The organism is Congzhengia sp., assembly GCF_037235575.1.
GTDB classification, from domain to species: domain Bacteria; phylum Bacillota; class Clostridia; order UBA1381; family UBA9506; genus Congzhengia; species Congzhengia minquanensis.
The window spans coordinates 172,320-229,990 of sequence record NZ_JAXUNN010000039.1; the positions used below are offsets into that span (position 1 = coordinate 172,320).

Genomic DNA, 57,671 nt, shown 5'->3' on the forward strand with positions numbered 1-57,671 from the left:
CGATTTGGCCCATTCAACATTTCCGCTGCTGAGCTATGCGCAATGGGTTTCACTAAGGTATGCCGCCCCGGAGATTTTAGATGAAGTAGAAGCCTTTTGCACAGCAAAAAATTCGCCTTCACCCTACAGGCGCGTGCAGCAGTTTTTATTAATTTACAATTCCCTGGGAAACGATTTGCTTATCAGGCTCATCTGGCAAATGCTTTTGTTTTTGCAGGCGCCTTTTTTAAGCTATTCGCAAAACAGGAACTATTTTAACGGCGCAGGGCCGCTCCGCGATATGGTGCAGCTGTGCCGGAAAAAAGACTGGAAAGCGCTTTGGAACGCAATTGAACTCTTTCAGCGCCAGTTTATATCGGCACTGCGTTTGTTTTATAATGAACGCATTCCGAAAGGCGGTGGGGAACAGGTAGAATTTGATTGGAGTATCTACAAAGAATCTTCGCAGATATGCTATTCTTTAGGACTGAAGCTGCTGCACGAAATTCGCGAGGACAGCATTTTAGAAGGAACTTACTTGTCTGCTCCCACAAAAATTGCCGAGGACAACGGCGTTTCCCTTAACACAGTGCGGAGGACCATTTCTATTTTAAACAAACTGGGTGCTACACAGACGGTAAACGGCGTAGGCACAAAGGTGCTGTCGCCTCTGGAAAGTGTGAAAAATAGAAACGTTACTCACCCAGTTATTCAAAACCGCCTTTTGACTTTTGCTCAGTGTGTTCAGATTTTGACTTTATCTTGCCGCGCTTGCGCGCAAATGACAGCGGTTTCCCTAACAAAATTCGGAATAAATGCTTGGGTAAATCAGCTAAAAAAAGTGAAACGAAGCGGACAGTATGAATTTATGGTTTATACCTGTATGGAATTTATTTCTAAATTTTCTCCTTACCAGGCGCTGCAGAAAAGCTATGCCCAGTTGTTGGAACAGTTGTTTTGGGGATATCCCCTGCGGGATATGCACGGAACAAGGGAGTCTATTAATGCCTTTTATCTTCCGTATCTCAATGGTCTGATAAACTGTCTTGAACAGAATGAACTTTTGGACTTTTCACTCATCCTGGAGCAGCTGATGCGAAAAGAGTTAGAATTTACCGTAAATTATCTGAAAGACCTGGGAATCCCAAACGTTTCCGCTATCCTTGTTTTTGATGATGAAGATATTACCAAATAAAATAAACAAAAAACGCTTGACAAATATAATTGCATGTGCTATAATAAACTTGTATTCAGGATAATTGCTTTATCTCACATGTAGTGCTGATCGAGTCGTTTGATTTGTACTGTATGTGTTTTTTTTGTTTTTATATGGGTACAAAATTATTATTTAGGAGGTACCCTTATAATGAATAAAGGTATTGTAAAATGGTTTAATGCAGAAAAAGGTTTTGGTTTTATCACAGACGATAACGGCGGCGAAGATGTATTCGTACATTTTTCAGCAATCGTTTCCGACGGTTTTAAAACATTAACAGAAGGCCAGAGCGTCACATTTGACACCGAGGCTGACCCGAAAAACAGCAGCAAATTAAGAGCTGTTAACGTTTGCGCAGCATAACCTAAAAAGCATAGCCGCAGGAAAATTCCTGCGGCTTATTTTTATGCTTGCAGTAAATTTGTTTTTAACTGGGGATTTTTATAGGAGAAGGGAGTAATTGACGATATGTTCAAACACGAAAAGCTTCTGTTTCATCCTGTAGGCGTGGAACAGCCCAACCGCAATATGCAGCACTGCTTTAAGAACAGCTTGGCGGTGCAAACGGCGAGTTAAAGGCGGCAATGCAGCATCCGTCCCAGAGCTTCCGGATTAAGGACCCGGAGAGTAAAGACCTGTTTTTAGACATTGTGGCAGAGGAACTGGGCCACATGGAAATGGCGGCACAAACCATTAGTTTGTTAAACGGCCACGACGTAGATGCATCGAAGGAGCCGGCGGGGAAAGTGCAAAACCATGTATTTTTAAGGCTTAACCCCGGGCTGCTCAATACCTCCGGCTATTTCTGGACCAGTGACTATGTTACGGTACTGGTGATTTGTGCGCCGATTTACCGCCTGACATTGCGTCGGAACAGCGTGCAAAAGTGGTTTATGAATTTCTGTACCGCCAAATTGACGATAAAAAAGTAAAAGAAACCATAGATTTTTTTGCTGAACCGGGAAGAAGCGCACAACGACATGTTCAGAGAGGCGTTTAACCGCGTGCAGGACACTGGTTCTAATCGGGATTTCGGCACAACTCAGGCGGCTAAATGTATTTCAGATTTCGAGCCACTCACCCGACTCCAGTTTTCAGGATACACAGGTTACATCGCCCTCGTTTCGTTAATGAATTTTTCGCAAAAGCCGGCTGCAAAATAGCAGCCGGCTTTTATTATTGTAAAAAGAAAAAAGATGTGCTATAATGGACCCAACAAGCATCACAAGGGAGGATATATAAAGTGAGAGCATGCATCATTCAACCACCATATTCTAAAGATTCGTCAAAGTCTGATGAATATTTTGATTATAAAATACAACAGCTTGATAAATGTGATGAAACAGTAGACATAATTGTTTTGCCGGAATATAGTGATGTTCCGTGTGCTACTGCCACGAGGGAGGAAACGATTTTTTACCACAATAAATACATTAATATTCTCCTAAATAAGTGTATTGAAACCGCAAAGAGATGTAATGCACTTGTTTTTGTCAATGCACTTTACGAAGAAAACAATAATTTTAGAAATACAACGTATGTCTATAATCGAAAGGGTGCGCTTATAGGAAAATATTTTAAAAAGCATTTGCCACCGCTTGAACTTAATACATTAGAGTTAGATTCTGATTACACCTTTGAATTTTCAGAACCTTATGTTATTGAAGTTGACGGGTTAAGATATGGATTTTTAACTTGTTACGATTTTTATTTTTATGAATCTTTTGCAAATATTGCAAGAAAAAATGTGGACATTATTATAGGTTGTTCACTTCAAAGAAGTGATAGCCATGCTGCCATTGAAATAATATGCAGATTTTTAGCATACAACACAAATGCGTATGTAATTCGTTCATCAGTGAGCTTTAATGAAAATTCCGATATATGTGGTGCAAGTATGGTAGTATCACCTTATGGGGAAGTACTTAAAAATATGGAAGGTAAATTTGGCATGGAAATTGTTGAGTTTGACCCTGAAGATAAACACTATAAACCCGCAGGCTTTGGTAATCCTGATGCTCCTCATTATGAATACATAGAGTTTGGACGCAAACCGTGGCAATACAGACCGGCAGGAAGTGCAATAATAAAAAACGAGTATATGCTTAAATATCCCAGAGTGTGTGCACATAGAGGCTTTAGTACAATTGCTCCTGAAAACAGTATGCCTGCATTTGGTGCAGCAATAGCAATGGGTGCTGAAGAAATTGAATTTGATTTGTGGCCGACGCTTGATGGTGAAATTGTATCCTGTCATGATAGAAATCTTGAAAGAGTAAGCACAGGTACTGGGCTTATAACGGAGCATACATTAAGCGAACTGGAAAAATTGGATTTCGGAATTAAGTTCGGCGAAAAATTTAAAGGCTTGCATATTATAAAATTTGAAGAAATTTTGAAAAAGTTTTCTTGCCATGTCATTATGAATATTCATATTAAGCCTTTGTCATATTCAGAACCATATCCTGAAAATACGATGAAAAAAATTATTGAGCTTATTAAAAGATATGACTGTGAAAAGTATGTATATCTTATGCTTGAAACTGATATGCAAATTGAACAATTCAAAGAATATGCACCTGAAATTTCGGTATGTGTAGGTCATTTAGAAGACAGACCATGGGAAATTGTAGATAGGGCAATTAAATTTGGTTGCGAAAAGGTACAGCTTTATAAACCATATTTCAATCAGGATATGATAGATAAGGCACATGCAAATGGAATTAGATGTAATGTGTTCTGGTCAGATGAACCAAAAGAAACCAAAGAATTTTTGGATATGGGTATAGATACCATACTTACAAACGACTATAATAGAATATCACAAGTGGTTAAAGGCTAATTAAAGTGGCATCTATATTGTGAACTAATTATATAATAAAAAGAAAATACCGGGAGCGGTTCTATGAAAAACTACGACAATTTAAACGCATATTCTAAAGACGATTTAATCCGTCTCATTGAAATATATTCGAAAAACTGGCTGGCAATGGACGGTGTGTGGTTTCAGTCTGTGGAACAAAAGCTTGGCATGGACGAGGCCATGTTTCACGACGGGGAGGCCTGGCGGCGGTTCACTGTGATTGAAGCCAAACGGATTAAAGAATTTTTAAAGCTTATGGAGAACCCCGGGCTTGAGGGATTAAAGAAGGCGCTGGGGCTTCGGTTTTATGCAAACATCAATGAAGACAAAATTGAAATTTGCGGCAACACCTTAACCTATTCCACGGTTCACTGCCGGGTGCAAACAGCCCGAGAGCGGAAAAAAATGCCCTTTCATCCCTGCAAGGAAGTGGGAATTATTGAATATTCAGAATTTGCTAAGGTGATTGACAGCAGAATTTCCTGCGAATGCGTCAGCTGTTACCCGGAGGTAACGGACGAAACCTGCTGCTGTAAATGGAAATTTATTTTAAACGAACAATAAAAAGGAGGAAAACACATGTTTAGCGAACTTAGTACGTTAAAAGACATAAAATCCAGATCGATTTGCCCTGAAAACTTTACCGGTGAAAAAGGCGGCGGCGGTAGGGCAGAAACCGGCACAGGAGCCGGCTGTGCCCGGGAGCTTGGCATAGGCTGGAAGGTGTCGCCATCGATTCAAATTGCGCCCGGTGAAACCTTTGTTCTGGCCGAGATTTTTGGTGAGGGAAAGATTAAACACATTTGGATTGTGGACGACTGCAATTTAAACCGCCAGCTGATTTTAAGAATGTATTGGGACGGCAGCACCACGCCGTCGGTGGAAACGCCCCTGTGTGACTTTTTTGCCAGCGCGGACTATCAAACCTTTGCCCAGCTCACCTCTGCGGCGGTTTGCGTCAATCCCAAACGGGCCTTTAACTGCTACTGGGAAATGCCCTTTCACAATGCATGTAAAATTACCCTGGAAAATATCCACACAGAACCTATTACGGTTTATTATCAGATTGACTACACCGAGGAGGCCGTAGCGGAAAACAGCGCCTATTTCCACGCCCAGTTCAGACGGGCGAACCCCCTGCCATACAAGGAGGTTTACACTATTTTAGATAATGTAAGAGGCCGTGGACACTACGTGGGAACCTATTTGTTTTGGGGCGTGAACAACAGCGGCTGGTGGGGAGAGGGCGAAATTAAGTTCTATTTAGACGGCGACAAAGAATTTCCTACCATTTGCGGCACCGGAACGGAGGACTATTTCTGCGGCTCCTATAACTTCGATATTGGCGGGAAATATCAGGAATTCTGCACGCCTTATGCGGGCCTTGCCAAAGTTATTAGGCCAGATGGACTGTATCAGTCTCAAACGCGGTTTTCTATGTACCGCTGGCACCTTTTAGACCCGATTTATTTTGAGCAGGACATTAAAGTTACTATTCAGGCCTTGGGGTGGAGAAGCGGCGGGCGATATCTGCCTCTGCAGGACGATATTTCGTCGGTTGCGTTCTGGTATCAAAAGGATATCTGCAATACGTTTCCCGAATTTCCTGACAGAAATGCGCTGGAAATAGTTTGAGTGTTCTAAGGTGCGCGGAAAATATTTTTCTGCGCACCTGTCTTTCTATATATTTATTCATCAAAGCGCAAAATTTGTGCTTTACAAACCTGACGCAATGTGCTATAATAATAGTCAATAAGCGGGTGTAGTTTAGTGGTAAAACATCAGCTTCCCAAGCTGAGGTTATGGGTTCGATTCCCACCATCCGCTCCAGTTCATTGTTTGCCCGACAGCAGGTCGGGCATTTTTCATGTTTTTAAAGGAGAAAGCTTTATGGATTCTTTTTTACTTGTCGGCCAGTCTAACATGGCCGGACGTGGTTTTACAAACGAAGTTCCGGAATTTGAAAATAACCATTTGTTTGTGCTGCGAAATGGAAGATGGCAGCAGATGTACCGTCCGGTGGTATGCGACCGTTACTTTTCCGGCGTGTGCCTGGCAGAAAGCTTTGCAGACAGCTACAGCCGCGAACATAATGTTGACGTGGGTTTGATTCCCTGTGCAGACGGCGGAACGTCTTTGAACGAGTGGGAGCGAGGCGGTCTGCTTTATGACCATGCTGTTATGCAAGCGCGTCTGGCTCAGAGAACATCCATAATTAGAGGTATTTTATGGCACCAGGGAGAAGCGGAATGTTCCTTAGAAAATGCTGCTCTCTATGAAGAAAAGTTTCTAAAAATTTTGAACGGTTTTCGTGAAGATTTAAACCTTCCCGATGTACCGGTGTTAATTGGCGGATTGGGAGATTTTCTTCCCTTGTGCGCCGAAAATTTTATTCCTTGGGCACCTGTAGTAAATTGTGCACTTGAACATATTTGCCAAACGCAGCATCAAACGGCGTTTGTTTCCGCTAAAGGGCTGGGCGCAAATCCTGATAATCTGCACTTTAACGCAAAAGCTTTGATTGAATTTGGCAAAAGATATTATGCGGCTTATCAAACATTGGCGCCACAAGCAAAAACAGCAGAAAGCCAGCATTTAGAAGATGGAAAAATTAAAAGCGAAATGGAGCTTTTGTAATAAGGGGGGGAACTGCGATGGATGATACGTTGTGCGAAAACTGCATGAACTTTACATATGACGAAGATGCGGAAGATTATGCCTGCTGCAGGGATTTAGACGAGGACGAGATGCTGGTGCTTCTAAGCAGCAGGTATCAAAAATGTCCATATTTCCGTTTTGGCGACGACTATACCATTGTGAAAAAACAGAATTGAGGGATAACATGGTTAAAGATAAAACATTTTATAAACTTTTTTTAACGCTTACGCTGACCATTGCATTAAGAAACGTTATCACGTTTACCGTGAACCTAGCGGACAGCGTGATGCTGGGGGCATATTCTGAAAACGCTCTGTCGGGCGTGGCGCTGGTAAACCAGGTGCAGTTTATGCTGCAGCTCATGGTAACCGGCGTGTGCGAGGGCGTGCAGATTTTCATCTCCCGGGCATGGGGTGCAAAGGACAACACTACCATTAAAAAAATGATGAACATATCCATAAAATGCACTGCCGTAATTGCACTGCTGGTGGCGGTGCTTGCCGCGGTCTTTCCCCACGGCCTTTTGAGCCTTCTGTCCAACGAGGGCGACATTGTGGCAGAGGGAGCGGGCTATTTAAAAATCATTTTGTTTTCTTATCTGTTTTTTGCCGTTTCCACCTCGCTGATAACAGCGTTAAACGGCGTAGAAACCGTTCGCATTGGGTTTGTCACTTCGATTATGACGTTGTGCATTAACGTGGCATTAAACTATTGCCTCATCTTTGGTCACTTTGGCTTTCCCGAACTGGGGGCCCGCGGCGCAGCTGTGGCAACTCTTTGCTCCAGAATTGTGGAATGCGCTGTTATATTGATTTATGTGCGGTTTGTTGACAAAAAAATCTGTATCCGGGCCAGGGACTTTGGAAAAATTGACAAATCACTGTTTGCCGACTATTTTAAAAAGGGCCTGCCCGTGTTTCTGTCCAGCTTTACCTGGGGGCTTGCAATGTCCATTCAGTTGGGCATTTTGGGTCACATGGGAAAATCGGTGGTAACGGCAAACAGCATTGCAAACACGCTGTTTCAAATTATCTCCGTCATCACTTACGCTTCTGCCAGCGCGTGCACGGTTATCATCTCCAAAACCATTGGTGAAGGCAGGCACGAGCTTGTTAAGCCCTATGCCAAAACGTTTCAGGTGTTGTTTTTAATCATTGGTGCGGCAACCGGGGCGGCCATTTTTGCTTTGAGAGGCACAATCATTAACTTCTATAACGTGTCGGAGGAAGCAAAAAACTTGGCGGTTACATTTTTAACCATCTTATCTGTCACGGTGGTGGGAACGTCTTATCAAATGCCCTGCCTTACTGGGCTGGTGCGGGCCGGGGGCGACACGTCGTTCGTGTTTAAAAACGATATGATTTTCATGTGGTGCATTGTGCTTCCCATGTCGTTAATCGCTGCGTTTTATTTAAAACTTTCGCCGGCGGTGGTGTTCATCTGCTTAAAAAGCGACCAAATTACAAAATGCTTTGTGGCGGTGGTGAAGGTGAACCGGTTTAAATGGATTAAGACGCTGAACCACGAAGCACAGCAAAAGCAGCTATCGAAAGCTTTCTAAAGAAAAGCTCCAAGTTTTTCTCTTCCGGAAGGGTGATTGAAACGTTTTTGTCAAAAGGTTTTTTTCTTCTAAGTGAATATAGCAGCTAACATCGCATGCCCTGCCGCAGATAGAGCATTGGTAGGCGTGTTGTGCCGGCGGATAAAAGTAAATTTTATCGAGAATTTTTTTGGCTGTATCCGGTGTCACCTTTGCTTCGCCTGCAATAATTTCAAGCCTGTTTTCAAAGTCTGCAAATGCGTCCGGCGGCATAAACGGATTTTTTGTGCCGTTTGCACCATTGTAATACACAGCACATTGCCATTTGTTCACATTTCCGTTTTTATCTATCGCCTTACCGGGGCATGCGTGAATGCATGCGCCACAATTGTCGCACAAATGCGGCTTTTTTATTTCGCTTGCAGGAATTTCTGCATCTGTTAAAACAAAACAATAACGTACAAACGGGCCGAATTCTTCGGTCAGCAAAGCGTTGTGCAGCCCTTTTTCTCCTAATCCGCACCTTACTGCTGCGTCTAAAAAGTTCATCTGAATTTCCTGCGGTCTGCTGCGGTATATTGCGTCATAAGCCACCTCGGGATTGGTACTGTTTTCTTCTGCCATAATTTGCTGGTGCCGCCGTTGGGGGAGAGCGGTGAAGCCTTTTTCTTCTATGTATGCGGCAATTTTAAGCTGCGCCATGGGCATAATTGTTTCCTCTATGTTTTCAACACCCATTGTTGTGTATTGATAGTAGGTTGTACCTTCCTCAATTCCGCGGAATGTCCCTCGCAGGACACGGAAGCCCAGCCCAATGACGGTTTTTGTTTCCGGCATTATTTTAAAAATAGCGTTTTCGCTATCAAACCTTTCAGCCGGTGCAAACCCAACTAAATCTGCTCCATTTTGTTTTGCTAAAGCAATAATTTCATTTTTCATTTTACAGTTCTCCAATCAAGTGCCTGTAGCAGGCAATATCACATTTTCTACCGCACAGGCAAGGGGAATATCCCCAATTTGTTTTGGGCAGAAAGTCCATTTTTTTATAAATTTCTCTGGCGGAAATTGCATCAAACCGCTTTTCGCCGTTTATAATTTGCTCACGTTCCGGGTCGCCTTTTAAAAATTCCTCTGTCATAAACGGATTGGATTTGTGAGCGCCTTTGTAATATACACTGCATTGCCAGGTATCAAGCCACTGCCAGCTCACGGCGCCTCCCGGACATGCTTTGATACACGCACCGCACTTGTCGCAGATTGGCTGCTTGAGCGGAGCGTCACAGGCTAAAGGCGCATCGGTAATAATAAAACAATACCGCATGAATGGTCCATGTGTTTTGTTAATAATTTTTCCGTTTAGTCCCACATCACCCAAGCCGCAGGCTTTTGCTGCCTTTCCAAAATCAATGATGACATCTGGAACGGGCTTTCCGCTTTCGACCGCCTCTGCGTGAATCAGTTCATAGGTATCAAATACCTCGGGATTGGTTGTTTTATCTCCTTTAATTCTTAAATTTGGCACAGATTTTTGCAGGCAGGCATCATAGCCTTCATCTTCAATCATTCCGCCGATTTTTAACAGAAAAATTTCCGCCATTTCCTCATCGATATATTTTACGCCAATAGAAGTGTAGGTGTAAACCTGCGTGCCTGCCTCCATTGCCTTGTAAAGCCCTTTCGGCACAGAAAAACCGAACCCGATGATACATTTTGCATTAGGCAAAATTTTTCTTGGGTCATGCTGCGGGTTTGTTTCCTCATAAATCCGGCCGATTCCGCATACCGCTGCTCCCAGTTCTTTTGCTTTTGCCTTTATGCTTTCACTTGTCAACATTCTGCTATCCTCCTGTTTTTATCGGTCAAGCTTCCATGCTTTTTTTGTTCTTAAAGGCTCATGAAAGCGATTTTCCATGCAGCCGCCTTTTTTCTCCAGCATGGAAACGCAGGCGCGGATACAGCCGCCGCATTTTGCCATGTTATAGCCCACCCAGCTTGGAAAGTATTTTTGCAGAGCAGTATAAATTTTCATAATTTCGTGCTCATTTGCCACGTTAGTTAAGCCTTCCATTAAGTCAAGATCGTGATTTTCGTTTTTATCCCATACCTCTTTCGGCACAAAGGGATTATAATATCTGCCTGCATGAGTATAAAAGGCGTAGCATCTCCACATGTCGATGTCGCCCCACTCACAGATTTTCCCGTCTAAATTTACCGTTATTGTTTTTCCTGAATTGATTGCCGGAATGCAGCCCCCGGGACATTCGCGCACACAGGCGCCGCATTTTCGGCAAAGCGGCTTTCCGTGATACATTTCGTCGTATTCCAGTTCGGCGTCGGTAAAGATAAATGCCACGCGCTGCAGCGGACCAAACTGCGGCGTAAGCAGCATTTTACTCCAGCCGATTTCGCCCAGGCCACAGGCTACGGCAGCCAGCCGGAACTGGAACTGTAAGTCCGGCGCCACGCCGCCCTTTCTTGCCGGACGCGTAAATTGAACGCTTCTGTGGTGGGCGGTTGACGTTTTTGCATTTTCGTTTACCTCAATTTGCTCCTCCGGTGACAGGGTGTTGCCGGGGGAACCGTCCATATCGGACACCACGCCCCGTGCGCCGGTATTACGGTAAACAAACGCTTCGTAACCTTCATCTTCAATGACCTTGCCTACCTGATATAAAACTGCCGGGGCAAAGATTTCGTTGATTCCGCCATATGCCATGGATGGATATTGATAAAACTGTGTTCCTTCTTCTATGCCCCGCTGCACGCCTCGGGGGATGCGTAAAACAAATCCGATTACGCTTTTGGCCTCAGGGAACAAAAACTGCGGATTCATTTCATCGGGTGCGCCGTTAAACCTGGTCATTGGTCCGATGCCGCAGGCGTCTGCTCCTGCCGCTTTTGCCGCGGCCTTAATCATTTCACTTGTCAGCATAATTTTGTTCCTTCCTTAACTAGCTCATAATTGCCTTTGTTATAATCAATTTTTATAACTGCGCCGTTTGAATAGGTTATAACAAACACATTTTCTTCCGTTTCTTCATGCTGTTCCATAAACTCGGTTTGCAGATATCGGAGCTTTTTATATTCCTCATAACTTTGTTTGATTTTGGAAACAGACGCCGCCAGCTCTGTTTCGTTATCACATTTTGCGTCAACAGCCCCCATCCAGTTGTTGCCGTTGTCCATAAAGGCAGAATAAAAATAAAACGTTGGCCTGCCGCCGTATTCGATTAGCTTTAGCTGTATATTTTTGTCTTTGAAGGAACTGTTTACCGTGTCGGTGTATGGATTGCTCAGAACAGTGCCATGATAAACAAGCTGCCAGAAGGGAATTGGTTTGTGACAAAGTCCGCCGGTTTCACGGGAGTAGCTGATGTATAGACCGTAATCTAAATACGGAGCCAAAAAGTCGTATGCCCCCTCGGAAGATATGCCGCCGAACAGTTCTTTTGCTCGGATACACATTTTTTTTGCACACTCTACCGCCTTTTTTGAATTTACAAAATGAGCCGGATGGTAGCATTTCCGGGGATAAACCGTACCTAAAACATCAATGTAATGAATTCCGCGAAAGCCCAAATCTGCCACTTTGGGCAAGACCTGTTCTGCCTGTTTCAGTCCGATTTCCGGGCAAAGGTCAAACATTTCTCCGCCGCTCCAGCCATTGGCGTTTATCACAGGCTTTCCCACGCGGTTCCGACGGGTATTTTCGGGATTGTAACAGTCTGCTATTTCGTATTGGTCGGTGTGATTCGTGTGGCATGTAATTTGATAGCCAAGCTTCTGCGCTTTTAAAATTAGTTGTTTTAATGTTTCTTCTCCGCCTAATTCCTGACAAACAGGAAAGGCCTGGGGCCATCTTCCGTCGTGACCTTTTACATTCCAACCCACAAGACAGATTTCCGCTTTGTCAACGCCCTGGGTTTTTAGTTCGTCAAGCAAGTTTCCCACTCTGTTAAAATCGCAGGCTACATGCATGGGTGGCTCGTTTTCCGGGGTTTGATGCAGCACCTGCGGGGGAGCCGGCTTCCAGCCGCAGCGAATCCGAATCATTACGGAATCTGCTGCATAGCGTAAAGCTTCGCTTGTTTGCATTCGCACTGACAGCGGCACAATTTCGCCTTTGTCCAGCTTATAGCGCCGATATCGCCTGGCTATACCGGAATAGTTTGCGTCATCACCAGTCAAATAAAAGTATTCTATTTTCAAATCCTCATAGGGTGATTCTCCGTCAAGTTTAAATACAGGATAAATGCGGTATTTACCATTTTTCAGACTTATGTTCAGCGTGTAATCGTAAGGCATGCCGGTAACGATTGCCAATACCGTCTGTTGTTCTGTTTTTATTCCGAAGAATGGCATATTGCTCTCTGCAATGCGGCTTTCAAAATTTTCTTTTTGACGGTTAAAATAGAACAGGGAATAGTCCTGATTTCCCACCCCTCTGGGCAGCACCAGATATCCGCTGTCGCTTGTATCTGCCACAATGCCAAAAAAATCTGCCTCCACCTGACGGATATAACTGTAATCAAGGTCTTTTGATACAATCACGCAGGCATAATCATTTGTTTTTTCAATTTGAACGGGCAGTTCTATTCTTTTATTGTCAGATGTAATTCCGAACACAAAATCCCTCTTTTCTTAAAGTTCTTCGTTTAGTTTCACAAGTTTCAATGGATTTCCGTTTTCCAGCACATAGGGGTATATGCTGTGAGCAGGTTCTAAAAGCGCCAAAATATCTCCGGAATATTTCCTGCGGATGTAGCTTTCCAGCACCAAACAAGGATTTTTATGAATTCTCGTAGCCAGTTTCACAGCAGGAACAAAAGGCGCATATAAATCGGTATCTTCCGGACGAATAAAGCTGGTGTCGGTAATTAAAGTGTCTAAATGAGCCGGATTTTTTAAATATTCTCTGCAAATTCCATGAAACGCATAAGCATTGTCCATTTTTGCAAGTTCAGATTCGTGAGAAACCAAATTGTCGTGAAACGTATGGGCAGAACAGTGGTTTAAACAGCCGCTGTTGGCCAGTAAATACAGCCTCTTGCCGCGGGTGTCGCACCATTTTTTCACAGCAGCGATTTTGTCAAAATTTCTGTTTAGTTCTCTTTGCAAATAGAAGCTGTCAAATAAATTGGATACATAGTCCATACCTTGGGTGGTTCCGATTCCCATGTTGACCGAGGCACGCACCTCTATATCGCTGAAATTCTGTTTGATGAACTTTGCAATCAAAGGCGAAGTAGTGGTAACAGACTGCAGTCCGAAGCAGGTTACAATATAATCAACGGTGTCGCCTATTTTTTGAAAAAAGGAACGGGATAAACTGTCACGCCCGTAACAGTTTGCATTAAACAAGAGATTAAGTGCGATATTGTTTTGAGACAATCTGTGAAGTGCCTCTATTTGCTTCTGCTGCAAGTCCCAAGGCAAAAATGCACTGTTTTCTATCTGGCTGTTTCTTCCGTTTGCAAAATCTCCCCATGAGAAGTAAACCTCGTAAATATGCTCTTTTCTTTTTATAATATGGTCTAAAAACGCATTGTTTGCCGTCTGCAATCCCACCATGAACTTCATATTTTTTTATTTCCCTTTCCCTTTTTCTTGATTTTATCATATAAATATGATAATCTAAAGTAACAAAACAAACTTTAATTTTAATAAAACAAAGATTTTGTCAGGTGATAAAATGTATCTTTGCGATTTAAATCCCTTTATCAGGTTTGCAGGCCAAATTTTTTATAAATCAAGCAATAATCCGGTTTTTGTGCGGGACGCACGTTTGTTTTACATTTTGTCTGGCAATGCTGATATATTTATTGAAAATAAACATTATTCCCTTATCCCAAATTCTGTGTTTTATTGTGTTGCCGGGAGCAGATATAATATTATTTCTGATAGCGGCATTTCCTTACTTTCGCTTAATTTTGATTTAACACAGTCGGAAAACCAGCATTTTTTGGTGAATGTTCCTATTTCTGCTGCCGAATTAGACACGGTAAAACAAAACCCACCATCTGTTTTAAACAGCGGGTTTTTAAACACGCATTTGCTGCAAATGAACGGGGCAGAGTTTTTACCTCCACTGAAAAAAATATGTGATGAATTTTCCCTGCAAAAAAAATATTTTCGCGAAAAATGCAGTGCGCTTTTAAAAGAAGTGCTCATCGACCTTCACCGCGGGCAGTTATATAACAGCGGAAATGCCTCTGAATCAGTTAAAGCTGTTATTGATTTTATACACAATCATTTTTATGAGGATATTGACAATAAGGATTTAGCAGCACTCTCTGGATATCATGAATTCCATTTAAACCGGATTTTTTTTAAATATACCGGTATGAGTATGCACAAATATATTTTAAATTTGCGAATAAACGAGGCAAAACGGCTGGTGTTAAACACTAATTTGCCGGTAGGACAAATTTCAGAAAAGGTTGGATTTTGCAACGGCACATACTTTTCAAGCTATTTTAAAAAGGTAACAGGATTTTCACCGTCACAGTTTCGGGCGGCTTTTAAAAACAATATATAAAAAGAGATTTATTCAAAACAGAATGAGTCCATAAAAAATGGATTACGATAAAAAAGACACTATTCAAAAAAACGAACAGCTGGCAAAGAGATCTTGCCCTGTCCGTTTCTTGAAAGAGTTTATTCAAATATTTTCCCGATATTTTTTATTCGCCGTACAGCATATAGCCCGAAAGCTTTGCAAACATGCCCACAGGGCCTAAGCCTTTCACCGCAGACTTTGCCACAATGTCGGACTTTCCGATAGACTCCCCGTCAATAAAAAATTCTACCTCGCCCACCTTGTCGTTTTCTTTCACCGGTGCGCTGACTGATTCGGGCAGCGTGATTTTCTTTTCTATATTACTGATTTTTGCCTTTTCCAACAGCATATTAAAGTCCTGCGACATACCGATATCCACCGCGCTTTGTGCGCCCTTTTCCACTTTGACGTCCGGCAGCTCGTCTTCCGAGACAAGCGATTTTGAGATGGCATAGTTTGCGAATCCATAATCTAACAGCTTTGTTGCATCGGCAAACCGCTCTTTGGAGGATGGCGCGCCCATAATAACCGCAATCAGGTTCATATCGTCCCGCTTGGCTGAAGCGCTGACACAAAAGCCTGCAACGCTGGTTGAGCCGGTTTTAAGGCCCGTTGCGCCGGAGTAGAATCGAATCATTTTGTTGGTGTTCACTAAGCCAAACTGGCCGCCCCGTAAACTGTCCATCCAAATGGTGGTATAGTCAAAAATTTTCGGGTGTTTTATTAGCTCGCAGGACATCAGTGCAATATCGTTGGCAGAGGTTAAGTGATTGGGATCGTCTAACCCATTGCAGTTTATAAATGTAGTGTCGTTCATGCCAAGCTGCTTTGCACGCTCGTTCATTTTAGCCACAAAGTTTTCGTGCGAGCCGCCGATAAACTCTGCAAGCGCCACAGCCGCGTCGTTGCCCGAGGCCACAGCCACAGCTTTTAGCATGTCGTTCACACTCATTTCCTCATTTTCTTCTAAAAATACCTGGGACCCTCCCATGGAAGCGGCTAACGCCGAGGTGCGAACCATGTCGTCCAATTTACACTGGCCGTTGTCTAATGCCTCCATCACCAAAAGCATGGTCATAATTTTGGTAACGCTGGCAGGGGGCAGCCTGTCGTGCGAAGCCTGCTCAAACAAAATTTTCCCCGTTGTAGGTTCAATCAGCACGGCGGATTTGGCCGAAAGCTCCATTTGAGGGGCTTCGGCAAAGGCCGTGACAGAGAGTAACGACAGAGTAAACAACGCGGACAAAAAAACAGATAACAGCTTTTTCATATTGACAAACCTTTCTGCCTGCGAAATTTTATTACGCAAAGTCCGCAGGCAGACAGCGCGCCAAATAAAAAACACGTTTTACGCTTCTGTTACCTATTTTATGTTCAATTGTTTCCCATATGACAAAAAAGAGCGAATTTTATCGGGACATGCTCAATATTGCATCGATTTAATCACCCGGCGTGCCTGAATGTTTTTGCCCAGCGCCGAGGCAATTTCCCGCGCAAAGGCATGGGTTGTGCCCGCGCCTTTTGAGGTAATAAAATTTTTGTCACATACCACGTCGCTGCGTTTGGTAATTGCGCCGACCAGCTTTGCCTCATATCCGGGAAAGCAGGTGGCTTTCACACCGGACAAAAGTCCAATAAGCCCCAGAACCTTTGGTGCGGCGCAGATTGCGGCAATAATTTTGCCCTCTGCGGCCTTGCGTTTTAAAAGGTCGGTCACAAATCCGCACTGCTCTAAATTGTCTGCTCCGGGTATCCCGCCGGGCAGCACCAGAGCGTCAATATCATCCTCTTTCATGTCCTCTTTTACAAGGTCAGCAATAACAGAAATGTTGTGAGAGCCGGTTACCTGCAAGTTTTCGGTGATGGAAACGGTTTTCACCTCCAGCTCGCACCGCCTTAAAATGTCAACAGTGCCCAAAGCTTCAATCTCTTCAAACCCGTCAGCCAAAAAAACGTATACCATGGTTGTTTCATCTCCTGTATTGAAATTCGTTTTAAAAACTGATACAATCATAGTATACCAAATGAAGAACAAAAAAACAATAGAGGGAAATGAAATGCGCAAAAAATTGTTAATTGACTGCCGGTTTGCAGGCGTTGCTGAAAAAAAGTGGGGGAGTAAATTTGAAATTATTTCGTCGCCCAAGTTAAATCATTTATCCGAACCGGTTTCCTGCCATCCGGATTTGTCGCTGTGCAAAATTGGAAACACGTATATTGCAGAGAAAACGGTATATGAATATTATAAGCAGAAGCTTTCGGGAAGCAACGTGATTTGCGGCGAAACGGTTCTTGGCAGTCACTACCCGTTTGATGTTGCATATAATGTATTGATATCCGGAAAAACTGCTTTTGCAAACTTTCAATATACCGACCGTGTTGTAAAACAGGAACTAAAAAAGCAAAATTTGAAATTGATAAATATAAATCAGGGCTACGCAAACTGCGCGGCGGCGGAGCTTGCCGGCGGAATTATCACTGCCGACCCGTCGTTGCTGGACGCGTGTGCGAAAGAACACATCGACACGCTGGAGATTGAGCCGGGAGATGTTGTGCTGTCTGGCTACGACTATGGCTTTATCGGCGGCGCGTCAGGTTTTGCTTACGGCTGTCTTCTGTTTTTTGGCGATATCTGCAAACACAAAAGCTTTCAAAACATAAAACGTTTTGCAGAAATAAAAGGCGTGGAGCTGGAGTATATGAAAGATTTCCCTTTAACGGATGTTGGCACAATTATCGGTATAGATGGTAAATAAAATGCAGATAATAATTTCGGATAAGGAAAAGGAGTTGAGAGGTGAAGTTTTTGAATGACCGTATACAATTGGGCTTCAGAAATGAAAAAGCTCTTGTAAATGAACGGCTTCTATCCGAAAAGGAATTTCCGGTAGAAGTTCTGCAAAAACCTGACGAGCGCGTTGACGTGCTTTTCAAATACGGCAGCAACCAAAGGATTTTTGACGAATTTATTACAGCACTTGCCGATTATATTATAAATAAATACGAAAAGAAAATTTTAAAGCGTATTATTTTAAATAATTACGGCGACTTAAAGCCGTTTCAGCTGCAGGATATTGTTAGCCATCTTCCCGAACTGGAGCAAGACAGAGAAACGGGCCGCGCCAAACGTCGCAGCGTGGTGAAAGACGGACTGTATAGCTATTTTGAAGAAAACGACTCCGCCAGCGTGGAGGGGTTGGTTACCTTCAGAATGAAAGAATATGAGGCTTTGTTAACTCAGGCGGCGGAACAGCTTTTTGACATTTACCTAACGCACAAAGAGTATGAGGAATTTATAGAGCTTTTGCGCTATTTTGTAAACGTGCAGAGCGCCCGGCCCCATTTAACCCATTTGATTGTACACAGCCGCGGCATGTATACAATTTTGAACGAGGATAAAGAGGATATTACCGCAGAATGTATTTCTGATTTTGCCCGGCCGGAGGAAATCAGCACTGACAATTTTGACGATTTGCTCATCAGCATGCTGATTACGTTGGCGCCGGAAAAAATTATTGTACACAACAGCGTGGATATTAAAAACGCCGAACTATTCGACACAATTAATAAGGTGTTCGGCAAGGTGGAATATTGCACAGGCTGTGAAATGTGCGGCGTTAAGGCGGCGCAGTGCAAACTGTAATTGCAAAAAATGATGCGGAAATTTTTTCCGCATCATTTTACATATATGGGGGAGGTTTTAAAATCCTGCCCGGCATGTTTGTTATCCGTCATCAGCGCATAAATGTCTGTGGCAAGCAGGTCTTTTTTGAACATGCGCCAAAAATCATCCTTTGCAGAAACGGCGTCGGCCGTTTTCGTAATAATGGGAATGGCAGATGTTCGCCCCATTTCCTTCAAAATTTGAGTTCCGCATTTGTTAAACGCCAAAACTCTGGCGTATGGGGGGGGGAGCTCTGTGTCAGCGCCGGTAATGCCCAATAGGGTGTTTACAATTATCCTATCAATCCGTGTTCTGGTGTAGCGCTTGGTTTTTACCTGCGTTGCAAGGTCCTCCGCACCGAACGATGTTTTGGCAACCTTTATAAAACGGTGTTCCAGTCCCTCAGAAACGTCGGCAATGGTTTTTAAGCTCTCCGGTGTTTCCCTCCGGAATTGGTAAGACACAAGCTGGTCAAAAACTGATTTGTCATAAGGCGTTGTGTGAAATGCAGCTTTATTTGGCACAAATTCTGAAATATCCCGGCCCTGTTCCATCATTTCTCTAATTTGCGAAGCAGAGGCAAAGCTGTCATTTCGCCTGAGCGTTATAGGTTGGATGGCGCTTTTTAAGCGGGCAAGGGCATGAACATATTCTAAAGCCAGAATGTTGTTGGGTGATGCAAGCAGGTCACAGGAAAGAGCGGGGAAGTAATTTTTTGCCGCAGATAACCGGGCGGCGGGGTAGCTTGTGCCCTTTTTCATCTCGGCGCAAACTAGCCGGGCAAATTCATCTGAAAAAACCACAGGTTCGGCGTTTTGCAAAAGCTGAATATTGCCGCACTCGCTCCCAAAGGACAAATAATTCACACAGCCCAATTCGTTTAAAAGCGACACAGCCCCTGTGGCAAACCGCATGGCAGACTGGGCAGAATATACCACGGGCAGTTCTAACACCAAATCTGCACCGCACATTATGGCGGCCTTTGCCCGGGTCCACTTGTCAAACACGGCCGGCGCTCCGCGCTGCACAAAGCTTCCGCTCATCAAGCATACCACGCCGTCTGCGCACAAAAGCGCCCTGTGGGTTTTAAGCTGATATGCGTGCCCTTTGTGGAACGGATTATATTCACAGATAACGGCCATTATGTTCAATTCCAAAACCTCCGGTGAAAAATAAATCTCCGGAAAAAGCTTTTTCCGGAGATTTTAAAGTTTCAGTTAAAATAATTATTTTACCATGCTTGCAATTTCTTCGGCAAAGTTGTCCTGCTTCTTTTCAATGCCTTCGCCCTTTTCAAATCGTGCAAACTTGTCAATTTTAATCTCTGTACCAATTTTGTCGGAAACGCTCTTTGTATAAGCGGAGACCGTCATATCGCCGTCTTTAATAAACGGCTGGTCAACCAGGCAGATTTCTTTAAAATATTTATTAATTCTGCCGGCAACCATTTTTTCAGCAATGTTCTGGGGCTTACCCTCGTTCATTGCCTGTGCGGTTAAAATTTCGGTTTCTTTTTCCACAACGTCAGCCGGAACGCTGTCGCGGTCTAAATATGCCGGGTTTGAAGCGGCAACCTGCATTGCAATGTCGTGTGCGAACTCTTTAAATTCCGCTGTGTCGGCTTTCGAAGCGTCAGCCAGCGTAAACGCAGCCATAACACCGATTTTTCCGCCGCCGTGAATGTAAGTTTCCACAACGCCGTCATAGCGCTCGAACCGTCTTACCGTAATGTTTTCGCCAATGGTGGCAATTTTGTTCACCAGCATGGCAGAAATTGTTTCGTCGCCGTTTACAAACTTTTCGTTTAACAGTGTGTCAACGTCAGAAGGGGAAGTGGTTCTGATTTGCGTTGCAACGTCAGACACGAACTGCTGAAAGTCCGCGTTCTTTGCAACAAAGTCTGTTTCAGAGTTTACCTCGAGCAGAACGCCTATGCCGTCTGTAACGTCTGCGTAAACAATGCCGTCAGCAGCAACCCTGCCGGACTTTTTCTCAGCCGTTGCCAGGCCTTTTTCCCTTAAAAATTCAATTGCTTTATCCTTGTCGCCGTTTGTTTCCGTCAGCGCTTTTTTACAATCCATCATACCGCATCCGGTAATTTCCCTCAGCGCTTTTACGTCAGCAGCTGTAAATGCCATTTATAAAATCCTCCAATCAATTATGCATTCAGTTCTTCTGTTGCAGGCTCCTGCGTTTCTTCAGCAGCCGCAGCCTCGCCGTCAGCACCCTGGTTGCCCTCAACAACAGCGTTTGCAATTGTAGATGCAATCAGTTTTACCGCACGGATAGCGTCGTCGTTGCCCGGAATTACATAGTCAATGTCTTCGGGGTCGCAGTTGGTGTCAACAATGGCAACAACGGGAATTCCCAGCTTCTTTGCCTCTTCAATGGCAATTTTTTCTTTTCTCGGGTCAACAACAAACAAAGCGCCGGGGAGCTTTCTCATATCCTTAATGCCGCCGAGATATTTTGTGAGCTTGTCACGTTCTGCTTTCAGGTTTAATACTTCTTTTTTCGGAAGGAGGTCAAACGTGCCGTCTTCTTCCATTTTGTTCAGCTGTTCCAACCTGTCAATTCTCTTTTTAATGGTTTTAAAGTTTGTCAGCATGCCGCCGAGCCATCTTGCATTGACCCAATACATGCCAACCCGTTCCGCTTCCTCTTTAATAGAGTCCTGCGCCTGCTTTTTTGTTCCTACGAACAAAATTTCCTGGCCGGATTCAGCGAGGTCTTTTACGAACGCATAAGCTTCCTCAATTTTCTTCACGGTTTTCTGCAAGTCGATGATGTAGATACCGTTTCTTTCTGTAAAGATGTACTCCGCCATTTTGGGGTTCCATCTTCTTGTCTGATGTCCGAAATGGACGCCTGCTTCCAGCAGTTGTTTCATTGAAATTACTGACATTTAAGTCACCTCCGGTTTTATTTGCAATCCTCCGCACAAGTCACATTCTGCGGGAACCTAATTTTAGGCACCGCCCGCAAAATCGTTGCGCGTGCGTATTTTTGCTCTAATACTATACCACATTAAAGCCACAATTTCAAGCTTTTTTTTCATATTTTTAAAATTTTGTGAAAAATAAGGAAAGTTTTGCGCATTTGCTCAAATACTATTTTTATCGTTTCATACAATAAGCAATTGACTTTTTTCACATAATCATATATAATGTATGAATGATAAAATATGTTAGATAAGGGAAAAAAACGTATGAATGGCGCAAAAAAGACCATAAAAACCGCCGGCTTCATGGTTTTCGCCACGCTTTTGGCCAAATTCATGGGGATGTACCGCGACATTTTGTTCGCGGCGCTCTACGGCACGGGTGCGGAAGCTGTTGCATATTCCACTGCCAGCAGAATTCCGCTTTTGTTTTTTGACATTGCTCTGGGAAGCGCAATCTCTTCTTCTTTCATTCCCGTTTTCAACGAGTTTCTGCAAAGGGGAAAAAAGGAAGAGGCAGCCGAGTTTTCAAACAGCTTCTTAAATATAATATTTCTCATTACAGGATTTTTATGCGCAGTTGGCATTCTGTTCCGCGGCCCCATTGTAAACCTCTTGGGAAGCGGACTTCAGCCGCAGGTTAAAGCATTGGCGGAAAGCTTAGTAGTCATTATGTTCCCGTCCATGATTTTTACGGCTCTTGCCTATTCCTTAACGGGCGTGCTTCAGTCATACGGCGAGTTCAACGCGCCGGCGGCTATCAGCTTGGTCTCTAACGGAATTATGGTTGGCTATCTGCTCGTAGCCAAGCATCAGTTTGGAATTCACGGAGTGTCGGTGGCAATGCTGGTGGCGTGGGGATTTCAGCTCATTGTACTTTTACCCTCACTGATAAAAAAGAAATATCGTTACCGGCCATTTATCAATTTTCATAACCCCGGCTTGAAAAAAGCGTTGTTTTTGGCGCTGCCCATTTTGGTCAGCTCCTGGGTGCAGCCTATAAACGCCATGGTCAACATGTTCTTGGCGTCTTTTATCAACGAAGGACAGGCTGTGTCGGCGCTGGATTATGCAAATAAACTGTACATTATTTTTGTGGGGGTTTTAACCTACGCGGTTTCCAACCTGATTTTCCCGTCCATCTCCAGGCTGGCGGCGGACGAAACCAAAAAAAGCGAGTTCACCGAAATTGTGAAAACCGCCATCGAAAGCGTACTGTTTATCCTGCTTCCCATTATGATTGTGTTTTTAACAGAGCGGGTGGAAATTGTGCGGCTGGTGTATGAGCGGGGCGCGTTTGGGCCGGAGCAGACGCAAATTACCTCTACCGCCCTGTTGTGGTATTCTTTCGGTATGCTTGGCTACGGACTTCAGGAAATGCTCAACAAAGCCTTTTATGCCGGGCAAAACGGAAAAACTCCCATGCGGGTTTCTGTTTGCGGAATTGCACTCAATGTGGCGCTTAGTTTCCTCTTTGTCCGGGGACTGAATTTGGGCATTGCGGGGCTTCCAATGGCGGCTTCGGTTGCCGCAAACTTTATCGCCGTGGTTTTGGCGGTTCTTTTAAATAAAAAATATAAGGTCTTTGGAAGGCCGTTCTTTTTCAATTTCGCAAAGCTTTTGGCAAGCGGCGGCGCAATGTGGGCGGCGCTGGCTATTACCCGGCGATTCGTTGCTTTTTCAGATTCGCTTATGGGCAGGTTTTTTACGCTCGCGGTGCCGGCTTTGGCGGGGCTTGCCGTCTATCTCATTTGTGCAGTTGCTCTGAAAACAAACGAGGTTCGGCAAATAAAGCAGCTCATTTCGAAAGGGAGGAAATAATTTTATGGAGAGCAGGGTGTTTTCATTTTTCGCGGCGCTCTTTTCCCGCATTGCGGTGTGGTTTGACGAGAGCGCGTGCGGAAAATATTACAATAAATTCTGTGCCTGGTTAAACAGGGTTTACCAAAAAAGCTTTGTAAGCCGCTTTTTTGCAGGCCCAAAACACAGAGATGTGTTTCAAAACAGTGTTTTGGGCAAGCTGTTTGGCTTACCGGGGCGTTTTTTGCTGTTTTTGCAAAACAAGCTATCTGGCCCTTTTAACCATGTTTTAAAAAACAGTTTGGTGTGCGTTTGGTTCAGCAAATGGGCAGACGTGAGCATTCGGTTTTATGGCTTTGTGCTGTGTGCGTTTTCTTTGCCGCTGCTGTTTTTGAGAGAGTCGGGCAGACTGGGGCTTTTGCTAATTGTGGCAGTTTTTGCTGCCGGTATTGTAATGATTTTACTTAACCGCAGCCTACGCCAGCTGTTTGGCGGAAGTGCTGTTGTTACTGCGCTGATGGGGCTTTTTACAACACCTGACACAACGTCCCACGAAAGTGTTTCCTGCGGCAGGGCACAGACCATTGCAGCATTGGGACTGGGGCTTCTGCTTTCATTTTTCTGTCTGGCTTTTGGCGTAAAACTTTTGGTTATCTTAACCGGGGGCGTTTTGGCGTTTGCGTTTTTGCTAAAATATTTAAGTCTGGGCGTGTTTTTAACCGTTGCGCTTTCGCCCATGCTGCCTACCATGGCGCTGGTGGGGCTCAGCTTAATCTGTGCTCTGGTGTTCTGTGTTCACGTAATTACCGACAAAGGGTTTACATTTGTGAAAAATCCCATGAACACATTCGTTGTGTTTTTCATCATTGCGCTCCTCTGGGGCTGTATCAATTCGTTTTCATTTGCTGCCAGCGCAAGCCAGGCGGCAGTGCATATTTCGTTTATTTTGTTCTACTTTATTGTGGTGAACACCATTCGCACCCGGCAGCAGTGGACGGCGCTGATTAAGCTGTTTCTGCTTTCCGCCTTTGCCGTTGCGGCCTATGGCGTTCTGCAGAATTTTACAGGCGTCAGTTCAACCGAGTCATGGCTGGACGAGGAGATGTTTGAAGACATTAAAGTTCGGGTTTATTCTTTCTTTAACAACCCCAACGTGCTGGGCGAGTTTTTGGTTATGACCATTCCGCTGACAGCCGCAGTAATTTGGGGCAATATGCGTGAGGAGCACAAGGCTCTGTTTGGGTTCGTTCTGCTTTCCATGGTGGCCTGCATGATTTTTACCTGGTCGCGCGGCGCGTGGCTGGGGGTGTTTTTAGCCTGTGCACTCTTTTTTGTAATTATGGACAAGCGCTGGGTGTTTGTTGGGTTGATCGCTCTTTTGGTGTTGCCAATTTTGCTGGTTCTAAGCGGTAACACGGCCATTTTAGAGCGGCTGATTAGCGTTGGCAACACGTCAGACTCCTCAACGGCTTATCGTGTGGCCATTTGGCAGGCGGCTATAAAAATGATTCGCGACTTCTGGATTTCGGGCATTGGAATTGGCTCCGAGGCGTTTAAAATGGTCTACCCGGTTTATTCGCTGTCAGGCGCGGACTTTGCCCTCCATTCCCACAACCTTTACCTGCAGGTTTGGGTGGAATCGGGTATTATTGGAATTAGCGCGCTGCTTGCCATGACGCTGATGTTTGTAAAGCAGGTTTTTTCAAGCGCAGTGATCAGCGCACGCAAAACCGACAGCGGGGCCAAAATTGTGATTGCCTTAGGGGCGGGCTTTTTGGGTTTCATGTTCCAGGGCTTAACCGACTATGTTTGGTATAACTATAAAATATTAATGATTTACTGGATTATCATTGCACTGGCAATCTGCGGCGTAAACCTCATGTCGAAACCCTCTGTAGACGAAGGGGGTGTCAGCGTCAAATGATGAACGTGTACCAGGTGGTGTCCGACACCAATGTGGGCGGCGCCGGTCGGTATCTGCTGAATTATGTAAAGCATTTTAATAGGGAGCATTTTAAGGTTACGGTACTTATTCCGGAAAACAGCATGCTAAAGCCGCTTTTAAATGATGTGGCTGACATTACGGTAATTGAGGTGCCGTTCATGGCGGACAAATCCTACGACAAGCGGTGTGTGAAAGCCATGCAGGAAATTTTCAGCGGCGAAAAAATTGACATTGTGCACACCCATGCCAGCCTTTCGGCAAGGATTGCGGCAAGAAGGGCAAAGGCCGGCGCGGTTGTTTCCACAAGACACTGCATTGAACCACCGGGCCGGTTTCCGACCTCTGTCGTAAAAGGTATTTTAAACAATCTGCTGTGCGACGTTTATGTTGCAGTGTCAGATGCCGTGGCGCAAAACCTTGCAGACTGCGGAATAAAACGGGAAAAAATTCACACCGTCTGCAACGGTGTTGAACCTGTTACAAAGCTTTCTGAAACAGAGCGGTACGCGGAGCGAAACAAACGGGGCATTTTAGAAGATGAGACGGTGTTCGGAGTGTTTGCCCGGCTTGAAGAAGTGAAAGGCCATCAATATTTTATTGAGGCGGCAAAACAGTTTTTGAAAAAAGGCGGTAGAGGTAAGTTTCTCATCGTAGGTGACGGCTCCTTGATGGAGGAACTGAAAAAACAGGCCGCAGGCGTTCCGGAAATTATTTTTACCGGTTATGTGCCGGACACGGCTACGCTTTTAAACATTACAGACGTAAACGTATTGTCCTCCCGGTCTGAGGCCATGAGCCTGGCAATTTTAGAGGCCATGAGCTTAGGAATACCCACCATTGCAACAAATGTCGGCGGAAATCCCCAGCTGGTGAAACCGAAAGAAAACGGGCTGTTAACCGAATTTTCCGACAGCGGCGGCATGGCGGAGGCGTTTTTAAAAATGGCTGAGAACAAAGCGTTTTATAAACAATGTGCTGAACATGCCGGTGATTTATACAGGCGGCAGTATACAGCTGAGATCATGGTAAAAAATCTTGAAAAACTCTATGAGGAGGTTGCAAATGAAAGCAAATAAAACCGGCAGAAAGGGAATAAACATCATAGATCTGGTATTTTTCGTTGTTTTGGCCGCGGTGATTGTTTTTGCGGTGGTTTCTATCACAGGAATTTTAGATAACAAGCAAAAGGGCGTTCAGGACAATGTGATGTTCTCCATTGAAACCACAAAAAACGATCCTGAATTTTTAAACTATGTGGAAGAGGGCAAAACCATTTACGACGGGGCAACCAAGAAAGAACTGGGTAAAATTGTTGCCATTCACGAAAAACCGGCCCGGGAAATTGCGGAAAACCATGAGAGTAAAACCATTGAATATGTTGAAATCCCCAACAAGGTAGACGTCATTTTAGAGGTAGAGGGAAAAGCCACAATGGAATATCCCAACATCATTATTGATACGGTATCTATTAAAGTAGGCAAGCGGATTGACTGCATTGTCGGCGACGCCGCTGTGAACGGAACGGTTATCAGTTTAGATTATGATAAGGCACTTCTGAAAAAGAAGGAGGCGCAAAGCAAATGATTATGGATAAAAAAGGCAAGCTTTTTGGAAAAGTGAGCATTGTGGACATTTTTGTCATTTTGGTCATTATCATCGGCATTGTGGGAGTTTATGTCACAAAGGTAAAATTAGACAATGAAAAGCTTTTGTCAGACGACTCAAAAATGCTGATTAAGACCTCTGCAGAAAAAGATAAGCTGGAAATTAAGCTGAAAGCAAAAGAAGTGCGCGATGTAACGCGGGACTCGATCATTGTGGGCGACGATGTGTATCTTGTGGCAAACGACAAGATTTTGGGCACCGTTTCCCGGGTGGAAAGCGAGCCTGCAATGCGCGACGTTGTCAGCGATGACGGTACGGTTTACACCGCGCCCGTTCCGGACCGGTTTGACGTGACCATTGTTGTGGACGCAGACGGAAAGAGAAAAGACGAGGGCTTCTACACCGATTCTAACATTCATCTTTTATACGGCAAGGAAATGGAAATTAAAACCTCAACCATTCAGACTGTGCCGAAGGTGGACGAAATTACAGTGACGAAGACCTCAAAATAGCGGGCGGAAAGGATTGGGCCATGACAGACAAAAAAAGGGTAGTTATCAAGGTGGGAACGTCTACCTTAACCTATGAAACAGGCAAAATCAATCTTAGAAGAATTGAACTTCTGTCCCAGGTGATCAGCGATTTAAACCACAGCGGGTGCGAGGTGGTTTTGGTGTCCAGCGGCGCAATTGGCGTTGGCGTTGGCAAGCTTGGATTTGCCAAGCGGCCTGACAATACCCGCGGAAAACAGGCGGCCTCTGCTGTAGGGCAGAGTGAGCTGATGAGCATGTACGGAAAGTTTTTTGCAGAATATGGCTGCCAGGTGGCACAGATTTTGCTTACGAAAAATGTGCTGGAGGACAACGAGCGCCGCACCAATGCGGTAAATGCGTTCCGCACGCTTTTAGACTGGCACGTGATTCCCATTGTCAATGAAAACGACGTTATTTCAACGACTGAAATTGAGTTTGGCGACAACGACACGCTGTCCGCCGTGGTGGCACGGCTTATCGGCGCGGATCTTTTAATCATTCTGTCGGACATTGACGGACTGTTTGACAAAGACCCGGCATCACACAGCGATGCAAAGCTGATTCCTGTGGTAGAAACCATTACGGAGGAATTAATGCAAAGCGCCGGGGGAGCCGGTTCTGCACGCGGCACCGGCGGAATGGTGACAAAACTCATTGCCGCAAAAGGTGCAATGGAGGCCGGCGTGGAGATGGTAATTTTAAACGGTCGAAACCCAAAGGCTATCTACGATTGTTTAGATGGAAAAGCCGTGGGAACAAGATTTGTAGCAAAAACAGCAAAATAAGAAAGCGGGTGCTTTTATGTATGATTTAAAAAAACAGGGTCAGGCGGCCAAGCAGGCCAGCTTTGCGTTGATGGCCATGAGTCAGGAAAAAAAATCGAAGGCACTTTTGGCCGTTGCTGACAGCTTGGAGAACAATGCAGATAAAATTCTTGCAGAAAATCAAAAGGATTTAGAAACGCTTTTGAAAAACCCTGCAAAAGCATCGTTTGCAGACCGGCTGAAGCTCACGAAAGACCGCATTGCTCAAATAGCGGACGGAGTGAGGAAGGTTGAGCTTTTGCCCGACCCGGTGGGGGAAGTCACCGGCATGGAAAAACGCCCCAACGGCCTGATGATTGGCAAAAAGCGTGTGCCCTTAGGCGTTATCGGAATTATTTATGAGGCGAGGCCGAACGTTACTGTTGACGCGGCGGCGCTGTGCATTAAAACTTCTAATGCCTGCATTTTAAGGGGCGGAAGCGAGGCGTTTCATTCTAATAAGATTTTAGTTGATATTATGAACGAAGCGCTAGACGGCGCGGGCTTTCCAAAAGGGAGCGTTTCGCTGGTGGAGGATACGTCCAGGGAAACTGCTGCTGAGATGATGCGGTTAAACGAATATATCGACGTTTTGATTCCCCGCGGCGGCGCAGGACTCATTCGGGCCGTTGTAAAAACCGCCACCGTGCCGGTGATTGAAACAGGAACAGGTAACTGCCACATCTATGTGGAAAAGAGCGCGGATATCGCCATGGCGAGAGAGATTACAGTAAACGCAAAAACAAGCAGGCCCTCGGTGTGCAACGCGGCAGAGTCCCTTTTGGTGGACGAAGAAATTGCAAAAGACGCGCTCCCTGCCATTGCGGAGGGGCTAAAGCCTTTTCACGTGGAAATCCGCGGATGCGAAAAGACGGTAAAAATTCTTCCTCAGGCGGTTTTGGCCACGGAGGAGGATTACTATACAGAATATAACGATTTTATTCTTTCTGTGAAAGTTGTCAGCGGGATTGACGAGGCAATTCGTCACATAAACCGCTGCGGCACCAAGCATTCAGAAAGCATTGTTACAAAAAATTATGAAGCTTCACAGAAATTTTTAGACGAAATCGACGCGGCGGCGGTGTATGTGAACGCTTCCACCAGGTTTACCGACGGATTTGAGTTTGGATTCGGCGCGGAAATCGGAATCAGCACACAAAAGCTCCACGCCCGGGGACCGCTGGGGTTAAAAGAGCTGACCTCGTGCAAATATATTATTTATGGAAACGGACAAGTAAGGGGATAGAGAATGATAACCACCGAAAATCTTTCATATACATACGGTTCGGAAAACGGTGACGGCAGATTTGTGCTCAAAGACTTAAACCTGAACATACGCAAAGGTGAGTTTGTGGCCGTTTTGGGTCACAACGGCTGCGGAAAGTCTACGTTTTCCAAGCTTTGCAACGGGCTTCTGATGCCTGTGGCCGGCAATGTGTATGTAGATGGTTTCAATACAAAGAACGAAGAAATGCTGTGGGAAATCCGTCGGCGCGTAGGTATGGTGTTTCAAAACCCCGACAACCAGATTGTTGCCACCGTGGTGGAGGAGGACGTGGCCTTTGCACCGGAGAATTTGGGTGTGCCGTCACAGGAAATACGGCAGCGAGTGGACGAAGCTTTGAAAATTGTAGACATGTATCGGTTCCGCAAACATGCGCCCCACCTTTTGTCCGGCGGGCAAAAGCAGCGGGTTGCCATTGCCGGGGCCATTGCCATGCACCCGGAGTGCATTGTGATGGACGAACCCACCGCCATGTTAGACCCAAAAGGCCGCAGTGAGGTTATGGAAACCATTTTAAAGCTGAAAAACGAGGAGAACATGACCATTGTGCTCATTACCCACTATATGGATGAAGCCGCCCGGGCAGATCGTGTGGTTGTAATGGACGAGGGAAAAGTTGTGATGGATGACACGCCCCACAGGGTGTTTTCCCAGGTGAAAACGTTAAAGGAACTGGGGCTCGACGTACCCCAGGTGACAGAGCTTGCCTACGGACTGAATAAAGCGGGAATTCCCATAAATTTTGACGTTTTAACCGTTACGGAATGTGCCGATGAAATTATGAAATATCTGGAGGTGGCACAGCGTGGGCATTAAAATTGAAAAACTGGATTATGTTTATATGCAGGGCAGCCCCTTCGAGCGCAAAGCACTGGACAATATTAATCTTGAAATAAACGATGGGGAGTTTATTGGCCTAATCGGCCACACCGGTTCAGGCAAATCGACCCTGGTTCAGCATTTAAACGGCCTTTTAAAACCTCATGGCGGAAGTGTGGTGGTGAATGGCCGTGAAACTACCACAAAGGGCGAAGACTTAAAAAAACTGCGGTGCGAGGTGGGGCTGGTTTTTCAGTATCCCGAGCACCAGCTGTTTGAAGAAACCGTTTATAAAGACATTGCATTTGGCCCGGCCAATCTTGGACTTTCAAAAGAGGAGATAGAGCAGAGGGTAAAAGAAGCCATGAACTATGTGGGCCTTTCTTACGATTTGATGGAGAAGTCCCCTTTCGACCTTTCCGGCGGACAGAAACGGCGGGCGGCCATTGCCGGCGTGCTGTCTATGCACCCGTCGGTGTTGGTGCTGGACGAGCCCACTGCAGGCTTAGACCCCGCTGGCCGCGAGGAAATCTTAACTCAGGTGAAATCCATTTATTTAAAAAGCAAAATGACGGTAATTTTAGTTTCCCACTCTATGGAGGACGTGGCAAAGCTGGTAAACCGCCTGATTGTGATGAACCAGGGCCGCGTGGCGATGGACGGCCCCGTTTCTGAGGTGTTCGCTCATGGTGACGAGCTTCGGGGAATGGGCTTAAACGTGCCCCAGGTGCACCTTTTGGTGGACGAGCTTATCAAACGCGGCGTGCCTTTAAGCAAAAATATCTACACGGTGGAAAAGGCAAAAGCGGCGCTGATGGTTTATTTTAACAAACAAAAAGAGGGGACGGGAAATGCTTAAAGACATCACTTTGGGACAGTATTTTCCCATTGACTCCAAGCTTCACAAGCTGGATTCAAGAACGAAAATCTTGCTTCTGATTTTAGATATTGTGACCATATTTATGGCACAATCGTTTTACAGCTACTGTTTGATTATTTTGTTCACCTTGTTCATTGTCAAAATTTCAAAAGTGCCTGTGAATATGTATTTTAAAGGGTTAAAACCTATTTTGTTCATCATTTTGTTTACCGCCGTGCTGAACATGTTTTTAACCGACGGCCGCGACCTGCCGGTGTTCGGCCATTCTATCGGCCTGACGGTGGAGGGCGTGATTATGGCGGTGAAAATGGCGCTTCGGCTGGTTCTGTTAATCATTGCCTCCAGCGCGCTGACCTACACCACCTCGCCCATGGCGCTGACAGACGGGATTGAAAAGCTGTTAAAGCCCTTTTCTAAGCTTGGGTTTCCGGCGCATGAGCTTGCCATGATGATGAGCATTGCCATACGGTTTATTCCAACCTTAATTGAAGAAACCGACAAAATTATTAAGGCACAGCAGGCCCGGGGGGCAGACTTTGACACCGGCTCGCTGATAAAGCGCGCGAAATCGCTTATTCCCATGCTAGTGCCGCTGTTTATCAGCGCGTTTCGCCGTGCTGACGAGCTGGCCGTTGCAATGGAAAGCCGGTGCTACCGGGGCGGTGACTCCCGCACCAGGCTCAAAGAAATCCGCTTTACCATAACAGACCTTTGGGGCTTTTTGGTGTTTGCCTTGTTTTTTGCGGCGGTTATTACCTTAGACATTGTTTTCTGATGGAGGAACTATGAGTCAGAACCATAAAATTACGCTGATGTATAACGGTGCGCGGTACGGCGGTTGGCAAGTGCAGAAAAACGCAGTTACCATTCAGGAGGAGCTTGAAAAAGCCTTTTCCACTATTTTGCGGCAAGATGTGTCGTTTATCGGAGCCAGCAGGACAGATGCAGGCGTGCACGCCTTAAACTACACAGCCAATGCCTTTTTTGACACGGATTTGGAAGAACGCAGAATTTTGTCCGGTGTGAACGCTGTTTTGCCGGAGGATATCCGGGTTAAGTCCATCAAGGAATGTGACGAGGCGTTCCATGCAAGATACTGCGCAAAATCGAAAACCTATGTTTATCAAATTGATACGTCCGTTTATGGCGACGTGTTTAAAAAGCCCTATGTTTGGCGGTTTAAATATCCGCTTAATTTTGAAAATATGCAAAAGTGTACGCCGTTTTTTCTGGGCAGACACGACTTTTCGGCTTTCATGTCCAAAGGCGCGCAGGCCAAAACCTTTGAACGAGAAATTTATGAGTGCTCCCTCACCAGGCAGGACGATATGATTACCATGAAAATCCGCGGAAACGGGTTTTTATATAACATGGTTCGGATTATTGCCGGAACTTTGGTCAGCGTGGGACGGGGCTTTTTAAGCTGGGAGGAAATTCCACAAATTATTTTGTCGAAAGAGCGCAAACGTGCAGGTATTACCGCACCTCCAGAGGGGCTTATGCTTTATGAGATTGAATATGAATAAAACGCTGCGCTAAAATAAGCCCACAGCGGCGCAGCTTAGCTTAAAAAGTGGGCTGGAAAGGCTGGAAAGCGGGATATGAAACATTCCATTATCAAAAAAATTATCATAGCGCTGCTCATTGTTGCCGGCGTTTTGCTGATTTTGTTTGTCAGCAGGGAAATCGCCGTCCGGTTTTTCGGCTACAAGCCGCCGGCCATTTCAGAGAGCCAGCAGAAAAAGGCAAAGCAGGTGGAGGTTTCGCTGGACGCCGGCGAGAACTATAAACACGTCGTTACCGACCAGTATATCTATTTTGTGAACGTAGACAAAGTTACAGTCTGCGACAGCAGCGGAAAGCAAAAGGCTGAAATTGCCATTGTTACGTCAGAACCCGTGGTAAAATCCAACGGAAAATACGTTATTGTTGGCGACGTGGGTGGAAACAACGTTTATCTGTTAAACGGCACCGATTTAAAAAACACCATTGTTACGAAAGGCGCTTTGGTGGACGTTTCGGTCAATGCCTCGGGTTACTGCGTGCTGGTAACCCAGGGGGACATGCATAAGCGGGACGTGACGGTGTATAATACCAAGGGGGAAGAACAGTTTGTCTGGAATTCGGGAAGCCTGTTTGTGTTAAGCGCCTCAGTTGCGGACAACAACAAAAACATTATCATTTCAACTTTAGACACACAGGAAGGCAAAATGAAATCGGTTTTGTCGTTTTACAATATTTCAGCTGCAGACCCCATTGCCACGGAGGAGTATGAAAACGAGCTCATTGCCGCGGTGGAAATCCGTGGAACCTATGTGTTCTGCGTGGGTGACTCGAAAGCCTGCGTTTACCGCGTTTCAGGCGAGAAAACGGCGGAAATCCCTTATAACGGAAAAACGCTGATTACATATAAAACCAGCAACGCCAATATTGTTATGGCGTTTTCCGAGTCGGCCTTAACTGGCAAGCGGTATGACATTGAATCCTATAACACCGCAGGCAAGCAAATCGGGACCTATGAGCTGGACTATAAAATTGACTATATTGATTTTGCACAGGACACCATTGCCATCAGCCGCGGCAGGCTGATTAACACGGTGGACCTTTCCGGCCGTGAAAAAAAGCTGATTGACCCGGGAATTGACATCGACAGCCTGAGCTTTATCGGCGGGGTGTCCACCGCCGTGGGCTTCACGGCCAACGGGGCATATATTTTTAAAATTACATAACTTTTTGCAAAGGAGGCGCGCTGTGAGCATTAACTATTTAGATCTTGCTGTGCTTCTGATTATCGTTTTATCCATATTATTCGGCTTCAAAAAGGGATTTTTAAGAACCGTTACGGGCCTTGCGGCAATGGTAATTTCGCTCATTTTGGCTATGACGCTTTACCCATATGCCGCGGAGCTGATTATGAAAACTCCTGTTTACGACACGGTATATGACAACACCGCCGCCGTGATTCAGGTTCCCCAGGAGAATACCGGCCGCTTGTCTGATTTCGGAACAGGCAAACTCAATTTACCGAGGGACTTTACAAATCATTTGGAAAAGAACATTGACACAGCGTCCGACGCGGTTGTGTCTTCTGTTGCAGACACGGTTGCATCATCTGTTGTAAAGCTTGTCAGCATGCTCTGCGTGTTTGTGCTGGCGCGGTTTCTGCTGATGATTGTCGCCGGTGCGGCGGGGCTCATTCACAAGCTCCCTATCATTGGCTGGGGAGACTCTCTTTTGGGAGCGTTGTTTGGTTTGTTTCGCGGTTTGCTTTTCGTTTATGTGCTGCTGGCTTTTGTGACATTTGCTGCATCTATGGCACCGGACGGGGCTCTTTCCCGTGCAATAAAATACTCGGAATTTGCTAAAGTGATGTATAATGATAATGTTCTTTTGGATTTTATCTATAAAGGCTAATTCCTGTTTGACAATGAAATTCAACAGATGTATAATGAATAACAGATAAAAAAATATGGAGGCTTTAAAATGGAAATTAAAATTGTGAAAACAACAACACCGAAAGAGAAACCGGCTGCAAACGCCTTAGGTTTCGGAAAATATTTTACAGACCACATGTTCGTTATGGACTATAGTGTGGAAAAGGGCTGGCACGACGCAAGAATAATTCCTTACGGCCCGTTTGAGTTTGAGCCCTCCTGTATGGTGTTTCATTACGGACAGTCTATTTTTGAAGGCTTAAAAGCTTACAAAGGCGCTGACGGCGGTGTGCTTTTATACCGGCCGTATGAAAATATGAAGCGCATGAACCGGTCGAACGACAGGCTTTGTATTCCGCAGATTGATGAAGATTTTGCCGTTGACGCAATTCGCCAGCTTGTTCTGCTGGACAAAGACTGGATTCCCGAGGGCGAGGGAACATCTCTCTACATCCGCCCCTTTGTATTCGGAACAGACAACGCGCTGGGCGTTCACCCGTCCCATACATATAAATTCATTGTTATCTTAAGCCCTGTGGGTTCTTACTATGCCGGCGGACTTTCTCCTGTTAAAATTTGGGTTGAGAGCGAATATGTCCGTGCAGTGCGCGGCGGTATCGGCGCGGCGAAAACAGCCGGCAACTACGCTGCCAGCTTAAAGGCCCAGGAAGTTGCAGAAAAGAAAGGGTATTCCCAGGTGCTCTGGCTGGACGGTGTGGAGCAAAAGTATGTGGAAGAAGTTGGCGCGATGAACATTTTCTTTAAAATCGGCGGCGAAGTTGTAACACCTGTTTTAAACGGCAGCATTTTAGGCGGCATTACCCGGGACTCGGTAATTGAGGTGTTAAGGGGAAGCGGCTACAAGGTTACGGAACGCAAAATTTCTATTGACGAGGTTCACGAGGCTTATAAAAACGGCAAGTTAGAAGAGGTGTTCGGCACCGGAACCGCCGCTGTCATTTCTCCTGTGGGCGAGCTTTGCTATAAGGGCGAGAAAATGGTGATTAACAACAACGAAATCGGAGAGGTTTCGCAAATGTTGTATGACACCATCACCGGAATGCAGAAAGGCGCAATTGAAGACAAATATAATTTCACCTACAAAATTTAAGCTTAAACGATAAATGTGTGTTCCGCAGCGTTTTGCGCTGCGGAAACCGTTATTTTGCTTCTGAATTTGTTATTGTCAAACTTTATCTTAAATTTTCTTTTCTTAGCATGAACTACTATCCCGCTTTACATTTATTTTAAACTTCATATCGGAGGAATTTATGGATTTATCAAATAAAAAATTACAGGATTTGCGTGAAATCGCAAAAGCAATTGGCATAAAAAATATTACCAAATATAAAAAGGACGAGCTGATTGCGGCCATTTCGGAAACGCCAAAAGCCTGCCCTTCTGCTGAAACGGAGGTAAAAGCGGTTGAGAAAACGGTGGAAACAACAGTCACTGCGGAAGCCTCAAAAACTGAACAAAATGGTGCAGTAAAACAGGAAAACAAGGCACCTGCTAAAAAGGCCGGGCAAAAGCGCCCGGAGCTCACTGTTTCCGGCTCCGACAATATCGTAGGCGGGATTTTAGAGGTGCTGCCGGACAATGGATTTGGCTTTCTGCGCGGGGAAAACTACCTTTCTACGCCGAAAGACGTTTACGTTTCGCCTACGCAAATCCGCCGGTTTAACTTAAAAACCGGCGACAAGGTGACGGGTATTGCCCGCCTGCCGAAAGAGGAGGAAAAGTTTCCGGCGCTGATTTTTGTGCAGCATGTGAACGACGACACACCTGACAAAGCAATTCGCCGCAAGCCTTTTGAATATTTAACACCCATTTTTCCCACAGAGCGAATCCGGCTGGAGAACAACCAGAGGGACTATGCCATGCGGCTGGTGGATTTAATAGCCCCCATAGGAAAAGGGCAGAGGGGCTTAATTGTTGCCCCGCCGAAAGCCGGTAAAACAACGCTATTAAAAAATATTGCCAACAACATTGAAGCAAACCATCCGGAAATTACGTTGATTGTGCTTTTAATTGACGAGCGACCTGAGGAAGTGACAGACATGAAGCGGTCAATTTCCGGCGACGTGGTATATTCCACCTTCGACCAGGTGCCGGAACACCATGCAAAGGTGGCCGAAATTGTGTTAGAACGCGCCCAGCGTCTGGTGGAGCAGAATAAAGACGTTGTTGTGCTGTTAGACTCTATTACCAGGCTTGCCCGGGCATATAACTTAACTGTGCCTCCCTCGGGCAGAACGCTTTCAGGCGGGCTTGACCCCAGTGCCCTGCACAAACCGAAAAAGTTTTTCGGCGCGGCAAGAAATATAGAAAACGGCGGCAGTCTCACCATTTTGGCTACCGCGCTGATTGAAACGGGCAGCCGCATGGACGACGTGATTTTTGAAGAGTTTAAGGGTACGGGCAATATGGAGCTGCACTTAGACAGAAAGCTTCAGGAAAAACGGATTTTCCCTGCCATTGACATCAACAAATCCGGCACAAGAAAAGAAGAACTGCTGCAAACGCCAAAGGAACTTGAGGCGGTTTGGGCCGTTCGCCGGGAGCTTTCCAGTCAAACTACCCAGGACGTGACGGAACAGCTGATTAACAACTTAATCCGTACAAAGGATAACGAGGAGTTTGTGGAGCTGATTTTGCGGTCGTACGACCGGGGCAGGAAAAACAGGTTTTGACAAAATAATTTGATTTAAAAAATTTTTTCGTATAATTCCAAAGCGTATTTTGCATAATAGTATTGAGCGCAAAAGTGTGCTCAAATAATACTTTAACCAAGCTTTGGGAGGAAAAAAATGAACAATCAGAATCAGAACAACAACCAAAACAGAAACCAGAATAACCAGAACCAGAATCAGAACCAAAATAACCAGAACAACAACCAAAACAGAAACCAGAACAATCAAAATCAGAACAAAAATCAGAATAGGGAACAGTTCTAATTTTAGAGAAGTTCAAAAAAGCCGCCCTTTTTATAGGGCGGCTTTTTTCTTGCTATTCGGCGTCTTTCGGCGGAATGCGGTTTTGATAGTCGCTTACGTTTAAACGGTCAATCTTACACTTTTGACGGTAAGACAGCGGCGTTACGTTCTCGTGCTTTCTGAAAATATCATTAAACCGCTGCTGGCTGGAAAACCCAACCATTTTTGCAACGTCCGCCACTTTTACGTCGGTATTCTGCAAATATTCCTTTGCTGCCTCAATGCGCACCTTTAAAATATAACTTTTGGGGCTGATTCCGAATTTATCTTTAAAAGAATGCGCAAAATAACTGTCGGAAAGATAAATATATTTGGCAACTTGAGTTAACGTCAAATCCTTGTCGTAGTTGTTGTCGATATATTCCTTTGCAATGCCTAACAGCTCGTGAAGCTTTAAATTACGGTTTTTTGCACTCTGTTCCCACTCCTGCTTAAGAGTACGGGAAAGGAGCACAAACAGCTCAATAATTAACAAACAGCTTAAAAAATCGCCCCAAACCTGATATTTCATGCGCTCCCTTAAAATTCGGTTCATTACGTGAACAATGTCGTTTTTCTTAGAAAGCGTTAGATGTAGGTAATCGCCGGTGGCCTCATCTTCAATATATTCAATAAAATCCGTAAGCGACACGTGGCTGTCAAGCTCATTTTTCTGGGTTTTAAAGGTAAAGCTCAGCACAATGAACTCGCACACGTCAGACTTCACCACAAACTTGTGCGACCTGCCGGGCTTGATAATGACAATGGAATGCGGCGTCATGCTGACATCGATCCCCTCAATCTGAAAAACAGCAGTCCCTTTTTTAATATAAACCATTTCAAAATGGTCGTGGCGGTTTGCAGTCATCGACCAGTTGGTGTCGTGAATTTTTTCAATGGTTTTCACAATGGCCGGCATATAGGTTAGTTTTTCTACCAATTCGTCCCACGCGCGGGGAAGCTGGTCGCTGTTTTGCATAGAGAACACACCTTTCCAACAAAAATTAATGAAATTTGTTTTATTATACAATAAAATTGCCGAAATGTAAACAGTATTTTAACTTTATTGACACTTTTTTTTTATTATGCTATACTGTTTTCATGATAATCGAATAGGAGTGGATAAACATGCCATATATTGGAACAAAGACAACGAAGACGCTTACAGAGGAGAAAAAAGCCGCTCTTGCAAAACGGTTTGGAACGGCCATTACCACCATTCCCGGAAAGTCTGAGGCACATTTGATGCTGGGCTTTGAAGGGGACGCCACCATGTATTTCGGAGGAAAAACCGGCGAACCTATGGCCTTTGTGGAAGTGAAGCTGTTCGGAACGTCTGACCGGGAGCATTTAACAATGCTTACAAAACAAATTTGCGATATATTAAAGGAAGAATTGGGCATCGACGGCGCAAACACCTATGTGAAATATGAAGAAGTTGCCCACTGGGGTTGGAACGGAAGCAACTTTTAAGCATGGATATTAACAAAATGATGACGCCCAGGCTCATGTTCGCGGCTGGGTTTGTTTCCTGCGGCGCAACAGTGGCCGACGTGGGGACAGACCATGCCTATATTCCCATCTGGCTTGTAAAGAACGGCGTTTGCCCGGGTGCTGTGGCAATGGACATTAACCAGGGTCCGATTTTGCGGGCAGAAGAAAATATCAGGAAATTTGGCTTAGAAACAAAAATCCGTACCAAACTGTCTGACGGACTGGCGGCTCTGGAGCCGAATGAGGCGGACACGGTGGTGATTGCCGGAATGGGCGGAATTTTAATCAACCAGATTTTAGAGAATGCAGCGCATCTTTATTCCTCAATAAAACACTATGTTCTCCAGCCGATGACTGCCATTGAAGAAACCAGAAAATTTTTAGAGCAAAATGGATTTTTCATTCAAGACGAGTGTCTGGCGAAGGAAGAGAACAAAATATATACCATTATGTCAGTTGTCCGGGGACAAATGAGAATTGAAAAGGAAATTCATTATTACATAGGGGAAAAATTAATAGAAAACCGTGATCCGCTGCTTTCGGAGTTATTAGACGGAAAGATGTATGAGTTAGGCCGTGCAATTGCTTCATTACAATTTGCCAAAGGTGAGGAAGCAGCCCAAAAGCGGGAATGGTTTTTGTTTTTGCGAAATGAAATGAATAAAATTAAGGAGGCCTGCACGTTATGGTAAAATTAACGGACATTATAGACTTTTTAAATCTGACTGCGCCGCCGCACCTGGCGGAAAGCTATGATAACGTCGGGCTGTTAATTGGAGAGAAAGAAAAAGAAATTCGGAAGGTGCTTGTTACCTTAGACACAGACGAGATTGTGGCCATTGACGCCCGGGAAAAGCAGGCGGATTTGGTTTTGTCCCACCACCCGCTAATCTTTAGGCCGCTGGGCAGGATAACGGGTGAGGACGCGGTCTCACGGACGGTTTTGTCGCTGATTAAAGACGACATTGCGCTTTTTTCCATGCACACCAATTTTGACAGCGTAAAATGTGGGCTGGGCGATTTGTTTTTAGACAAAATCGCCGAAACACAAAACCGCGTTCCCATAGAGGGAGACGGTGAAAACGGTATTGGAAGAATTGCAGATGTAAAAGGCGAGCTTGTTTTTTCTAAACTTTTGGACAGAATAAAAACAGAGTTTCATATTAAGTCTTTGCGTTACATTGGCCCGGAAAACAAACAAATCCGCAAAATTGCGGTGGTTAACGGCGGCGGGGCAGATTATATTTATGAGGCAAAGAAGCTGGGGGCGGACTGTTTCGTGTCCGGCGACATGAAATATCACCAGGCACGGTTTGCTTATGAAAACGATTTGGCCCTGGTGGAGGTTCCCCATTACCAGGCTGAAATCATTTTTTGCGGGTATGTAAAACAGCTTTTGGAAAACCGGTTCGGCAGTGAGCTGGAGGTTTTGGTGACAGACAAAAACACAGACATCTGGAAACAGCTGGATGAACTTGTAATTGACACAGAAACGTGATATAATAGAAATAATACACTGGTTTAACAAAATATATGGAGGTAAGCATGAATCAGGTAATCATGAAGCAGACGCAAGCTTTGCCAATGATTGTTGTCCGCGGCCTTGTGGTGTTCCCAAATACGCTTCTTCATTTTGATATGGCCCGGGAAAAATCCATTTTAGCATTGGAAAATGCAATGGTGAACAAACAGTTGGCATTTGTGACGATGCAAAAAGATATAACAATAGAAAACCCTGCGCCGGAGGACATTGAAACAATGGGTACCATTTGTAAAATTACCCAGGTGGTAAAAATGCCCAACAATACGGTGCGCGTTTTAGTGGAAGGGTTAAAACGGGCTAAAATCAGCGAAATTTTGAAAACAAAGCCATATTTTGTGTCTTTGGTGGATGAAATTGAGCCCGAGGAATTTGACGAAGAAGAACTGGAGAACGAGGCCTTAAAAAGAAAGCTCATTGACGAGTTTATGAACTACCGCGAGTTTAACCGCAAGGTGAGCGGTGAGTTTTTGTTTACCCAGCAAAACACTGATGACACGTCCCGTCTGGCGGACAACTTAGCGTCGAATTTGCCATTGAAGCTTTCCGATAAACAGGAAATTTTAAACACGGTGGACGTGAAAACCCGTGTGGAAAACTTAATTTCACTTTTAATCCGCGAAACGGAAATTGCAAAAATCGACAGCGTAATTGATAAAAAAGTAAAAAGCAACATTGATAAAAACCAGCGGGAATATTTTTTAAGAGAACAGATGAAGGTCATTCAGGAGGAACTGGGCGACAAAGAGGGCGTTGAGCTGGAGGCGGAGGAGTATAAACAAAAGCTATCAGAATTAGACCTGCCGGAAACTGTACGCGAAAAGTGCGACAAGGAACTGGAACGGTTTATGAAAATGTCCTACAGCAACCCGGAGTCTAATGTAATTCGCACCTATCTTACTTGGGTTTGCGACCTGCCCTGGAACAAAGTTACGAAAGACACACTTAGCATAAAAAAAGCAAAAGCTGTGCTGGCAAAAGACCACTATGGCTTAGAAAAGGTGAAAGAGCGCATTTTGGAGTTTTTGGCGGTGAAACAAATCACCGGTACCATGGCCGGCCCGATTTTGTGTCTTGTGGGCCCTCCGGGCGTGGGTAAAACATCCATTGCGAAATCCATTGCTGAGAGCATGGGAAGAACCTATGTGCGCATTTCCTTAGGCGGCATCCGCGACGAGGCGGACATCCGCGGCCACAGAAGAACGTATATCGGTTCTATGCCAGGCAGAATTATAACGGCTTTAAAACAGGCAGGAACCAACAATCCACTTATGCTGTTCGATGAAATCGACAAAATGGGGTCGGACTATAAAGGCGACCCTTCGGCTGCGCTTTTAGAGGTGTTAGACTCTGAGCAGAACACAAAGTTTCGCGACCATTTCATGGAAATTGATTTCGACCTGTCTAACATACTGTTCATCGCTACGGCTAACACGTTAGACACCATTCCCCGTCCCCTTTTGGACAGAATGGAAATTATTGAGCTTCCGGGCTATACGTCGGAAGAAAAGTTTCACATAGCAAAACGCTACCTTTTGCCGAAACAGCTGAAAAAGCACGGACTTAAGAACGACAACATCAGTATAAACGACGGCGCAATCCGCACCGTGATTGAACACTATACCCGGGAGGCAGGCGTTCGTACGCTGGAGCGTAAAATTGCAAACATTTGCAGAAAAGCTGCGCTGTTATTAGTGGACGATCCCGAAACAAAAGTACGTGTAACGGCGAGAAACATGGAAGAATTTCTTGGCAAACACCTTTTCGAGCGGGAACAGGCATCCAAAAAGGACGAGGTAGGCATTGTTACCGGTCTGGCCTGGACGCAGGTGGGCGGCGACACGCTTTCTGTTGAAGTGAACGTTATGCAGGGCACGGGAAACTTAGAGCTAACTGGCCAGCTGGGCGACGTGATGAAAGAGTCGGCCAAAGCCGCTGTAAGCTTCGTGCGGGCCAACGCCGAGAATTTAGATATTGACGGGGAGTTTTATCAAAATCGGGATATTCATATTCATGTGCCGGAGGGCGCCACGCCGAAAGACGGCCCGTCTGCCGGAATTACCATTGCAACGGCCTTAACGTCGGCCTTGTCCGGCAAAAAGGTGAAGCACGATGTTGCCATGACCGGCGAAATCACTATCCGCGGCAGGGTGCTGCCCATTGGCGGCCTGCGGGAGAAAACTCTGGCGGCCTACCGCGCCGGCATAAAAACCATTATTATCCCCTGGGAAAACAAAAAGGATATTGACGAATTAGAGCCGGTCGTGAAAGAAAACATTGACATTAAACCCGTACACGACATGAATGAAGTGCTGCACATAGCGCTCGCCTGAAAGGATTTTTTATGAAAGTGAATATACACAACGCGCGCTTTTTGCTGTCCGGTGTGAAAAAGGAGCACTACCCAGTGTCGACCATGCCCGAGGTTGCCTTTGCGGGCAGGTCGAACGTTGGGAAATCCTCCATGATTAACAAAATTCTAAACCGCAAAAACTTTGCAAGGGTCAGCGCCACGCCGGGTAAAACTGCAACCATTAACTTCTACGACATTGACAAAAAGCTAATGCTGGTGGACTTGCCGGGCTATGGCTATGCTGCCGCCAGCAAGGGAGAGCGAAAGGCGCTGAGCGACATTATAAACGAATATTTAACCGAGCGCAAGCAGCTGGTGCAGTTGATTTTGCTGGTGGATTCCCGCCACAAACCCACTGAGGACGACCGTCGCATGATGGATACCATTAAAAGTGCCGGCGGCATGGCGGTGGTAATCGCAACGAAAACCGACAAGCTTTCCAAGCGGGAGCTGGAAGAAAATCTTGACCGTATAATTGAAACATTAAACCTTTCAGACGGCGACATTTTGCTGCCGTTTTCCACAAAGACAGCTGAAAGTGCAGAAAATTTCTGGGACTATATCTATGACTATATTTTGTTCGACTTAGACGACGAAGAAGGGGAGTAATCGGTATGATAGGTGACAAGGAACGGATTTTAAAACTGATTGAACGGGACGTGCATGCAACCCCGGAAGAAATTGCGGTGATGATTGGCAAGGACAAAGCTTATGTTCAGGAAATTTTGGACGAATGTGTGCAAAATCAAACAATTTTGGGTCAGAAAACCATTATCGACTGGGAGAAAACTGAGCGGGAACTGGTTTCGGCCATTATTGAACTTAAGGTTACGCCCCAGCGAGGTTCGGGCTTTGACCGCATTTCAGAGCGCATTTACCAGTATGACGAAATTTCGTCGGTTTACCTTGTTTCAGGCGGATTTGACATTGCAGTAATTGTTGAGGGCAAAACGGTTAAGGAAGTCGCGTTGTTTGTCGCGGAAAAGCTCGCCCCTATGGACGAGGTTATCAGCACAGCCACCCACTTTATTTTAAAGAAATATAAGGCGGAGGGCGTTATTTTAAACAACAAGATGGAAGACGACCGCGAGGTGATTACACTATGATGAACTACGACAGCGTTTTGTCTGACGTGGTGAAAACCATTGAGCCATCGGGCATTAGAAAATTTTTCGACCTTGCCAGCGACATGGAGGGGGTTATCTCCTTAGGCGTTGGCGAGCCGGATTTTGTCACCCCCTGGCATATCCGAAATGAAGGCGTTTACGCCCTGGAAAAAGGGAAAACTCACTACACAGCCAATGCCGGTTTTTTGGAACTGAGAAAAGAAATTTCAAACTATATTGAGCGTAACACCCAGGTGAGTTACGACCCCAAAGGCGAAGTTTTGGTCACGGTGGGCGGCAGCGAGGCTATTGATCTTGCAATCCGTTCTATTGTTAACCCAGGTGATGAGGTGCTTATTCCCGAGCCCTGTTTTGTGTGCTACAAGCCCTGCACCATTTTAGCCGGCGGTGTTCCGGTGCCAATTGTGACAAAGGTGGAGGATAAATTTAAGCTCACTGCAAAACAGCTGAAAGACGCCATTACCCCCAGAACCAAAATGCTGATTTTGCCCTATCCCAACAACCCAACAGGCGGCATTATGACAAAATCGGACTTAGAGGAAATTGCGGCTGTTTTAAGAGATACCAATATCATCATTTTAACAGACGAAATTTATTCCGAGCTTACTTATGGGAGAAAACACACCTCCATCGTATCTATTGACGGCATGGCAGAGCGCACCATTTATGTGAACGGATTTTCCAAAAGCTATGCCATGACAGGATGGCGTCTGGGTTATGTTGCCGCGCCTAAGGAAATTATGCAGCAAATGCTTAAAATTCACCAGTTCGCTATTATGTGCTCGCCGACTACCAGCCAATATGCGGCTATTGAGGCCTTGAAGAAGGGGGATGAGGACATAAAGAAAATGCGGGAGGAATACGATTACAGAAGACGGGTAATTGTAGACGGATTTCGGAATATTGGCCTGTCCTGCTTCGAGCCGGAGGGAGCTTTTTATGTGTTTCCCGACATTCGAAGCACGAAAATGACCTCATCTGATTTTTGCGAGGCCCTTTTAAATAAAGAAAAGGTTGCCGTAATTCCCGGTTCTGCCTTTGGTGCAAGCGGCGAAGGGTTCATCCGCTGTTCCTACGCATATTCCATTTCCAGCATCAACGACGCTTTAAGCAGGATTGAGCGGTTTTTAAAATCGCTTTAACACGAAAGGACAAAATAGACATGGCAATGAACATTGTGCTCGTTGAACCTGAAATTCCCCAAAACACAGGAAACATTGCAAGAACCTGCAAGGCAACGGGCAGCATTTTGCATATCGTAAAGCCAATGGGCTTTGCGATTGACGATAAAAAGCTAAAGCGCGCCGGGTTAGACTACTGGCACGAATTAGACATTCGGTATTATGAAAATTTAACGGACTTTTTTGAAAAATGCCCGGGAACATATTATTTCTGCACCACAAAGGCCGGCAAACGCCACAGCGACCAAACATTTCAAGACGGGGATTTCCTTGTTTTCGGCAAAGAAACCCACGGCCTGCCGGAACCGCTGTTAAAGGAACACTATGAAAACTGCATCCGCATACCCATGGCGGAGGGCGCAAGGTCGTTAAACCTTTCTAACTCTGTGGCAATTGTGCTTTATGAAGCGCTGCGGCAGCTGAACTTTCTGACATTGAAAGAGGAGGGGGTTCTTACGGGCAGGCCCGATTAGGAGATACCTTTATGAAAAAACAAGTTGTGCTGAAAAACCTTTGCAGCTTTGAACCGCAGCATATTTTTGAATGTGGACAGTGCTTCCGCTGGAAAAGGGAGGAAGACGGCAGTTACACCGCTGTTGCCCGAAACCGCGTGATAAACGTTTGCAAAGAAAACGGATTTGTCGTTTTTCGTAATGTGACGGAAGAAGAATTTCATGATGTTTGGCGTGGCTATTTCGATTTTGACACCGATTATGGTCAAATTAAGAAAACGCTTTCGGAACATGACAGATGTTTAAAGGATGCCACAGAATATGGCAGTGGTATCCGGATTTTAAACCAGGATTTGTGGGAATGTGTGGTATCGTTTATCATATCCGCCAACAACAATATTCCGCGGATTCAGGGAATTATTCAAAGGCTTTGCCAGCAGTTTGGAGATCGTTTAAGTTATGGCGGGAAAACCTATTTTACGTTTCCCGGACCGGAGAGGATTGTAGGCGATTTATCCTTTTTAAGGGCTGGCTACCGCGAACATTACATAAAAAATGCCTGTGAAACCTTTTTAAGCAGCAATTTTTCAGATATCGCAGCGCTTGACACAGACAGCGCTAGAAAGAAGCTGCTCACCATAAGCGGAGTGGGGCCTAAAGTGGCGGACTGCATCTTGCTGTTCGGCTTAGGACGGCGGGAGGTCTTTCCCGTTGACGTTTGGGTCAAACGCTGTTTAAACAGCCTGTACGGCGAAGCCATGAAAACAAAAACGCCCCGGGAGTTCGCGGCGGAGGCCTTCGGACCACTTGCGGGCTTTGCACAGCAATATTTGTTTTATTATATGCGTGATGCGGGATTTGACAAAACGGGAGGAATGAAACATGCCTAAGGCAAAAACCTTTGAAGAGTCAATCACAGAACTAGAGCAAATTGTAACCCTTTTAGAAAGTGGCGACGCTCCGTTAGACGAAGCGGTGACTCTGTTTGAAAAGGGAATGAAACTCTCTGCAAAATGCCACGACCAGCTTGACAAGGCCGAGCAAAAGGTAAAGCTTTTAACAGAGAATGAAGAAGGAGCTGTTAAAACAACAGATTTTAACAGCGGGGAGGACAGTTAATTGGATTTTTTAGAAGCGTTAGAAGCCAAAATTGTTGAAGTGAATAAAAGTCTGCATAAATACCTTGAGGAGAAAGACAGTCCTCAGGCAACTATCTATAAGGCAATGAACTACAGTCTGCACGCCGGCGGCAAACGTATCCGTCCCGTGCTTGCGCTGGCATGCGCCGAGGTTTTAGAAGCGGAGACGGATAAGGTTATGCCCTTTGCCTGTGCCATTGAAATGATACATACCTATTCCTTAATCCACGACGATTTGCCGTGCATGGACAACGACGACCTGCGCCGGGGCAAGCCCACCAACCACAAGGTTTACGGCGAAGCAATTGCAACCCTGGCTGGGGACGGGCTTTTAAATTTGGCATTTGAAACTATTTTAAAGCAGTCCCAGGTTTCGCCCAATATGACGCTGGCGGCACTCTCCTTAATTGCAGACAGCGCAGGCGTGGAGGGCATGATTGGCGGACAGGTGATTGACATTGAGTCTGAGGGTAAAACCATCGACGCAATTACGCTGATGACCATGCACCTGCACAAAACGGCGGCGCTTATTATGGCGTCTGCGAAGGTGGGTGCGCTGCTTGGCGGTGGCGGCAGGGAAGACCTGATTGTAATGGAGGAGTTTGCGCGGTATTTGGGCATTGCTTTCCAAATTAAAGACGATATTTTAGACGTGGCGGGCAGTGCCGAAAACCTGGGCAAAACAACGGGCAAGGACAATGCAAGCCAAAAATCGACCTTTGTTACAATCTATGGCTTGGAGCAGTCTGAAAAAATGCTTGTAGACTATACCAACAAGGCGGTCGACGCTTTGTCAAAATACGGTGCTAAGGCAGAATTTTTAATCAATCTTTCAAAATTTTTGTTAGACCGTGACAGATAAAATTTAAGGTGGTAAAAAACGTGTGGTTAAAAGAACTTCTGGCAAACGAAATTTTGATTGCAGCGATCATCGGCTGGTTCAGCGCCCAGGTTATTAAATTTTTGCTGGTGTTGATTGAGGACAAAAGAATTAACTTTGAGCGCCTGGTAGGCTCCGGCGGCATGCCCAGCTCACACACCTCGTTCGTCACCGCTTTAACGGCAGCAGTGGCATTAAATGAGGGCTTATCGTCGTCTTTGTTCGCAGTTTGCGTAGTGTTTTCGTTTGTGGTGATGTACGATGCCTCCGGTGTGCGGCGCGCTGCAGGCGAACAGGCTGCGCTGTTAAATCGGCTGGTGGAAAACTTTGGCAGGGAAAAGCTTGAGGTTACAGGAGAACGGTTGAAAGAGCTTGTGGGGCACTCGCCCTTAGAGGTAATTGCCGGCGCGGCTCTGGGAATTGCGGTGGCAATTGTCACCCACAACATATTTTAAATTTTTGTTAAAACTTTAATTGAGCCTTTACTTAAAGCAAAATTTATGGTATATTAATGATGTTTGATAAAGAAAAAATCACGGTGGTGCAGTATCCTAGTCAGCGCTGCTTGCTCCCAGGACGGGCCTAAAAATCCGTTGAAGGGCACATCGATGAAGTTCCTGGTGCTTGCTTTCGACGCCCAGTCGGGGGTTGGTGCTGGGAGTTAAGGCTTTGGGGCGTCTCGCAATGGCATGCGAAATTCGACCCCATTTCCGTGGAGACCTGTTCTTGTGCTTCATCTGCCCGCTTTAAAACCGTATCGTTTTGAGGCGGCCTACTGAGGTACGAAACAGGGTGAAACCTGTTGCTTGGTGCAACTGCCGTGCGGTTTAGCGGCCGCAATGCACGCGTGCTGGGGACAGCGTAGCCTGCCTTGAGTGGGTATGGCGGATAGCGGACAGACCTTTTTCGTTCCGGCCAAAACAAAAAGGTTATCGCTGCTTGAAACCATGGCTGCAAAAGAGGCTAAGAGCAAGTCTGACTGTTTGGGAAAACCTCTAGGCTGTTCGTATGAGATACTTTTGGGATTGTAGTGCGGACTTAAGTGGTGATTCGGTTCTGCATAGGGAGACCGTGCAGGTCGGACGTTAAAGGGAAACCACTGATTTGGCGACATATCAGCAGTCCGTCGGGAAAGCCTACCGAACCTAAACCGCAAAATTTACCTCAAGTATTGCCACCTATTTTTTTATAAAATTTATCGTATAAAGATTTGTATGCGCCGTAAATTCAGTTTGCGGCGTAACTTTTAGTTTGAATTTAAGGCTGGTGTTTTGATTGTCTGACGACAGTAGTAATAAGCGGGTAACTGCAAACAAAATTAAAACATATCGTAAAACAGGAAATAAAAAAGAGGGCCGTAAATGGGTTGTTACAATTGTTCTGGTGACCTTTGTGATTTCTGCTATGCTGCAGATGATTCAGTCGGGGTTGATGAACAGGGTAAACCTGATTATGGCTTTTATTATTTTGAGCATATTCATCGCCATCGGCGTATTGTTCGACATTATCGGTGTGGCGGTAACCTCAGCGCAGGAAACGCCGTTTCACTCCCTTTCCTCCAGAAAGGTGCGGGGTGCAAAAGAAGCTGTGCGCCTCATTCGCAACGCAGACAAGGTTGGCTCTTTTTGTAACGACGTTATCGGCGACATTGTGGGCATCATTTCAGGCAGCGCCACAACGGCAATTGTCATTATGCTGTTTTCCCTGGGCTATTTTAAAAGTGAGTTTGTTTTAACCATTGTGTTAACCGCGGTTGTTGCGGCGCTTACCATTGGCGGCAAGGCGCTGGGAAAGCGGGTGGCCATTGAAAAGTCCGGCACCATTGTGTTTACCGTGGGAAAAATTGTGAGCTTTATTGCTCCGGTGAAAGAGAAAAACACGGCAAAGCCAAAATCTGAAAATGCTAAGGCGGCGAAAGAAAACGATGATTGAAACAACAAATAAAACGAAACTGTTCGGCATTTTGGGAACGCCGATTGCGCATACGCTGTCTCCTGCCATGCATAGCTTCATGGCGGAGCAAAACAAAATTGACATGGCTTATTTAGCGTTCGACGTGCCGCCGGAAAAGCTTGGTGACACCATGCGGGGCGTGAAAGCCATAGGAGCGTGTGGCTTTAACATTACCGCGCCCCACAAAATTTGCGTGATGGACTATTTAGACCACATCTGCCCTGAGGCGCAGCACATGAACTCGGTGAACACCGTGGTAAACCGTAACGGCGTGTGGCACGGTTTTAACACCGACGGGAATGGTTACTGTGAGTCTCTTTTATTAGAGGGACATGAAATTAAAAATAAAAATATTTTAATGATGGGCGCTGGCGGTTCTGCCCGGTCTCTTGCCTTTACGCTCGCCAAATCCGGCGCAAAATCCATTTCCATTACGTCCAGAAGCATGGAGAAAATACATATAATCGGCGAAATGGTAGAACACTATACTGAAACTATATTTTACGATACGCTGGACAAAGCCAAGGATTACGACATTGTAATCAACACCACACCTGTGGGAATGCACGGCGCCGGCGACAGCGGCAACCCCTGCGGTTTTATGGATTTGATTCACGAAAACATGGTGTGCAGCGACATTATTTATAACCCGAAAGAAACGGTGTTTTTAAAAGAGGCTAAGAAAAGGGGCGCGCGTATTCATAACGGTTTGGGCATGTTGGTGCTTCAGGGCATTTTGGCATTTGAGCTGTTTTGTGAAATTTCCTTAGACCACAAAAGGACGTATGAACAGCTGATGCATTTATTTGACTACTACAGAATTTAAGGTGAAACTATGTTGAGTCCGAAAGACATTGCAATTGAAGATAAAAACGTATTACAGGAATATTTGGGAAAGAGCGAAAGCTCAACTTATAACTTTACTACGCTATTCATGTGGGCGGGTAGCGGAAAAATTCAGTATGATATTGTGGACGGCTGCCTTGTCTTGTTTTTTCATGGCAGGCACCACGGCGTGGGCTGCACCTATCCTCTGGGGAACGGGAACCGACAGGCGGCGGCAGAAAAATCCTTTGAGTTTATGAACCGCCAGAGCGGTTCGCCCCATTTTATTTTAATGACAGAACAAATGGCAGAGGAGTGTGGCGCAGTTTTTAGAAATAAACTCCGCATCTACAGCGACCGCAACAATGCGGACTATGTTTATTTAAGCGACAGTTTAATTCATCTTCGGGGCAAAAAGCTCCATCAGAAGAAAAACCACTTAAACGCATTTTTAAATCACTACGATTTTCAGTATGAGCGATTGGGGCAGGAAAACGCAGACGAGTGCAAGGAGTTGTTTTTAAACTGGAAACAGGGACAGAAGAACCATGGCTCAGGCCTGTCGGAAGAAGCAACGGTGCGGCTGCTTGACAACGTGGAGAAGCTTGGCGTAACCTTAGGAGGAATCCGCGTTGACGGAAAGCTTGCGGCATTTTCTGCAGGTGAACCCATAACAGACGACATGGCGCTCATTCACATTGAATATGCCGACACCTCCATCCGGGGATCCTTTAACATGATAAATCAGCAATTTGTGCAAAACGAGTGGAGCGGTTTTGAATTTATCAACCGCGAGGAGGACATGGGGCTTGAGGGCTTAAGAAAAGCAAAAATGGCCTACAGGCCCGTTCGAATGGTTGAAAAATATTTTACGGAATATGAAGGAACATGAATATGAATGCAACAGTGATTGGCGGCGGTCTAGCCGGATGCGAAGCGGCATGGCAGCTTGCAAAGCATAAAATTAACGTAACGCTTTATGAAATGAAGCCGGAAAAGAAAACGCCTGCGCACAACACCGACCTTTTGGGAGAACTTGTGTGCTCAAATTCTCTCAGGGCAGATACTTTAGAAAACGGCGCAGGTCTCCTAAAGGCTGAAATGCGGCTGTTAGGTTCATTGGTGACAGAGTGCGCCGATCAAACAAAAGTTCCGGCAGGGGGTGCTCTGGCGGTGGACAGGGTGGGTTTTGCCCAGATGATGACAGACAAAGTTACGAAAAACCCATACATCACCGTTAAAAATGAGGAGATTACCAAAATTCCACAAGAGGGCTGCGTGGTGGTGGCCACCGGGCCTCTTACATCAGACGCGCTTTCGGAACATATCGGAACGTTTTTTGGCAACGGTTATCTATATTTTTACGACGCTGCGGCGCCGATTGTCACATTTGATTCCATTGACAAAACCAAGGTGTTCAAAAAAGCGCGGTATGACAAGGGCACGGCAGACTACATTAACTGCCCCATGACAAAGGAACAGTATGAGGCGTTTTACACAGAACTGGTAAACGCGAAAACCGCACACCTTCACGAATTTGAAAACAACAAGGTGTTTGAAGGGTGCATGCCCGTTGAGGTAATGGCACAGCGCGGAAAAGACACGCTGACCTTCGGCCCGCTTAAACCGGTGGGCTTGGAACATCCCGAAACCGGGGAGCGGTATCACGCCGTGGTGCAGCTTCGGCAGGACGATAAGGACGGCACGCTTTACAACATTGTAGGCTTCCAAACCCACCTGACATTCTCAGAACAAAAACGGGTTTTCTCCATGATTCCGGGCTTGGAACATGCAGAATTTATGCGTTATGGGGTAATGCACCGCAACACCTATATCCATTCGCCCGGCGTGCTGACGGCAGCGTTTGAAACGGTAAGCCGCAAGGGCCTGTTTTTTGCAGGGCAAATGACGGGCGTGGAGGGCTATGTGGAGTCTGCCGCATCGGGCATTGTTGCCGGAATTAACGCCGCCAGACATTTGGAGGGAAAGAGTGCGCTCATGTTTCCATCCACAACGGCAACCGGCGCGCTGGGGCATTACATCTCAACGTTTTCCGGCGCAGACTTTCAGCCAATGAACATTAACTTTGGAATTATTGACGGATTAACGGAACGAATTAAAAACAAGCGGGAGCGGTATGCAAAAATTTCGCAGCGCGCCCTGACACAAATGAAAGAATTAATTGCGAGGGAACTATGAATTTAGATCATTTTAACGACAGGCAAAAAGAAGCAATTTTAGCTACCGAGGGTCCGCTTCTTATTTTGGCGGGCGCCGGTTCGGGCAAAACCACAGTGGTGGTAAACAAAATTGCGTACATATTAGAACAAAGCTTGGCTCGTCCCTATCAAATTCTAGCCATCACGTTTACCAATAAGGCCGCAAATGAATTAAAAGACAGGGTCGAGGGCTTAATTGGCGACGGGGCAGAGGGTATGTGGATTGGTACGTTCCATTCCGTTTGCATGAAAATCCTGCGCAGGAACATTAGCCTTTTAGGTTATGCGTCGGACTTTTTAATTTACGACTCTGCCGACCAGAAAACGCTGATAAAACGGTGCTTAAAAGAGCTGGGCATGGACGAAAAAACGTTTCCGCCCAAATCTATGTTGGCGGAGATTTCGAATGCGAAGGACAATTTGATGGAGCCAGATGTGTTTTTGGCGGCCTATAACGGCGATTTCCGCATGACAAAGGTAGGCGAGCTTTACAAGCTCTATCAAAAACGGCTGTTTGAGGCAAACGCGCTGGATTTTGACGATATTATTATCCTGACAGTGAAGCTGTTCTCTTTAGACGCGGAGGTGCTGGAGTTTTACCAGAATAAATTCCGCTACGTGTTTGTGGACGAGTATCAGGACACGAACAACGCGCAGTATCTTTTAACCAGCCAGCTGGCGGGAAAATATCGGAATATTTGCGTGGTGGGCGACGACGACCAGAGTATTTACAAGTTCCGCGGCGCCAACATCAATAACATTTTAGACTTTGAAAAGGAGTTCGATCAGGCTAAGGTCATTAAGCTTGAGCAAAACTACCGTTCTACCCAAAATATTTTAAACGCTGCAAACTGCGTGATTGCCAACAACGCCGGAAGAAAAGGCAAGGAGCTGTGGACCAGCAACGGCGCCGGGGATAAAATTGTGCTGTTTGAAGCGGACAATGAATATGAAGAGGCCGACTATATCGGAAAAACCATTGAAAAATTGGTGAAGGAAGACGGAATGCGCTATTGCGACTGCGCAATTTTATACCGCACCAACGTGCAGTCACGCGTGCTGGAAACCACGCTATCCGGCTTCGGAATTCCTTACCGTGTGCTGGCAGGGCTGCGGTTTTACGACAGAAAGGAAATTAAAGACATGCTGGCATATTTGCGGCTTGTGTTTAACCCCAACGATAACCTGTCGCTCATGCGCGTGGTAAACGAGCCATCGCGTAAAATCGGCGTCACCACGGTGGAAAAGGTGGCGGCAGCGGCAGCCGGACGGGACATCAGCATGTTTGCCGCCATGGAAATTGCAGATACCATTCCCGAGCTTGCGAAGGTAACGGAAAAACTGTTGACGTTTACGAAATTAATCCGCGAAATTCAGACAGACACCGACCAAACCCAGCCCTCAAAAATCATTGAGGCGGTTTATAAGCGTTCGGGCTATATGGATATGCTTTTGTCGGAGGATTCTGTTGAAAACCAAACGAGGATAGAAAACATTCAGGAGTTTATCCTCTCTGCAGAGGAATATGAAAAGAGCAGCGAGGAGCCAACCCTGTTTGAATTTTTAGAGAACACGGCTTTAATTGCAGACGTGGACAATTACGACACAGAGGCCGACAGCGTGGTGCTTATGACGCTCCATTCCGCCAAAGGCTTAGAGTTTCCGGCAGTTTTCCTATGCGGCTTGGAGGAGGGGCTGTTCCCCAGCCAGCGTTCCATGTATTCCGAGGAGGAAATTGAGGAGGAACGCCGCCTGTGTTATGTGGGTATTACGCGGGCAAAAAAACGCCTCACGCTCTCCTACGCCATGAGACGGTCTATGTACGGCGGTTCAGTTTATTCCAAGGCCTCCCGGTTTTTAGATGAAATCCCGCAGCAGTATGTGGATATTGTTGAAGCAGACCGGAGCGCGAAAACAGAAGTGGGTGGCAGAAAAAAGGCCAAAAGTCAGAGCGACCTGTTTCAGGAAATATTTGAACGCAAAAGCGCAGGTGTGCGCACCGAGCCTGTGTCTTACGACTTTAAAGCGGGCGACATGGTGGTGCATAAAAAGTTTGGCACCGGCATGATTTTGTCTGTAACCCCGGCAGGCGGCGACGTGAAATTAGAAATAGTGTTCGACGAAGTGGGCACGAAATCCCTGATGGGTTCTTTTGCAAGACTGAAAAAAGCACAATAAAATAAGCAAAAAAGCTGCCTTTCGGCAGCTTTTTTAGTTATCGTGTAATCACGCCGCAGGCAATCATTTCGCCTGAATTTCCGCTGGGCTGGGTTGTAAAATCATCTGGATCTAAGTGAATAATCACTGTCTTACCGATAATTTCTTCTAACGTAAAGCGGTCGGTTAAAAACGACATATATGCCATGCCGTGATTCCCAAACAATGGCGGCATATCACCTGCGTGGTATGGATGCGGACAGCCCCGAGGGTTAAAATGCCCGTCTGCATCAGCAAACTCGTTGGCTTCGGTTCCTGTGCAGGAGCCGCCGCTGTGAATATGGAACCCATAAACGCCGCAGCCGCAGCACTCGTTTTGCACCGGCAGACCGGTAACCTGAACGGTTACCAAAACGCCTTCTTCCATGCCGTTAAATGTAACGGTTCCGCGCAGATCGGGATATTTTTTTCCGCCTGAAATAGCGGCGACTGCGCGGTTTCTATGTTTCATCATAATATAAAAACACCTCCTAAACCACCATATGCGGTAAAGGGGTGTTTTGTGTTTTAAGAAACGTAAATATCTATATCTTCAAAGGTTATATCCTTGTGTAGAGCAAAATTAATGCCATTTGCCACAACCTCTGCAGTTTTGTCAATCAAAATGTCAATCTCCTTGGGTGTGGTCATAAAGTTGGGCATGGACTTTGAAACAGACTCTTTAATTAATCCAAACCGGTCTTCGGGGTTTAGCCCTTTCAGCATTTTAAAAAAAGCGGTGTTGTCATCGTTTTGCGACAAAAGATTGTCAATGACAAGATTTAGCGTGTCGTCTGTTATGGTTGCCGCGTCCACCACTGTGGGCACGCCCACGGCAATTACCGGCACGCCCAGAGTGTTTTGCGAAATCTCTTTTCGGTTGTTGCCCACCCCTGCGCCGGGGTTTATTCCAGTGTCGCAAATTTGAATGGTGCGCGTTACGCGGTCAATATTTCGAGCGGCCAATGCATCCACGCAAATCACCGCGCAGGGATTCACCTTTTCGCACACGCCGGCAATGATTTCACCCGTTTCAATGCCTGTAACCCCCAATACGCCGGGGGCAATGGCGCACACAGAGCCTAAATTATCCGACACGGCCTCAGGTGCATAGTGGAACAAGTGTCGCGTAATCATCAATCGGTCAATCACGGCAGGGCCCAGCGAGTCTGAGGTTATGGAGCGGTTTCCAAGCCCGATAATTAAAATGGGGCGTTTCGGATCAATACCTTTTAAAAGTTCACCAATTTCGGCAGAAATTTTCTTACATGCCGTTTCATAAAGGTTTTTGTCGATATAGCGCAGGTCGGGCAGCTCTAATGTCACATAGTTTCCTATGGGCTTGCCGATTTTTTGCGATGCCTCCTTGTCCTTTACTGCAACGTGGGTGATATGAATTTCCCCCTCTGAGCGGTCAGACAGTTCAATTCCCGCAATTTCCTCCGCCGCCTCCATGAAAAGCTCGTGGGCTTCCAAGGCTAGGTCGGTTCTAACGTTCCGCATAACAGCGCCTCCAAATTTATGGTTTTAGGTGTATTTTGTGCAAAAAACTTTGACATTATGTGCTTTTTTTCTTAAAATTTAACTTTTTTTGTGAAAACCCTTTTAAATGTAAGAAAAAAGTGGTATTATATAAATAAGTAATTATGCACGGAAGGAGCTTTTAGATGGGGAAAGAGAAATATTATATTACAACTGCCATCGCATATACATCCAAAAAGCCGCATATCGGCAACACCTTCGAGGTGGTTTTCACAGACGCAATTGCAAGATTTAAAAAGCAAATGGGTTACGACGTGTTTTTCCTCACCGGAACTGATGAGCACGGCCAGAAAATTCAGATAGAAGCAGAAAAAATGGGCATCAGCCCCAAACAGTATGTGGACAACGTGGCGGGAGAAATCCGCAAAATTTGGGATCTAATGGGCGCGGGCTATAACAAGTTTATCCGCACAACAGACGACTATCACGAGCAGGCAGTTCAACATATTTTTAAAAAGCTCTACGACCAGGGCGATATTTACAAAAGCGAATATGAGGGCTGGTATTGTGTGCCCTGCGAATCGTTTTTCACAGAGAGTCAGCTTGCAGACGGCTGCTGCCCGGACTGCGGCAGGGAAGTGAAGAAAACAAAGGAAGAGGCCTATTTCTTTAAAATGGGCAAATATCAGGACGCTTTAATGAAACACATTGAAGAAAATCCTGAATTTATTCAGCCGGAAAGCCGTAAAAAGGAAATGGTGAACAACTTTCTAAAACCGGGCCTGCAGGATTTGTGCGTGTCGAGAACCTCGTTTAGCTGGGGAATTCCCGTGGAGTTCGACCCCGGGCATGTGATTTATGTGTGGGTGGACGCGCTGTCAAACTATATCACGGCGCTGGGGTATGACCCGGAAAAGCCGGAAACAGAGCTGTTTTTAAAAAACTGGCCCTGCGACGTGCACATCATTGGAAAAGATATTTTAAGGTTCCACACCATCTATTGGCCCATTTTTCTTATGGCTTTGGGGCTTCCGCTCCCCAAACAGGTGTTCGGCCATCCGTGGCTGTTGTTTGGCAACGACAAAATGAGCAAATCGAAAGGCAACGTAATGTATGCCGACGATTTGGTTGAGCTGTTCGGCGTGGACGCAATCCGCTACTACCTTTTAAAGGAAATGCCCTACGCGCAGGATGGGTCTATCACCTATGAAAATATCATTGCGCGGTTTAACGGCGATTTGGCAAACACGCTGGGAAACTTAGTAAACCGTACGGTGGCCATGGTGCACAAATATTTTGGCGGCGTTGTTCCGAATCCCAGCCACGGCGAG

Annotated in this window: 58 protein-coding genes, 1 tRNA gene and 1 pseudogene (2 of these 60 cut by a window edge); 47 read left to right on the forward strand and 13 right to left on the reverse strand. The window is 45.6% G+C overall.

The annotated features are described in order from the left end of the window. From WIG73_RS10360 to WIG73_RS10405, 10 genes and pseudogenes are all read left to right on the forward strand, one after another. Positions 1-1,174 carry the 3' portion of a GntR family transcriptional regulator gene (locus tag WIG73_RS10360; RefSeq protein ID WP_337400467.1) on the forward strand. Its footprint begins 287 nt before the window's first position, so only the last 1,174 of its 1,461 coding nucleotides appear in the window; its start codon lies beyond the left edge, outside the window; its stop codon occupies positions 1,172-1,174. 171 nt (positions 1,175-1,345) lie between these two features. Continuing rightward, positions 1,346-1,558, forward strand: a complete 213-nt coding sequence (locus tag WIG73_RS10365) for a cold-shock protein (RefSeq protein ID WP_177679139.1) — start codon at positions 1,346-1,348, stop codon at positions 1,556-1,558. A 105-nt stretch (positions 1,559-1,663) separates the two neighbouring features. Further along, positions 1,664-2,326, forward strand: a pseudogene (locus WIG73_RS10370) (manganese catalase family protein). A gap of 112 nt (positions 2,327-2,438) precedes the next feature. Beyond that, on the forward strand, positions 2,439-4,037 hold the full coding sequence (locus WIG73_RS10375; RefSeq protein WP_337400470.1) for a glycerophosphodiester phosphodiesterase family protein: 1,599 nt from the start codon (positions 2,439-2,441) through the stop codon (positions 4,035-4,037). 63 nt (positions 4,038-4,100) lie between these two features. Continuing rightward, entirely contained in the window at positions 4,101-4,622 is a 522-nt protein-coding gene (locus tag WIG73_RS10380; RefSeq protein ID WP_337400471.1) for a DUF6125 family protein, read from the forward strand. Between the two features lie 15 nt (positions 4,623-4,637). Beyond that, a complete protein-coding gene (locus tag WIG73_RS10385) occupies positions 4,638-5,693 on the forward strand; it encodes a glycoside hydrolase family 172 protein (RefSeq protein WP_337400472.1) in 1,056 nt (351 codons plus the stop codon). 121 nt (positions 5,694-5,814) lie between these two features. After that, positions 5,815-5,888: transfer RNA gene (locus tag WIG73_RS10390), tRNA-Gly, on the forward strand. 60 nt (positions 5,889-5,948) lie between these two features. Then, on the forward strand, positions 5,949-6,695 hold the full coding sequence (locus tag WIG73_RS10395; protein WP_337400473.1) for a sialate O-acetylesterase: 747 nt from the start codon (positions 5,949-5,951) through the stop codon (positions 6,693-6,695). A gap of 17 nt (positions 6,696-6,712) precedes the next feature. Further along, positions 6,713-6,892, forward strand: a complete 180-nt coding sequence (locus tag WIG73_RS10400; RefSeq protein ID WP_337400474.1) for a DUF6472 family protein — start codon at positions 6,713-6,715, stop codon at positions 6,890-6,892. 8 nt (positions 6,893-6,900) lie between these two features. Continuing rightward, entirely contained in the window at positions 6,901-8,277 is a 1,377-nt protein-coding gene (locus WIG73_RS10405; RefSeq protein ID WP_337400475.1) for an MATE family efflux transporter, read from the forward strand. On the opposite strand, the gene WIG73_RS10410 is transcribed toward WIG73_RS10405, so the two are convergent. From WIG73_RS10410 to WIG73_RS10430, 5 genes are read right to left on the reverse strand one after another with little or no spacing between them, the layout of a single operon-like run. After that, entirely contained in the window at positions 8,260-9,195 is a 936-nt protein-coding gene (locus tag WIG73_RS10410) for a hypothetical protein (RefSeq protein WP_337400476.1), read from the reverse strand. The genes WIG73_RS10405 and WIG73_RS10410 overlap by 18 nt on opposite strands. Position 9,196: 1 nt before the next feature. Further along, a complete protein-coding gene (locus tag WIG73_RS10415; RefSeq protein WP_337400477.1) occupies positions 9,197-10,090 on the reverse strand; it encodes a hypothetical protein in 894 nt (297 codons plus the stop codon). An 18-nt stretch (positions 10,091-10,108) separates the two neighbouring features. After that, positions 10,109-11,188: a hypothetical protein gene (locus WIG73_RS10420; RefSeq protein WP_337400478.1), complete on the reverse strand. Its 1,080-nt coding sequence runs from the start codon at positions 11,186-11,188 to the stop codon at positions 10,109-10,111. Continuing rightward, a complete protein-coding gene (locus WIG73_RS10425; protein WP_337400479.1) occupies positions 11,182-12,882 on the reverse strand; it encodes a DUF5696 domain-containing protein in 1,701 nt (566 codons plus the stop codon). Before WIG73_RS10425 ends, WIG73_RS10420 begins: the two co-directional genes overlap by 7 nt. 15 nt (positions 12,883-12,897) lie before the next feature. After that, positions 12,898-13,836, reverse strand: coding sequence for a hypothetical protein (locus WIG73_RS10430; RefSeq protein WP_337400480.1), 939 nt, complete (start codon positions 13,834-13,836; stop codon positions 12,898-12,900). A gap of 385 nt (positions 13,837-14,221) precedes the next feature. Here WIG73_RS10430 and WIG73_RS10435 point away from each other — a divergent pair, with 385 nt between their 5' ends. Continuing rightward, positions 14,222-14,794, forward strand: coding sequence for a helix-turn-helix domain-containing protein (locus tag WIG73_RS10435; protein ID WP_177678846.1), 573 nt, complete (start codon positions 14,222-14,224; stop codon positions 14,792-14,794). A 145-nt stretch (positions 14,795-14,939) separates the two neighbouring features. On the opposite strand, the gene WIG73_RS10440 is transcribed toward WIG73_RS10435, so the two are convergent. Next, positions 14,940-16,085, reverse strand: a complete 1,146-nt coding sequence (locus WIG73_RS10440; protein ID WP_337400481.1) for a D-alanyl-D-alanine carboxypeptidase family protein — start codon at positions 16,083-16,085, stop codon at positions 14,940-14,942. Between the two features lie 153 nt (positions 16,086-16,238). Further along, positions 16,239-16,778, reverse strand: coding sequence for a DJ-1 family glyoxalase III (locus WIG73_RS10445; RefSeq protein ID WP_337400483.1), 540 nt, complete (start codon positions 16,776-16,778; stop codon positions 16,239-16,241). 94 nt (positions 16,779-16,872) lie between these two features. Between WIG73_RS10445 and WIG73_RS10450 the strand changes: the two genes are divergently transcribed. Together WIG73_RS10450 and WIG73_RS10455 are read left to right on the forward strand one after the other, a co-directional pair. After that, positions 16,873-17,571: a DUF6873 family GME fold protein gene (locus WIG73_RS10450; protein WP_337400484.1), complete on the forward strand. Its 699-nt coding sequence runs from the start codon at positions 16,873-16,875 to the stop codon at positions 17,569-17,571. A gap of 50 nt (positions 17,572-17,621) precedes the next feature. Continuing rightward, positions 17,622-18,458, forward strand: coding sequence for a putative sporulation protein YtxC (locus WIG73_RS10455; protein ID WP_337400486.1), 837 nt, complete (start codon positions 17,622-17,624; stop codon positions 18,456-18,458). 32 nt (positions 18,459-18,490) lie between these two features. Here WIG73_RS10455 and WIG73_RS10460 read toward each other — a convergent pair whose 3' ends face one another. The 3 genes from WIG73_RS10460 to rpsB form a co-directional block, all read right to left on the reverse strand. Then, a complete protein-coding gene (locus WIG73_RS10460; protein ID WP_337400612.1) occupies positions 18,491-19,621 on the reverse strand; it encodes a nucleotidyltransferase family protein in 1,131 nt (376 codons plus the stop codon). An 84-nt stretch (positions 19,622-19,705) separates the two neighbouring features. Beyond that, complete coding sequence (tsf, locus tag WIG73_RS10465; RefSeq protein WP_337400487.1) at positions 19,706-20,617, reverse strand: translation elongation factor Ts; 912 nt, start codon at positions 20,615-20,617, stop codon at positions 19,706-19,708. Positions 20,618-20,637: 20 nt separating this feature from the next. Continuing rightward, the gene (gene rpsB, locus WIG73_RS10470; protein WP_337400488.1) at positions 20,638-21,384 is read right to left on the reverse strand and encodes a 30S ribosomal protein S2; all 747 of its coding nucleotides are present in this window, start codon (positions 21,382-21,384) and stop codon (positions 20,638-20,640) included. 303 nt (positions 21,385-21,687) lie between these two features. Here rpsB and murJ point away from each other — a divergent pair, with 303 nt between their 5' ends. From murJ to WIG73_RS10550, 16 genes are all read left to right on the forward strand, one after another. Then, on the forward strand, positions 21,688-23,241 hold the full coding sequence (gene murJ / locus WIG73_RS10475; protein ID WP_337400490.1) for a murein biosynthesis integral membrane protein MurJ: 1,554 nt from the start codon (positions 21,688-21,690) through the stop codon (positions 23,239-23,241). Between the two features lie 4 nt (positions 23,242-23,245). Then, positions 23,246-25,144, forward strand: coding sequence for an O-antigen ligase family protein (locus tag WIG73_RS10480; protein ID WP_337400491.1), 1,899 nt, complete (start codon positions 23,246-23,248; stop codon positions 25,142-25,144). Then, on the forward strand, positions 25,141-26,241 hold the full coding sequence (locus tag WIG73_RS10485) for a glycosyltransferase family 4 protein (RefSeq protein ID WP_337400492.1): 1,101 nt from the start codon (positions 25,141-25,143) through the stop codon (positions 26,239-26,241). The genes WIG73_RS10480 and WIG73_RS10485 overlap by 4 nt, the downstream gene beginning before the upstream one ends. Beyond that, complete coding sequence (locus tag WIG73_RS10490; protein ID WP_177680470.1) at positions 26,228-26,749, forward strand: DUF4330 domain-containing protein; 522 nt, start codon at positions 26,228-26,230, stop codon at positions 26,747-26,749. The genes WIG73_RS10485 and WIG73_RS10490 overlap by 14 nt, the downstream gene beginning before the upstream one ends. Next, the gene (locus WIG73_RS10495; RefSeq protein WP_337400493.1) at positions 26,746-27,282 is read left to right on the forward strand and encodes a DUF4330 family protein; all 537 of its coding nucleotides are present in this window, start codon (positions 26,746-26,748) and stop codon (positions 27,280-27,282) included. The genes WIG73_RS10490 and WIG73_RS10495 overlap by 4 nt, the downstream gene beginning before the upstream one ends. 20 nt (positions 27,283-27,302) lie before the next feature. After that, complete coding sequence (proB, locus tag WIG73_RS10500; protein ID WP_337400494.1) at positions 27,303-28,088, forward strand: glutamate 5-kinase; 786 nt, start codon at positions 27,303-27,305, stop codon at positions 28,086-28,088. 16 nt (positions 28,089-28,104) lie between these two features. Continuing rightward, positions 28,105-29,352 carry a glutamate-5-semialdehyde dehydrogenase gene (locus WIG73_RS10505; RefSeq protein WP_337400495.1) on the forward strand — a complete coding sequence of 416 codons (1,248 nt, stop codon included), beginning with the start codon at positions 28,105-28,107 and terminating at the stop codon, positions 29,350-29,352. Between the two features lie 3 nt (positions 29,353-29,355). Continuing rightward, positions 29,356-30,207 (forward strand): energy-coupling factor transporter ATPase, encoded by an 852-nt coding sequence (locus WIG73_RS10510; RefSeq protein ID WP_177680466.1) that lies wholly within the window; start codon positions 29,356-29,358, stop codon positions 30,205-30,207. Continuing rightward, a complete protein-coding gene (locus tag WIG73_RS10515) occupies positions 30,197-31,069 on the forward strand; it encodes an energy-coupling factor transporter ATPase (RefSeq protein ID WP_337400497.1) in 873 nt (290 codons plus the stop codon). Before WIG73_RS10510 ends, WIG73_RS10515 begins: the two co-directional genes overlap by 11 nt. After that, positions 31,062-31,865: an energy-coupling factor transporter transmembrane component T gene (locus tag WIG73_RS10520; protein WP_337400499.1), complete on the forward strand. Its 804-nt coding sequence runs from the start codon at positions 31,062-31,064 to the stop codon at positions 31,863-31,865. Before WIG73_RS10515 ends, WIG73_RS10520 begins: the two co-directional genes overlap by 8 nt. A 10-nt stretch (positions 31,866-31,875) precedes the next feature. Next, a complete protein-coding gene (gene truA, locus WIG73_RS10525) occupies positions 31,876-32,616 on the forward strand; it encodes a tRNA pseudouridine(38-40) synthase TruA (protein ID WP_337400501.1) in 741 nt (246 codons plus the stop codon). A gap of 75 nt (positions 32,617-32,691) precedes the next feature. Continuing rightward, positions 32,692-33,819, forward strand: coding sequence for a DUF5711 family protein (locus tag WIG73_RS10530; protein ID WP_249310775.1), 1,128 nt, complete (start codon positions 32,692-32,694; stop codon positions 33,817-33,819). 22 nt (positions 33,820-33,841) lie between these two features. Next, positions 33,842-34,504, forward strand: a complete 663-nt coding sequence (locus WIG73_RS10535; RefSeq protein ID WP_337400502.1) for a CvpA family protein — start codon at positions 33,842-33,844, stop codon at positions 34,502-34,504. A gap of 69 nt (positions 34,505-34,573) precedes the next feature. Continuing rightward, complete coding sequence (locus WIG73_RS10540) at positions 34,574-35,635, forward strand: branched-chain amino acid aminotransferase (protein WP_249310771.1); 1,062 nt, start codon at positions 34,574-34,576, stop codon at positions 35,633-35,635. A 160-nt stretch (positions 35,636-35,795) separates the two neighbouring features. Beyond that, on the forward strand, positions 35,796-37,217 hold the full coding sequence (gene rho, locus WIG73_RS10545; RefSeq protein WP_337400503.1) for a transcription termination factor Rho: 1,422 nt from the start codon (positions 35,796-35,798) through the stop codon (positions 37,215-37,217). 117 nt (positions 37,218-37,334) lie between these two features. After that, positions 37,335-37,481 (forward strand): hypothetical protein, encoded by a 147-nt coding sequence (locus tag WIG73_RS10550; RefSeq protein WP_249310767.1) that lies wholly within the window; start codon positions 37,335-37,337, stop codon positions 37,479-37,481. Positions 37,482-37,533: 52 nt separating this feature from the next. Here the strand turns inward: WIG73_RS10550 and WIG73_RS10555 are convergent, their stop codons facing one another. Then, on the reverse strand, positions 37,534-38,478 hold the full coding sequence (locus tag WIG73_RS10555) for a helix-turn-helix domain-containing protein (protein ID WP_177680457.1): 945 nt from the start codon (positions 38,476-38,478) through the stop codon (positions 37,534-37,536). A 149-nt stretch (positions 38,479-38,627) separates the two neighbouring features. Between WIG73_RS10555 and WIG73_RS10560 the strand changes: the two genes are divergently transcribed. The 17 genes from WIG73_RS10560 to WIG73_RS10640 all read left to right on the forward strand — a co-directional run bounded on the left by WIG73_RS10560 (position 38,628) and on the right by WIG73_RS10640 (position 54,840). Beyond that, positions 38,628-38,972, forward strand: a complete 345-nt coding sequence (locus WIG73_RS10560; protein WP_177680456.1) for a phenylpyruvate tautomerase MIF-related protein — start codon at positions 38,628-38,630, stop codon at positions 38,970-38,972. 2 nt (positions 38,973-38,974) lie between these two features. Further along, positions 38,975-39,685: a class I SAM-dependent methyltransferase gene (locus WIG73_RS10565; protein ID WP_337400504.1), complete on the forward strand. Its 711-nt coding sequence runs from the start codon at positions 38,975-38,977 to the stop codon at positions 39,683-39,685. Then, positions 39,679-40,491, forward strand: coding sequence for a Nif3-like dinuclear metal center hexameric protein (locus WIG73_RS10570; RefSeq protein WP_177680454.1), 813 nt, complete (start codon positions 39,679-39,681; stop codon positions 40,489-40,491). Before WIG73_RS10565 ends, WIG73_RS10570 begins: the two co-directional genes overlap by 7 nt. A 47-nt stretch (positions 40,492-40,538) precedes the next feature. Beyond that, positions 40,539-42,866, forward strand: a complete 2,328-nt coding sequence (lon, locus tag WIG73_RS10575) for an endopeptidase La (protein ID WP_337400505.1) — start codon at positions 40,539-40,541, stop codon at positions 42,864-42,866. A gap of 11 nt (positions 42,867-42,877) precedes the next feature. After that, on the forward strand, positions 42,878-43,495 hold the full coding sequence (yihA, locus tag WIG73_RS10580) for a ribosome biogenesis GTP-binding protein YihA/YsxC (RefSeq protein ID WP_249310760.1): 618 nt from the start codon (positions 42,878-42,880) through the stop codon (positions 43,493-43,495). Between the two features lie 5 nt (positions 43,496-43,500). Further along, entirely contained in the window at positions 43,501-43,992 is a 492-nt protein-coding gene (locus tag WIG73_RS10585) for an Lrp/AsnC family transcriptional regulator (RefSeq protein ID WP_249310759.1), read from the forward strand. Beyond that, the gene (locus WIG73_RS10590; RefSeq protein WP_337400613.1) at positions 43,992-45,155 is read left to right on the forward strand and encodes an aminotransferase class I/II-fold pyridoxal phosphate-dependent enzyme; all 1,164 of its coding nucleotides are present in this window, start codon (positions 43,992-43,994) and stop codon (positions 45,153-45,155) included. The genes WIG73_RS10585 and WIG73_RS10590 overlap by 1 nt, the downstream gene beginning before the upstream one ends. Before the next feature lie 20 nt (positions 45,156-45,175). Beyond that, entirely contained in the window at positions 45,176-45,667 is a 492-nt protein-coding gene (gene trmL / locus WIG73_RS10595) for a tRNA (uridine(34)/cytosine(34)/5-carboxymethylaminomethyluridine(34)-2'-O)-methyltransferase TrmL (protein WP_249310758.1), read from the forward strand. Between the two features lie 11 nt (positions 45,668-45,678). Further along, positions 45,679-46,536 carry a DNA glycosylase gene (locus WIG73_RS10600; protein WP_337400506.1) on the forward strand — a complete coding sequence of 286 codons (858 nt, stop codon included), beginning with the start codon at positions 45,679-45,681 and terminating at the stop codon, positions 46,534-46,536. Next, positions 46,529-46,765, forward strand: coding sequence for an exodeoxyribonuclease VII small subunit (xseB, locus tag WIG73_RS10605; RefSeq protein WP_337400508.1), 237 nt, complete (start codon positions 46,529-46,531; stop codon positions 46,763-46,765). The genes WIG73_RS10600 and xseB overlap by 8 nt, the downstream gene beginning before the upstream one ends. Next, positions 46,766-47,647 (forward strand): polyprenyl synthetase family protein, encoded by an 882-nt coding sequence (locus tag WIG73_RS10610; protein ID WP_249310752.1) that lies wholly within the window; start codon positions 46,766-46,768, stop codon positions 47,645-47,647. It abuts the gene before it with no gap. A gap of 20 nt (positions 47,648-47,667) precedes the next feature. Further along, a complete protein-coding gene (locus WIG73_RS10615; RefSeq protein WP_177680448.1) occupies positions 47,668-48,120 on the forward strand; it encodes a divergent PAP2 family protein in 453 nt (150 codons plus the stop codon). 820 nt (positions 48,121-48,940) lie between these two features. Next, positions 48,941-49,597, forward strand: a complete 657-nt coding sequence (locus WIG73_RS10620; protein WP_337400510.1) for an Mg2+ and Co2+ transporter CorB — start codon at positions 48,941-48,943, stop codon at positions 49,595-49,597. Continuing rightward, a complete protein-coding gene (aroE, locus tag WIG73_RS10625; RefSeq protein WP_337400511.1) occupies positions 49,590-50,444 on the forward strand; it encodes a shikimate dehydrogenase in 855 nt (284 codons plus the stop codon). The genes WIG73_RS10620 and aroE overlap by 8 nt, the downstream gene beginning before the upstream one ends. 9 nt (positions 50,445-50,453) lie before the next feature. Beyond that, entirely contained in the window at positions 50,454-51,335 is an 882-nt protein-coding gene (locus WIG73_RS10630) for a phosphatidylglycerol lysyltransferase domain-containing protein (protein WP_337400513.1), read from the forward strand. Beyond that, the gene (gene trmFO, locus WIG73_RS10635; protein ID WP_337400514.1) at positions 51,332-52,642 is read left to right on the forward strand and encodes a methylenetetrahydrofolate--tRNA-(uracil(54)-C(5))-methyltransferase (FADH(2)-oxidizing) TrmFO; all 1,311 of its coding nucleotides are present in this window, start codon (positions 51,332-51,334) and stop codon (positions 52,640-52,642) included. Before WIG73_RS10630 ends, trmFO begins: the two co-directional genes overlap by 4 nt. After that, positions 52,639-54,840 carry a UvrD-helicase domain-containing protein gene (locus tag WIG73_RS10640; RefSeq protein WP_337400516.1) on the forward strand — a complete coding sequence of 734 codons (2,202 nt, stop codon included), beginning with the start codon at positions 52,639-52,641 and terminating at the stop codon, positions 54,838-54,840. The genes trmFO and WIG73_RS10640 overlap by 4 nt, the downstream gene beginning before the upstream one ends. A 37-nt stretch (positions 54,841-54,877) precedes the next feature. Here the strand turns inward: WIG73_RS10640 and WIG73_RS10645 are convergent, their stop codons facing one another. Together WIG73_RS10645 and gpr are read right to left on the reverse strand one after the other, a co-directional pair. Beyond that, positions 54,878-55,333, reverse strand: coding sequence for a superoxide dismutase family protein (locus tag WIG73_RS10645; RefSeq protein ID WP_337400517.1), 456 nt, complete (start codon positions 55,331-55,333; stop codon positions 54,878-54,880). A 53-nt stretch (positions 55,334-55,386) separates the two neighbouring features. Continuing rightward, positions 55,387-56,361, reverse strand: coding sequence for a GPR endopeptidase (gene gpr, locus WIG73_RS10650; protein WP_337400518.1), 975 nt, complete (start codon positions 56,359-56,361; stop codon positions 55,387-55,389). A 164-nt stretch (positions 56,362-56,525) separates the two neighbouring features. Between gpr and metG the strand changes: the two genes are divergently transcribed. Further along, positions 56,526-57,671 carry the 5' portion of a methionine--tRNA ligase gene (gene metG, locus WIG73_RS10655; protein WP_337400519.1) on the forward strand. Its footprint extends 804 nt past the window's final position, so only the first 1,146 of its 1,950 coding nucleotides appear in the window; its start codon is at positions 56,526-56,528; its stop codon lies beyond the right edge, outside the window.

Coding starts and splice junctions, on each gene's coding strand:
- WIG73_RS10365 (WP_177679139.1), top strand. CDS start 1,346: ATGAATAAAGGTATTGTAAAATGGTTTAATGCAGAAAAAGGTTTTGGT.
- WIG73_RS10380 (WP_337400471.1), top strand. CDS start 4,101: ATGAAAAACTACGACAATTTAAACGCATATTCTAAAGACGATTTAATC.
- WIG73_RS10385 (WP_337400472.1), top strand. CDS start 4,638: ATGTTTAGCGAACTTAGTACGTTAAAAGACATAAAATCCAGATCGATT.
- WIG73_RS10395 (WP_337400473.1), top strand. CDS start 5,949: ATGGATTCTTTTTTACTTGTCGGCCAGTCTAACATGGCCGGACGTGGT.
- WIG73_RS10400 (WP_337400474.1), top strand. CDS start 6,713: ATGGATGATACGTTGTGCGAAAACTGCATGAACTTTACATATGACGAA.
- WIG73_RS10405 (WP_337400475.1), top strand. CDS start 6,901: ATGGTTAAAGATAAAACATTTTATAAACTTTTTTTAACGCTTACGCTG.
- WIG73_RS10410 (WP_337400476.1), bottom strand. CDS start 9,195: ATGAAAAATGAAATTATTGCTTTAGCAAAACAAAATGGAGCAGATTTA.
- WIG73_RS10415 (WP_337400477.1), bottom strand. CDS start 10,090: ATGTTGACAAGTGAAAGCATAAAGGCAAAAGCAAAAGAACTGGGAGCA.
- WIG73_RS10420 (WP_337400478.1), bottom strand. CDS start 11,188: ATGCTGACAAGTGAAATGATTAAGGCCGCGGCAAAAGCGGCAGGAGCA.
- WIG73_RS10430 (WP_337400480.1), bottom strand. CDS start 13,836: ATGAAGTTCATGGTGGGATTGCAGACGGCAAACAATGCGTTTTTAGAC.
- WIG73_RS10440 (WP_337400481.1), bottom strand. CDS start 16,085: ATGAAAAAGCTGTTATCTGTTTTTTTGTCCGCGTTGTTTACTCTGTCG.
- WIG73_RS10445 (WP_337400483.1), bottom strand. CDS start 16,778: ATGGTATACGTTTTTTTGGCTGACGGGTTTGAAGAGATTGAAGCTTTG.
- WIG73_RS10450 (WP_337400484.1), top strand. CDS start 16,873: ATGCGCAAAAAATTGTTAATTGACTGCCGGTTTGCAGGCGTTGCTGAA.
- WIG73_RS10460 (WP_337400612.1), bottom strand. CDS start 19,621: ATGGCCGTTATCTGTGAATATAATCCGTTCCACAAAGGGCACGCATAT.
- tsf (WP_337400487.1), bottom strand. CDS start 20,617: ATGGCATTTACAGCTGCTGACGTAAAAGCGCTGAGGGAAATTACCGGA.
- rpsB (WP_337400488.1), bottom strand. CDS start 21,384: ATGTCAGTAATTTCAATGAAACAACTGCTGGAAGCAGGCGTCCATTTC.
- murJ (WP_337400490.1), top strand. CDS start 21,688: ATGAATGGCGCAAAAAAGACCATAAAAACCGCCGGCTTCATGGTTTTC.
- WIG73_RS10480 (WP_337400491.1), top strand. CDS start 23,246: ATGGAGAGCAGGGTGTTTTCATTTTTCGCGGCGCTCTTTTCCCGCATT.
- WIG73_RS10485 (WP_337400492.1), top strand. CDS start 25,141: ATGATGAACGTGTACCAGGTGGTGTCCGACACCAATGTGGGCGGCGCC.
- WIG73_RS10490 (WP_177680470.1), top strand. CDS start 26,228: ATGAAAGCAAATAAAACCGGCAGAAAGGGAATAAACATCATAGATCTG.
- WIG73_RS10495 (WP_337400493.1), top strand. CDS start 26,746: ATGATTATGGATAAAAAAGGCAAGCTTTTTGGAAAAGTGAGCATTGTG.
- proB (WP_337400494.1), top strand. CDS start 27,303: ATGACAGACAAAAAAAGGGTAGTTATCAAGGTGGGAACGTCTACCTTA.
- WIG73_RS10505 (WP_337400495.1), top strand. CDS start 28,105: ATGTATGATTTAAAAAAACAGGGTCAGGCGGCCAAGCAGGCCAGCTTT.
- WIG73_RS10510 (WP_177680466.1), top strand. CDS start 29,356: ATGATAACCACCGAAAATCTTTCATATACATACGGTTCGGAAAACGGT.
- WIG73_RS10520 (WP_337400499.1), top strand. CDS start 31,062: ATGCTTAAAGACATCACTTTGGGACAGTATTTTCCCATTGACTCCAAG.
- truA (WP_337400501.1), top strand. CDS start 31,876: ATGAGTCAGAACCATAAAATTACGCTGATGTATAACGGTGCGCGGTAC.
- WIG73_RS10530 (WP_249310775.1), top strand. CDS start 32,692: ATGAAACATTCCATTATCAAAAAAATTATCATAGCGCTGCTCATTGTT.
- WIG73_RS10540 (WP_249310771.1), top strand. CDS start 34,574: ATGGAAATTAAAATTGTGAAAACAACAACACCGAAAGAGAAACCGGCT.
- rho (WP_337400503.1), top strand. CDS start 35,796: ATGGATTTATCAAATAAAAAATTACAGGATTTGCGTGAAATCGCAAAA.
- WIG73_RS10550 (WP_249310767.1), top strand. CDS start 37,335: ATGAACAATCAGAATCAGAACAACAACCAAAACAGAAACCAGAATAAC.
- WIG73_RS10555 (WP_177680457.1), bottom strand. CDS start 38,478: ATGCAAAACAGCGACCAGCTTCCCCGCGCGTGGGACGAATTGGTAGAA.
- WIG73_RS10560 (WP_177680456.1), top strand. CDS start 38,628: ATGCCATATATTGGAACAAAGACAACGAAGACGCTTACAGAGGAGAAA.
- WIG73_RS10565 (WP_337400504.1), top strand. CDS start 38,975: ATGGATATTAACAAAATGATGACGCCCAGGCTCATGTTCGCGGCTGGG.
- WIG73_RS10570 (WP_177680454.1), top strand. CDS start 39,679: ATGGTAAAATTAACGGACATTATAGACTTTTTAAATCTGACTGCGCCG.
- lon (WP_337400505.1), top strand. CDS start 40,539: ATGAATCAGGTAATCATGAAGCAGACGCAAGCTTTGCCAATGATTGTT.
- yihA (WP_249310760.1), top strand. CDS start 42,878: ATGAAAGTGAATATACACAACGCGCGCTTTTTGCTGTCCGGTGTGAAA.
- WIG73_RS10585 (WP_249310759.1), top strand. CDS start 43,501: ATGATAGGTGACAAGGAACGGATTTTAAAACTGATTGAACGGGACGTG.
- WIG73_RS10590 (WP_337400613.1), top strand. CDS start 43,992: ATGAACTACGACAGCGTTTTGTCTGACGTGGTGAAAACCATTGAGCCA.
- trmL (WP_249310758.1), top strand. CDS start 45,176: ATGGCAATGAACATTGTGCTCGTTGAACCTGAAATTCCCCAAAACACA.
- WIG73_RS10600 (WP_337400506.1), top strand. CDS start 45,679: ATGAAAAAACAAGTTGTGCTGAAAAACCTTTGCAGCTTTGAACCGCAG.
- xseB (WP_337400508.1), top strand. CDS start 46,529: ATGCCTAAGGCAAAAACCTTTGAAGAGTCAATCACAGAACTAGAGCAA.
- aroE (WP_337400511.1), top strand. CDS start 49,590: ATGATTGAAACAACAAATAAAACGAAACTGTTCGGCATTTTGGGAACG.
- WIG73_RS10630 (WP_337400513.1), top strand. CDS start 50,454: ATGTTGAGTCCGAAAGACATTGCAATTGAAGATAAAAACGTATTACAG.
- trmFO (WP_337400514.1), top strand. CDS start 51,332: ATGAATATGAATGCAACAGTGATTGGCGGCGGTCTAGCCGGATGCGAA.
- WIG73_RS10640 (WP_337400516.1), top strand. CDS start 52,639: ATGAATTTAGATCATTTTAACGACAGGCAAAAAGAAGCAATTTTAGCT.
- WIG73_RS10645 (WP_337400517.1), bottom strand. CDS start 55,333: ATGATGAAACATAGAAACCGCGCAGTCGCCGCTATTTCAGGCGGAAAA.
- gpr (WP_337400518.1), bottom strand. CDS start 56,361: ATGCGGAACGTTAGAACCGACCTAGCCTTGGAAGCCCACGAGCTTTTC.